We start from the raw sequence: 57671 nt of genomic DNA, 5'->3' as shown, positions 1-57671 counted from the left end.
AAATGGCTTTTTCCCGACCAAATATTTCGATATAGACTTACGCTATTTAATTAAGTATAATCAATACGAAGGTTTGCGAAATGGGTTTGGCGGTGTAACAAATGATGGCCTTTCAGAAAAATTTCGCATTAATAGTTATGTTGCTTATGGCTTCCGAGACAACCGTTTTAAGTATGGTGTTGGTGGCAGTCTTCGGTTAGAAAATACTGGAAGAACATGGTTAAATGTATCTTATATTGATGACTTACAAGAAACTGGAAGCTCCAAATTCTTGACTGACAAACGCTTTTTTAGCTTTTTTGAACCTCGATTATTAAACATTGATTTGTTTTATAAATTTATAAAACAATCCGTTTCTATTGAACATGCATTAACGCCTAATATTTTATCAGAATTCCAATTAGCCGTTAGTAATGTAAATCCAACTTACAATTATTTGTATCTTAATGATGGTAGAGCTTATAGTGAGTTTAATTTAAGCACGGCTATTGTATCTTTTCAATACAATCCATTTAGCAAATACACATTAATTAAAAACCGTCTTAAAGAAACAACGGTTGGTTTTCCAAAATTTTCGTTCCAATTAACCCAAGCTGTTAGTGGTATTTTTAAAAGTGAATTTAATTTTTCCAAAATTGACTTCCGTACCTTGTATGAAATACGCTACCAACCAGAATCCTTTACGCGTTTTGTATTAACAGCTGGTTATGCTCATGGCGATGCACCATTATCTCATTTGTATCATGCTTATCCTAACAATATTAATAAAGAAACTATTTTACAGCGTTTTTCAGTAGCAGGAATAGACAGTTTTGAAACCATGTATTTTAACGAATTCTTTTCTGACAGATTTACCACACTACAGTTTCGGCATTATTTTAAACCGTTTCATATTGCCAGTCGCTTTAAACCGCAATTGGTTTTAATTTCCAGATTTGCTATAGGCAACATGAATAACATTAACAAACACCAAGGAATTACTTTCGGTACGCTTGATAAAGGTTATACAGAATCTGGTTTCGAAATTAATAAACTTCTTTTTGGTTTTGGATTAAGTGGCACATATCGATATGGTGGTTATCATTTGCCAGAGTTTGGAGACAATATTGCAGTAAAGTTTACATTTAACGTCACATTATAAAGCAATATCATTTGTAATACATCGCTTTTCCTTAACTTTGCGCCTGTTTTAAATAGTCTATGCTAAAATTATTTACAAAAGGGTTTTGGGATGTTGTTGCGCGACTTATTTTGCGTAATAAAATTGGCATTCTTATTAGTATCATTGCAGTTACTATTTTCTTTAGTCTACAATGGAAAAACATGCGATTTACCTATACTGAAGCCAACCTCCTTCCCGATGACCATGAGGTTAATTTGGTGTATCAAAATTTCTTGGATATTTTTGGTGAAGAAGGCAATCTAATTGTTTTAGGTATTAAAGATTCTACCCTATTTACAGTAGAAAACATAAACGCCTGGAATACCCTTTCCGATAGTTTCAAAGCTTATGATGCTGTTGATGCCGTCGTGGCACTAAAAGATTTACAGAAATTAGTTAAAGACGATGTTAATGAGCGGTTTGTATTAGAACCTTTTATAAAAGACTCTATTACTTCTGACGCCCAACTTGAAACGCTAACAGACGATTTATTCAATAAGTATCCCTTTTACGATAATTTTCTATTTAATAAAGACACGAGAACAATCCGTACGGCCATTTACATGAATAAAGCCATTGTAAATACATCAGCTAGAAAGGATTTTGTTTTCGATGATTTAATGCCAAAAATTGCTGCTTTTGAAAAAGCAACCAATATGGATGTTCGTGTTTCTGGTATGCCATATGTTCGAACACTTAATGCCCAGAACATTGTAGACGAAATAGGTACGTTTATTGCTGGTGCGCTTTTAGTTACGTCTCTTATATTTTTCCTGTTTTTTAGGTCTTTCAGAGCCACCTTAATTTCCATGATTGTTGTCTGTCTGGGCGTTATGTGGACATTTGGCATTATTGGTCTGTTAAATTATGAGATTACCGTTTTAACAGCCTTAATTCCTCCTTTAATTATAGTGATTGGTATTCCTAATTGCATCTTTTTAATTAATAAATATCAGCACGAAGTCAAGTTACATGGTAATAAAGTAAAATCATTACAACGAGTTATTACTAAAGTAGGAAACGCAACCTTGATGACCAATGTTACAACGGCCTCAGGTTTTGCAACATTCATATTAACAGAAAGCACCCTTTTAAAAGAATTTGGTATTGTAGCCTCCTTGAGTATTATAGCTATTTTTATCTTATGCATTTTAATTATTCCCATTATTTACACCTTCTTACCGTATCCAAAAGATCGCCATTTAGAACATCTAAACAAACGATGGATTGGTGGTTTTGTGAATTGGATGGAACGAATGGTAAAAGAAAGACGCATTACCATTTATATTACGGCACTTATTCTACTTATAGCAAGTATGATTGGTATTTACCAAATAAAAATTTCAGGAAGCCTCATTGAAGATATGTCTAAAGAAGCTGAATTTTTTGGTGACATTCGCTTTTTTGAAGAAGAGTTTAATGGCATCATGCCGCTAGAGATATTGGTAGATACCAAACGTAAAAAAGGAGTTACCAAGTTAGCAACCTTAAAACGCATGGATAAGTTAGAAGAACTCATTATTGAAACTCCTGAATTATCCAAGCCTATCTCGGTAGTTAGTTTAGTGAAATATGCTAAACAAGCCTACACCAATGGCAACCCGAAGTATTATCAATTACCAACAAGTCAGGAAAATTTATTCATTTCATCCTATATTAAAAACTCATCTTCCAACGTCGACTTGTTAAAGAGTTTTGTTGATAGCACAGGACAATATGCACGAATTACCACTTTTATGAAAGATGTGGGTACCGATAAAATGGAACGAATTGAGGAAAACATCCAAGCTGAAATAGATAAAACTTTCCCTAAAGAAAAGTATCATGTTACCATTACTGGTAAGGCATTAGTTTTTCAAAAAGGCACCAAATATTTAGTCAAAAATTTAGCCATTTCACTCTCATTGGCCATTTTCCTTATATCCATTTTTATGGCATATATGTTTCGTTCGTTTAAAATGATTGTGGTTTCATTAATCCCTAACCTGCTACCATTAGTAATAACAGCAGGCTTAATGGGTTATTTAGGTGTACCCATAAAACCATCAACCATTTTAGTGTTTAGTATTGCCTTTGGTATTTCTGTGGACGATACCATTCACTTTTTAGCCAAATACCGACAAGAATTACAGGCTAACCATTGGAAAATTAGAAAATCCGTTTATGGTGCCTTACGCGAAACAGGTGTGAGTATGTTTTATACATCCATTGTATTGTTTTTTGGGTTTTCGGTATTTACCATTTCTAGCTTTGGTGGAACGGTCGCGCTCGGTGCCTTAGTTTCTGCAACACTATTATTTGCCATGCTATCAAACCTGCTATTATTGCCGTCCCTATTGTTATCATTAGAACGCAATATTGCCAATAAAGAAGTTTTTAAAGAACCAAGTATTAATATTATACCAGACGAAGATGATGATGATGCAGATGAAAATAATGCTGCTAACTCAAATTAGTTAAGGACTCATGTTTTTAAAAATTGTATTTGATTTTTGACTCGTGAAACTACTATCTTTGTAAACTCTAATTTTTATAACAAATGAAAATGCATACGGTTGCTGAATTATTAAAAAAAGGAAACACCCTTCAAGAAGTTACTATTAAAGGTTGGGTGCGAAGTTTTCGCTCCAGACGATTTATAGCCTTAAATGATGGCTCCACCTTAAATAACATACAATGCGTAGTTAATTTTGAAGAAACTGACGAAGCAATATTAAAGCGGATTACAACAGGTGCTGCTGTATCCATTACAGGTGAATTAACGGAAAGTCAAGGACAAGGGCAAAGTTTAGAAATTCAGGTTAAAAAAATTGAGATTTTAGGCGATTCAGATCCAGAAACCTATCCAATTCAACCAAAAAAACATTCTTTCGAATTTTTAAGAGAAAACGCACATTTACGCACCAGAACGAATACGTTTAGTGCCGTTATGCGTTTACGCTCTTCATTATCATTTGCCATTCATAAATATTTTAATGACAATGGTTTCTATTATATGCACACACCCATAATTACAGGTAGTGATGCCGAAGGTGCTGGTGAAATGTTTCGTGTAACAAATTTAGATGCAAAAAATCCTCCTTTAACAGAAGATGGCAAAGTAGATTATACTGAAGATTTCTTCGGAAAAGAAACCAACCTAACGGTTTCTGGGCAGTTGGAAGCTGAAACGTATGCCATGTCTTTAGGCAAAGTGTACACCTTTGGACCAACGTTTAGAGCAGAAAACTCCAATACATCTCGCCATTTAGCAGAATTCTGGATGATAGAACCAGAAGTTGCTTTCATGGATTTAGCTGGGAATATGGATTTGGCTGAAGATTTTATGAAATCCGTTTTAGGTTATGTTTTGGAGCACAACAGAGAAGATTTAGAGTTTTTAAACCAACGTCTTTTAGATGAAGAAAAAACAAAACCGCAAGCCGAGCGTTCGGAAATGTCCCTAATTGAGAAAATAAAGTTTGTGGTAGATAATAACTTCAAACGTGTAAGTTACACAGAAGCAATTGATATTTTAAGAAACAGTAAACCTAATAAGAAAAAGAAGTTTAACTATATTATTGAAGAATGGGGAGCTGACTTACAAAGTGAACACGAACGTTTTCTTGTAGAAAAGCACTTCAAATGTCCCGTTATATTATTTGATTATCCAGCAAATATTAAAGCCTTCTATATGCGCTTAAATGAAGACGGAAAAACCGTTCGTGCTATGGATATCCTATTTCCAGGTATTGGTGAAATGGTTGGTGGTTCGCAACGTGAAGAACGTTTGGATGTATTGAAAGAAAAAATGAAAGCTCTAGATATTGACGAAGAAGAATTATGGTGGTATTTAGATTTACGTAAATATGGCACTGCAGTACATTCAGGTTTTGGTCTAGGTTTTGAGCGTTTGGTCATGTTTACAACGGGTATGAGTAACATTCGTGACGTGATTCCATTTCCAAGAACACCGCAAAATGCGGAGTTTTAAATTCAGGATATGTCATTCAGAGTAAAGCGAATAATTTTATTATTGCACACTTTGCTTATAATTAAAACAAAATAATTTCATAAAACAATCTACGTTCAAGTATAATGTAGATTGTTTTTTTTATTTTTATACAAACCCAAAACACACGCATGCTCAAGCAATTTTTACAATTTAAATTATCACAAAAGCTATCGCCTCAACAAATTCAATTAATGAAATTGATTCAGTTGCCTACGCAAGCCTTTGAGCAACGCTTAAAACAAGAGTTAGAAGAAAACCCAGCGCTTGAAAGCGGTAAGGAATCTTTGGAAGATACCTTTGATGATGACTTTGATAATAGTAAAGATGAATTCGACGACAATGAAACCATCAATACAGAAGATATTAATGTCGATGAATACTTAAGTGATGATGAAATCCCTGATTATCGGACGCAAGCTAATAATTATAGCGCAGATGACGAAGATAAAACCATGCCATATGCAGCAGGAACTTCCTTTACACAGCATTTAAAAAATCAATTAAATACCTTTCGTTTAAATGATGAGGAACGTGAAATAGCTGAATTCCTTGTAGGAAGTGTTGATGAAAGTGGTTACATCCGAAGAGAACTGGTTGATATCATGGACGATTTGGCCTTTACACAGAATGTATATACCACTGAAGATACAATAAAAAGTGTTTTAAAAATAGTTCATCAATTAGATCCTGCTGGTGTAGGTGCTCGCAATTTGCAAGAGTGTTTAAGCATACAATTACACCGAAAACAAAAGAATCCTGATGTAGACCTAGCCATTGATATTATAGACAATGCCTTTGAACAATTTACCAAAAAGCATTATAAAAAGCTGATTCAAAAGTTCGATATTACAGAAATGCAACTCAAGGATGCCATTCATGTTATTGAACATTTAAATCCAAAACCTGGCGGCTCTTATTCAGGAAATAACCGTATTGTGGAGCATGTGGTTCCTGATTTTGCTATACGCATTGTAGACGGCGAATTGGAGCTTACATTAAATGGTAGAAACGCACCAGAATTACACGTATCTAGAGAATACAGTAACATGATGCAAGGTTATAAGGAAAGTAAAGAGAAATCGAAATCTCAAAAAGATGCCGTTCAGTTTATCAAACAAAAACTGGATGCAGCTAAATGGTTTATAGAAGCTATTAGACAGCGTCAGCAAACGTTATTTATTACCATGAGTTCTATTATGCATTACCAAAAAGAATACTTTTTAACAGGTGATGAGCGTAAACTTCGCCCGATGATTTTGAAAGATATTGCTGATGAAATTGATATGGATGTTTCAACGGTTTCACGAGTAGCCAATAGTAAATATGTAGACACTCCCTATGGTACAAAATTAATCAAGGAATTCTTTTCAGAGTCCATGACCAATGATCAAGGTGAAGAAGTATCTACCCGAGAAATTAAAAAAATATTAGAAACGGTTATCGAAGAAGAAAACAAGCGAAAACCGATGACAGATGATGCGTTAGCCAAAATTCTCAAAGAAAAAGGTTATCCAATTGCTAGACGAACCGTTGCCAAATACCGTGAACAGTTAGACATTCCTGTAGCTAGATTACGAAAGAAAATCTGATGAATTTTATATTAAGAAGTATTTCGTTTATTTTCCATCCGGTTGTGATGCCCTTACTTGGTGTCATTTTCTATTTTTCAAAATCACCAAGATATTTACCTTTAGAATTGATGCAGGCCAAAGTGGTTTCGTTATTTATATTAACCATTCTCCTTCCTATTTTACTTTATTATTTGTTAAAGTCATTAGGTAAAACGAGCTCCATTTATTTACAATCTACTCAAGAGCGTATTTTTCCACTAATTTTAAACGCAATAATTACAGTTTTAATCCTCATTCGTGTGTTGCCTAGTAATGAGATTATTGAGTTATACTACTTTTTTGTTGGTATTTTAATTTCTACTTTAAGTTGCCTTATACTTGCTATACTGAAGTTTAAAGCAAGTATTCATATGATGGCAGTATCGGGTGTTTTTATGTTTTACTTAGCCTTAAGTATTCATTTTAGCATCAACATAAATGGTACATTAGCACTTATGGCTATCCTTATTGGCGCAATTGCTACCTCTAGATTGCATGTCAAGGCGCATACCTATCCAGAATTAATTACAGGCTTATTTATTGGTTTAGTACCGCAATTAATTTTAGTTAATTATTGGTTGTAAATAAAATTGAAGAAGTAAGAATTACAAAATATAGAAAATCAACCCGACCTTTAAAGCATTCATATCTACAGGTTGGTTGTTAACAGTTGCGTTGTTAAAAATGGAATTCAATCCATAATAAAAATAAATATTCCACGTATTGTAACCAGCACTCATAGTTAGTCCGTATTGAAAATCATTAAACGAGTCAATCTTACTGTTTTTAATGGTCCCCAAATCGCCTCGGAATTTAGAAGAATTATAAAGGAGATACCCAATATTGACGCCTGTATAAATACGCCAAAATTTATACGATTCAGCAGTAGATGTTCGCCAACGTAATTGTAATGGTACTTCCACCATATAAGTTGTAAACTTATTTTTGCTGTAATTAATATCACTTTTATCTAAAACTAGATACTCTAAATTACCCGTTTCATCTTTAGTAATTAGAAAGTTTTGATTAAACGAATTAGAAGACAGACCCAAACCAACACCAAAAGCTATATTCCGACGTTTATTAACTGGAAAATCACGTATAAACCCCAAATGAAAACCACTTGAAAAACCACTTTGCGAAACTTGGTCTGGTTTATTCCCTAATAAATTGTAGGTAACAGCTAAATAAAATTGATCCTCCCGATATTTCGTATCGACTTCTTGAACTAAAGAGTCTTGTACAATTTCTCCTTCTTGAGCAAAACACAGAGGCCAAGTTGCAAAAACCAATAAATAAAAGAGGTTATTCTTCATGTAATCGTTAAAATAATGGGTGTTAAACTACAAAAAAAGGCGTTTAGATTTCTCAAAACGCCTTTTTATATAAAATTAAGAATACTTTATTGATTAAGACTTTGCAAGGCATCACCTTTTCTAGTCTTGTAATTTATTTTAAGTGCGTTAACTTCGCGTAATTTTTGCTTAACATCAGATATAATACCCATGTTAGTTTCCTTATCGACACTTAAAACAGTTGTTAAAAAAGGAACTTCCTCTTCACGTTTGTCTGCACGTTCGGCTGCTATAAAAGCTGGAATTTCTGAAACGTCAGCAAACTTATCATTTAACTGAATACGAGCTTCAGATCCAAACTGCTTATATGCGCTACTTGGTTTCCCTGCATAGATATACATTAATAGGTTACGTTTTGCTAATTTTTCAACCTGATCAGCAGCTGGTAAACTATTTTGTATTTTTAATGTGCTCTGACGCATAACCGTAGCAACCATAAAGAAGAATAACAGCATAAATACAATATCAGGTAATGATGCTGTAGAAATTGCTGGAAGACCTCCATCTTTTTTCTTTTTAAATTTAGACATAAATGTTACGGTTTATCTAATTAGACTTTTTTGGTTCTGCTTCTGAAAACTTCTGCGGAATTAAAAGTTTAATATCTTCAATTTTATCTTTTAATTGCGCTTTTCTAGAAGCCGATGTTCTAGCATCGTTATATTCGTTATCTGCTTCTACAAAGTTAATACCTAAATTTGGGTACTTTAACTCAAACTCACGATTACGCAGCACATTATACGCTGCAATAATCTCGTTTTGAACCGCTATATAGGTTTCATAACTTGTTCCTCTATCATTTTGTAAAGAAATAATGGCTTTCTGAAAGTTATCAGAAGATTCTGGATTACGCTTACCTTTACAGGCCTTACAAGCGTCTTCTCCTTTCCCACCACCATTATCCAAAAAGGCAACAGCGGCTTTACGTAAATCTTTTAACTTAATTAAGTCTCCTTCACTTCCCGCAGCTTTTAAAAATAACTCGTTATTAGGATTTACGGTAAGTTGAAAAATATTTCTTTCTTTAATAATAGGTGGCTCTGTTTCTTCAATAGGGGGCAACTTTCGGTTAAGACCAGAGTCTATTTCGATGGTAGTTGTTACCAAGAAGAAAATTAATAGTAAGAAAGCAATGTCGGCCATGGAGCCTGCATTAACTTCTGGTGCTGCTCTTTTTGCCATAATTATTTATTCGTTAGTTTTTTAACGCCTGATAATAACATAATTATCGCAGCTGAAGCTATTAGGATATAAAACGCTATTAATCCAGCGCCAACCATTTGCGATTCACCGGATGTTGCTTCCACACCATTATAAAAATAAGATGTTGTATCACCACCTGAAACCACATAAGCCACAATTAAAACGGCTGCAAAAATACCCACACTAATTAGGGTATTTTTAAGCGTAGCAGTATTTGTAAAAAGGTTCTTTAAAACAAAGATTACTACAAATAGAATCGTAATAGCCATAATAGCGTAAGCTACATATGCTAAAGGATCTACAATGGCTGTATCACCATTTAATGCTGCAGCTTTTATTGCTTCATCACCTTCAGATATTATTCTTACCAGAAACACGATACCTAAAAGACCCAGTAGTCCTGCTAAGATTTTTAAAATTTTGTGTAAATTCATAATTTAAAAAATTATTGCTGTTAATTATTACTTCTTGTGTCTGATCAATAAATCCATTAAAGTAATGGATGCATCCTCCATATCATTAACAATACTGTCAATTTTAGCGATGATGTAATTGTAAAAGATTTGAAGAATAATTGCAACAATTAAACCAAATACGGTTGTTAAAAGTGCTACTTTAATACCACCCGCAACTAAAGACGGTTGCATATCACCAGCAGCTTGAATTTTATCGAATGCTTGAATCATACCAATTACCGTACCCATGAACCCTAACATTGGAGCCAAAGCGATAAATAACGAAATCCAAGATACATTTTTTTCTAATTGTCCCATTTGAACACCACCGTAAGCAATAACCGCTTTTTCAGCAGCTTCAATACCCTCATCTGTTCTATCTAATCCTTGATAGAATATAGAGGCAACGGGGCCTTTTGTATTTCTACAAACTTCTTTTGCAGCTTCAACACCACCAGATTGTAATGCATCTTCTACGTCTTGTGTTAATTTTTTAGTGTTTGTTGAAGAAAGGTTTAAAAAGATAATTCTCTCGATAGCAATTGCTAAACCTAGAATTAAACATAATAATACAATTCCCATAAAACCTGGACCACCTTCTATGAAACGTTTTTTTAATTCCTGGTGAAATCCTAATGACTCTTCTGCTGCTGCATCATCAGCGGCATCGTCTTGAATTGAAGTAACAACTGTGTTTGCACTTGAAATTGCACTTGTAGTTGCGTTAGCTGTTCCGAATGCCACAAAACACATGATGGCTAGGATAGAAAATAATCTTTTCATTTGTTCTTGTTCTTAATTTTATTAGTTAAAGTGTTAAAGATATAAAAAAATTGTAATTAAAAAATTAAAATTACCGCAGAGTTCTGTTAGTTGCTTTATAATTAACCAACAAAAACACCACTGTAACAAAAGGATTTTAAGATTTTTACCTGACAATTCATGGTATGAATGCTATTAAATTATCAATAAATAAATGGCTATCAAACCATTATCCAAAATACTTTTGCAGAGAGGAAGGGATTCGAACCCTCGATACCCTTTTGAGGTATACACGCTTTCCAGGCGTGCGCCTTCGACCGCTCGGCCACCTCTCTGTATTAAGTTTTCTTTTACAGGCAGCCAAATAACGAAAAATCTTTAAAAGGCGAAAATTTTGAAAGTTAATTTTATGCCATTTCTCCTCTTAAAGCCGTTTCGAAAACTGTTTTGAAGGTTTTATTGGAAATTTTCTCACCCAAAAGATACATTAGCTTGGTAATTGCCGCTTCAGTTGTAATATCTTTTCCTGAAATAACACCTATTGTTTTCAACTGCGAACTTGTTTCGTATTGTCCCATATTAACACTACCTCCAGAACACTGAGTAACATTAATAACTTGTATGCCTTTTTTAATGGTGTCCTTAATTAATTGTACAAACCAATCTTCAGTAGATGCGTTTCCGGCTCCATAGGTTTCTAAAACAACCCCTTTTAAATGTGGGTTATGTAAAATTCCTTCTAAAATTGTTTTTGAAATACCTGGAAACAATTTAATGAGTGCAATATTGGTATCAAAATTTTTATGGACAACTAGTTTTTTTCGAGCATTGGGTACAAAAAGCGCATCGTGATTAATAGTAATATGTACGCCAGATTCTGCTAAATGTGGATAGTTTAAACTTTCAAAAGCTTCAAAATGTTCCGCATTAATTTTCGTTGTCCTATTACCTCTATACAGTTTGTATTCAAAATACAAACCAACCTCTCTTATTACTGGCCGCTTTCGCACTTGTAATGACGCCATTTGGATGGATGTAATTAAATTTTCTTTAGCATCTGTTCGTAAATCACCTATAGGCAATTGTGATCCAGTTAAAATAACGGGTTTTGCTAAATTTTCTAACATAAAACTTAATGCCGATGCTGTATAACTCATTGTATCACTACCATGAAGCAAAACAAATCCATCAAAAGCTTCATAATTGGTTTCAATAATTTCTGCCATTTGCACCCAATATTCTGGACTCATATTTGATGAATCTATGGGTTCGTCAAAAGATGTGGTTTCAATTTCACAGGTTAGCAACTTTAACTCGGGAATTCGTTTAAGCAGGTTATTAAAATCAAAGGTTTTTAATGCGCCTGTGTTTGGGTTTTTTATCATCCCAATAGTACCACCTGTATATATTAAAAGAATTTTTGGGTTGGTATTTTCCATACTTATATCTTAAAAATGGCTTTAGAGTTTTCTGTGGTTATTTCAGCAATATCCTCTTGTGGCATATTATACAGTTCCGAAAGCTTATCTAACACTTTTATTATGTATGCACTTTCATTCCGTTTGCCGCGGAACGGTTTTGGAGCAAGATAAGGTGAATCGGTTTCCAAAACAATGTGTTTTAAAGGGATTTGATTTAGAAACTGATCTATTTTTCCATTTTTGAACGTTACTACTCCTCCTATCCCCAATTTCATGTTGTAAGAAATGGCTTGTTTGGCTTGCTCTAGCGTTCCTGTGAAACAATGAAAAATACCAAATAAATCATCCGATTTTTCGGTTTCAAGTACTTTAAAAATTTCATCAAACGCATCGCGACAATGAATAACAATTGGTAACTGATATTTTTTAGCTAATTGAATTTGATGTTTGAAAGCTTTTATCTGAATATCTAATGTAGATGTATCCCAATATAAATCAATGCCAATTTCACCAATAGCAAAAAAAGAACGTTTAGACAATAGATCTTCAACATGCGCTAATTCATCTAGATAGTCTTCTTTAACAGACGTTGGGTGCAGACCTGTCATTAAGTAAACGCAATCTGGAAAATCCATTTCCAACTGCAACATAGATTTTGTGTAAGACGAATCTATTGCTGGAATAAAAAAACGTGAAACACCTAAATCTATAGCACGTTGTATCATTTGGCTCCTATCGTCATCAAAGGCTTCACTATATAAATGGGTATGTGTATCGGTAACTATCATGTTGCAAAAGTAAAAAAGTAACCACCAATGTGCTTACTTTCTAGTTTATAATTTTACTTTGAATTGAAAGCCTTATAAAAATAGCTCGTATACAGGGAAACAACTCTTAATTATTGTACTTTTGATATTGATAAAAAGACCAGAAAATGAGTGAAGAACCCAACAAGAGTCTCAAAGATTTTTTATTAGAAAAAGGCTATACGAAAATCAAATTAAAATTAACAAAAACTAATCATTTTGAAATAAAGTCATCTATTAACGGTGTTAAAGGACTTTTTATTTTGGATACTGGAGCCTCAAGTTCTTGTGTAGGTTTTGAAGCCATTGAAACCTTTAAGCTGAAAGTAAAGGATTCTGAAATAAAAGCAGCAGGAGCTGGTGCAAGTGATATGATCACACAAATATCTAAAAAAAATCAAATAAAAATAGGTAAATGGAAACAAGACAAGGTTCCTTTAATTTTATTTAACCTAACACATGTAAATACGGCATTAATTAACCACAATGCCAAACCTGTTGATGGTATTATTGGAGCGGATGTTTTAAGAAAAGGAAAAGGGGTTATTGATTATGAGAAGAAATATTTGTATTTAAAATTGTAAGATAAAACTTCACTATATCTAAATTACGTATCTTTATACTCAAGTTTTACTAACTAACCAAATCATGCAATCTTCAATAATTATAGCGGATGATCATCCACTCATGTTACGTGGGCTCCATGACTTTTTAAAGTCTAAAGGCTACAACATTTTAGGTAGTGGTAAAGATGGCAAGGAGGCCTATAATTTAATTATTAAACACAAGCCAGACATTGCTATTCTAGATATAAGAATGCCATATTTAACAGGGCTAGAGGTAGCTGAAGAATGTTTAAAAAATGGTATAAAAACTAAAATTATTCTAATAACGTTTGATAAGGGTGAGGAATTATATGACAAAGCTCAAGAGCTAAAAATTTTTGGTTATATTTTAAAAGAGTTTGCTATTGAAGAAATTGAACTATGTATTGAAAACGTCACGAATAATAAACCGTACTTTAGTGAGGAAATAGCGCAATATCTTAATGCCAATTTAAATGTACAAAAACCACAAGCTTTAAACGAGTTAACAAAAGCTGAAATTAAAGTTTTAGCTTTAATTGCCCAAAATAAAACAGCTAACGAAATTGGCAATGCATTATCTGTATCTGGAAGAACAATTGAGAAGCACAAGAGTAATATTATTAAAAAATTGAATTTAGAATCTAAACATAACAGTCTGTCTTTATTTGCGAAAGAGAATGAACAGTTTTTAGAGTAGTTAAAAAATACGTAGAACTACGTATTTCACAATATTTTAGTTTGCTGTATATTTACATTGCTATTAATCGGATACCTTGTTTATTACAGGTTGAAACTAAAAAGGCCTTTAAAGTTTTACTTTTAAGGTCTTTTTTTTTGGCTTTTACTTTAACAGGCAAAAAATACGTAGAACTACGTATTTTTTTAATGGTTTATCTAACATATCTTTACAGTGCTATTAGTTAGTTATTTGAGGGAATTTATTAGAGGGCTTTTAATCTGAAGATTAGAAGCCCTTTTCTTATGGCTATTTTTTTGAAACCTAAAATTACGTAGTTCTACGTATTTCATATTTAAACCATTACCCATACCTTTACTTTGCTATTAATTACAGATATGGATTGCCATTTTATTATGAGACATTCCACGCTTAAACCAATTAAAATGGAACAATCCAATCTACCAAACAACTTTGAAGTTATGCAGAATTCAAATACTAATAAATTTTTCGTTTTTGGAATCGTTGTATTAGTCGTGATCGTTATTTCATTAAATATTCTTGTCTGCTTTTTTTAATTATGTTAGTTATTATGTATGCAAGAAAAAAGCGCTACTTCCAAAAGAAGTAGCGCTTTCATATTATAAAAACCCTATTAATTATAGCTCTAAAGCCTTTTTAATATTGTTATCCATTAATAATTCTGTCGGATTTTCCAATGCCTCTTTAACAGCTACCAAGAAACCTACAGACTCTTTACCGTCTATAATTCTATGGTCATAGGATAAAGCCACGTACATAATTGGACGGATTTCAACTTTACCATCAATGGCAACTGGTCTTTCCACAATGTTGTGCATTCCTAAAATACCACTTTGTGGCGGATTGATAATTGGTGTAGATAACATACTTCCAAACACACCTCCATTAGATATTGTAAAAGTTCCTCCTGTCATCTCATCTACAGTAATCTTTCCATCACGTGCGCGAATTGCCAAGCGTTTTACTTCGTTTTCAACTCCTCTAAATGATAAGTTTTCAGCATTTCTAATAACAGGTACCATTAAACCTTTTGGTCCTGAAACAGCAATAGATACATCTACAAAGTCATAGGAAATCATTTCTTTTCCATCAATCATAGAGTTTACAGCTGGATACATTTTTAAGGCTCTAACAACAGCTAAAGTAAAGAAAGACATAAAACCTAAACCAACACCATGCTTATTTTTAAAGGTTTCTTTATACTCATTTCGTAGTGCAAAAATTGGCGACATATCTACTTCGTTAAAAGTAGTAAGCATAGCCGTAGTATTTTTGGCCTCAACTAAACGTTCAGCAACTTTACGTCTTAACATAGACATTTTGCTGTTCGTACTAGAACGGTTACCTCCTGTTGGTGTTCCCATAGAAGGCACGGCATTTACAGCATCATCTTTAGTAATACGACCATCCTTACCGGTTCCAGGAATTTGCGAGGCATCCATGTTTTTTTCAGCTAAAATCTTTTTAGCAGCAGGACTAGCAACACCAGATGCGTATGATTCATTAGCAGGATTTGATGCTTTATCATGATTAGAGTTCTTCTTATTTGAATCCAAATCGTTAACTAATTCTTCGGTTTCTTTTTTTGTAGCGCCACCTTCATCGCCACCACCTTTATAGGTTTCTGGCGCATCCTTTTCTGACCCTCCTCCTGGCTTTTCAGCTGAAGTATCAATTAAACACACAACCGCTCCAACTTCTACAGCGTCACCTTCTTCTGCTTTAAGTGTTATGGTTCCACTAGCTTCGGCAGGCAACTCTAAAGTTGCTTTGTCACTATCTACTTCTGCAATAGCTTGGTCTTTTTCTACGTAATCACCATCTGCAACTAACCATGTTGCAATTTCTACTTCTGTAATAGATTCTCCTGGCGAAGGAACTTTCATTTCTAAAATCATCGTGATACTGTTTTAGTTTTTAATATTTTAATGTTGGTTGTTTTTCGTTTTGTCAAATACGAAGTCTATAACTTCTTTATGGCGTTTTTTAGAACGTACAGAACTACCAGCTGCTGGTGCTCCATAAGGTCTACGCGATACCGCTCTAAATGTTTTGGCTTCGTCTAAATGCATGAGCATGTGGCTATATGCACCCATATTTCTTGGCTCTTCTTGAGCCCAAACAATTTCTTCGGCATTTTTATATTTCTTCATTATCGCTCTAATAGCTTCTGTTGGCAATGGGAATAATTGTTCTATTCTTACCAAAGCTACATCTTTACGATTTAAGTTTTCGCGCTCTTCCTCTAAATCATAATAAAATTTACCCGTAACAAACACAAGTGTTTTGATATCTGTTGCTTTAATTCCTGTATCGTCTATAACCTCTTGAAAACTTCCATTTGCAAATTCATCAACGGTTGAAACAACTTTAGGATTACGCAATAAACTTTTAGGTGTAAATATAATCAATGGTTTACGGTAGTTGGCCTTTACTTGTCTGCGTAATATATGAAACATATTAGCTGGCGTTGTACAATCGGCTACAAACATATTATCTTTTGCACATAATTGTAAATATCGCTCCATGCGTGCAGAAGAATGTTCTGCTCCTTGACCTTCATAACCATGCGGTAAAAGCATGACTAATCCGTTTTGTAATTTCCATTTATCTTCTGCTGCAGATATATATTGATCTAGCATGATTTGAGCACCATTACTAAAATCACCAAATTGAGCTTCCCAAATGGTTAAGGTTTTAGGGCTTGCCATGGCATAACCATAGTCAAAACCTACGACACCATATTCTGATAACAGCGAATTATATATAAAAAATTTACCCTGATTATCACTCAACTGGTTATGAAGAATAATTTCTTCTTCACTATCCTCAACTTTTACAACTGCATGTCTGTGAGAAAACGTACCGCGTTCTACATCTTGACCAGAAATTCTAACATCATTACCATCCAGTAAAAGCGTTCCGTAAGCAAGATGCTCACCCATAGCCCAATCCAATTTGTTTTCGTTAAACATGGTTTGCCTAGACTCTATTAAACGCTCAATTTTACGAATGAATTTCTTGTCTTCTGGTAATGTTGAAATAACTTTGGTTACTTTTTCTAAATCGGCTTTGCTACAAGTAGTATCAACCGGTTTCATCATTTTGTCTTCATCAACCGAAATGTAATTTTCCCATTCATTTTGCATAAACGGTGTAATTTCGGTTTTATCCTCTTTTCTAGAATCTTCTAAATTTTCTTCTAGTTTATTCTTATAATCTTCTTCTAATTTCTGAACATAAGACTCATCAATTATCCCTTCAGAAATCAACTTGGCAGCATAAATATCTCTTGGGTTTTGATGTTTTGAAATAGCTTTGTATAGTTTTGGTTGCGTAAAACGCGGTTCATCACCTTCATTATGGCCATATTTTCTGTAGCCTAATAAGTCTATAAAGACATCGCGTTTAAACTTCATTCTAAAGTGCAGGGCGAATAACATGGCATGAACAACCGCCTCGGCATCATCTGCGTTAACATGTAGAACTGGTGACAATGTAACCTTGGCTATATCTGTACAGTAAGTACTAGAACGTGCATCTAAATAGTTGGTAGTAAAACCTATTTGGTTATTAACAACTATATGTATGGTGCCGTTGGTTTTATAACCATCTAATTGTGCCATTTGGATGATTTCATAAACTAAACCTTGACCTGCTATAGCAGCATCACCATGTACCACTATCGGTAGGACTTGCGATGGGTTATCTGGATATTTATCATCTTGTTTTGCTCTAGCTATACCCTCTACCACAGCTCCAACTGTTTCTAAATGCGATGGGTTAGGTGCTATATTTAAGTTTATTTTTTTTCCATTTTCAGTTACACGATCACTGGTCCAACCTAAATGGTATTTCACATCACCATCAAAAACTTCTTGCTCATAATCCTTCCCATCAAATTCACTAAAGATATCCTTTGCTGATTTTCCAAAAATATTTGTTAAAGTACTTAAACGACCACGATGTGCCATACCCATAACAAACTCCTTGACATCGTATTCTGATGCTTTTTCAATTAAAGCATCTAATGCAGGGATTAGGGATTCGCCACCTTCTAAAGAAAAGCGCTTCTGACCAACATACTTGGTATGCAAAAAGGTTTCAAAAGAAACAGCTTCATTCAACTTTTTAAGAATGTGTTTCTTCTCATCGGTTGAAAAATTTGGCTGGTTATCGTTAATGTTTAACTTTTCCTGAATCCATTTAATTTCTTCAGGTTTTCTTATATACATATATTCAACACCTATGGAGTGGCAATATATTTTTTCTAAATGCGTGATGATATTTCGTAACGACTGTGTACCAAGACCTAGCACATTTCCAGCACTAAACGTGGTATCCATATCCGATTGCGATAAACCAAAATTCTCAACAGCCAGCGTTGGCTCGTAAGTTCTTCTAGCACGAACTGGATTCGTTTTGGTAAATAAATGACCTCTGGTGCGGTAACCTTCAATTAGTTGTAATACTTGAAATTCTTTAGTAACATTCTCGGAAACATGTTCGCAAGAATCACCCACTGCTACCGAGTCTGTTAATCCATAACTTTCACTACCAAAGTCGTAACCTTGAAAAAAGGCTCTCCAACTTGGCTCAACAGAATCTGGGTTTTGTAAATATTGATCGTATAAATCAGCAAAGTATGCTGTATGTGCGGCGTTTAAAAAAGAATATTTATCCATAAATGAATTAAAACTGAATCGTTCAGACTAAATTTATACAAAAGTACAACTTTTAGTAAAATTAGATATGGTTTTCTTACTTTTATAACATGTAATTAACTAAAATTTTAAAAATGAAACAGGATTTATTATTCCATAAAAAAATTAGTATCTTATTTGGCTTTTTTTGTCTGTTTACAGCAAATGTTTCTGCCCAAAATAACACCAATGATTTTTGGAGTCATGTGCGTTTTGGTGGTGGTATAGGTTTAGGATTTTCAGGTGATTACTTTAGTGGAACATTAGCGCCTAGTGCTATTTACCAATTCAATTCGCAGTTTGCAATGGGTGTTTCCTTAAATGGAACGTATTCAAGCCGAAAGGATTATTATAAATCTACTATTTTAGGCGGAAGTATTCTTGGTTTATATAACCCAATACCACAATTACAATTATCAGCTGAATTTGAAGAATTAAATGTAAATAGAAAATGGGAAAATAGATTACGTATTCCTGATGAGACCTATTGGTATCCTGCCTTATTTTTAGGTGCTGGTTACACCATAAATAGTGGACGAGTGTCAACCGCTATTGGAATTCGATATGATGTATTGTACGATAGAGACAAGAGCATTTACGGAAGCTCTTGGATGCCATTTTTTAGGTTTTATTTTTAAGAATACATACTCTTAAACCACACCTTTTGCCATTCCCGCTGTAACACTAAAAAAGCAACGTGTTCTGCCATTGTAACGGTATCTGAACCGTCTAACTCGCGAACTTTAGCTTCAGACACATCAATTATGTATAGTAGATTTAGATAGTCCATAAATTTTTCTTGAATTAATTTATAAACCATTTCATGTAACATAAACTTTAAACTGGATGGCAATACTTCCAGATCAAACTCCAAATCTATATTTGCCAAAGCTAAATCTTTATTTAGTTGACTTATTAATTTTTGATATAAATTTAATTGATTGGCTTCCGCAATTAAGTGAGAAAAAGTTGTTGGTAACTGCATTAGTTGTTTCTATTCATTAATTGCTGACCAAAGGCTTTCAACAAGGACTTTTTCTCATCAGATATTTCTAATTTCTCTAATATTTGAAATGCCTTATTGGTGTATTCTTCAATTATTTGTTTGGTTGCTAAACTAGCTCCCGAAGTATCAAAAATTTCTTTTATAGTTTCTATTTTATTGGTCTGATCGGCTGGCTGTAAACTATATAAATGTAACAATTGTTGTTTATCATCATCATTAGAAAACTCCAAAGCCTTTAAATAAAGATAGGTTTTTTTATTTTCAATAATATCACCACCAACCTGTTTCCCAAAGGTTTCCGGATTACCAAATGCATCTAAATAATCATCTTGTAATTGAAAAGCAATTCCTAAATTTTTACCAAATTGGTACATGTTGTGTTTATCAGCTTCCGAAGCTTGAGCAACAATAGCGCCCATTTCCATAGCGGCTCCAACTAAAACAGCTGTTTTATATTCAATCATTTTTAAATACTCCGGAACAGAAACATCATCACGTGTTTCAAAATCCACATCATATTGCTGACCCTCGCAAACCTGTAAAGCCGTTTTGCTAAATAATTTTGCAAGTGCTTGAAATGTATCAGAATCATAATTTTCAAACAATTGATAGGCCATTATTAGCATGGCATCACCCGATAAAATTCCTGTATTTACGTCCCATTTTTCATGAACAGTTTCTTGCCCTCTTCGCAAAGGCGCATCATCCATAATATCGTCATGTACTAATGAAAAGTTATGAAAAACCTCAACACTTAAAGCTGCATTTAATGCATTTTCATAAGGACAATTAAAAATCTCTGCAGTCATTAAAGTCAAAACCGGACGCAAACGTTTTCCACCTAATTGCAAGATGTAATTTATAGGGCTGTACAATGATTTTGGCTCTTTAACTTGAACAAATTTATTCAGGTAATCTACAAAGGCTTGCTGATAATAAGGTGTGTTTTGCATGAAGCAAAAATAAGGCAATTCATTTAATAATTACAACAACATTTTAGCAATATTAAGAAAAGGTTAATACTTTGGAAACTTTTTAGGTTTTTAAAGTTTCCTTTACTACATTTGCAGCTTATTATGAAAGAAAAAATTTTAAAAAACGCAGCAAACATGTTCATAAATTACGGCTTTAAAAGCGTAACTATGGATGATATTGCTAATAAAATAGGAGCTTCTAAAAAAACTATTTACCAGCATTATGCTACCAAAACAAAATTGGTTCAAGCTGCCACGTTGTACATGTTCGATTTTATATCTGAAGGCATAGACTGTATTTGTGCACTTAATCAAAATCCGATAGATGAGATTTATGAAATTAAGAAATTCACCATGTCGCATTTAAAAGATGAAAAATCATCTCCTCAATACCAACTTAAAAAGTATTATCCGAAAATTTTTGAATCTTTAAAAAATAAACAATTCCATATCATGCAAGATTGTGTAAAAGACAATCTTAAAAGAGGTGTTTCCGATGGTTTATATCGCGAGTCAATTGATATTGAATTTATTTCACGACTCTATTTTAACACCATGATGAGTTTAAAAGATCCAGAAATATTTTCAACCGATGATTTTCCAATGAAAGCCCTAATGGACAACTATTTAGAATATCATATTCGTGGAATTAGTACCGAAAAAGGGATTGCCAAATTGGATGAAATATTACGGATTACAAAAAACAAAACAGATTTATAACAACAATGAAAAAAACATCACTACTCATATTTAGCCTATTGTTTTCCGCTTGGTTATTTTCCCAAGAAACAACAAAAACTTTTACGCTTCAGGAAGCTATAGATTATGCGTTAATAAACAACCGTTCTGCCAAAAATGCCGCAAGAGATATTGAAGCTGCTGAAAAACAAAAATGGGAAACTACCGCTACTGGTTTGCCACAAATTGATGGCGCTGTAGATTATACCAATTGGATAAAACAGCAAGTATCATTACTACCAGCTGAAATTGCTGGAGGCACACCTGGTACTTTTGTTCCCGTAACTTTTAGTCCGAAACAAAATCTAAATGCAACAGCCACTTTAAGTCAGCTATTATTTGATGGCTCTTATTTAGTTGGCCTCCAGTCAGCAAAAGTTTATTTAGAAATTTCCGAAAATGCTAAAATTAAAACCGATTTAGAAGTTAGAAACGCAGTAATCAACGCCTATGGAAATGTGCTTTTAGCAGAAGAAAATTTAAATATTGTCACGAAAAATATTGATGTGCTTCAAAAAAACCTTGATGAAACAACCAAAATTTACGAAAATGGTTTAACCGAAGAAGAAAGTGTTGAGCAATTACAAATAACTTTAACAGGTTTAGAAAACTATTTAAACAATGTGGAGCGCTCTAAAAACATAGCATATCAAATGTTTAATATAACGTTGGGAATTGACTTAAATGAACCAATTTCATTAACCGATAATTTAGAGGTTTTAACGCTTCAAAACATTTCTTTAGAGTTATTAGAAACGGACGAAAATATTGAAAACAGTATTGACTATCAAATTGCAAAAAACCAAGAGGTTTCCAAAGAATTACTTTTAAAATTAGAAAAAAGCACCTTTCTGCCAAGATTAAGTGCTTTTATAAATGGTGGTTACAGTGGTTTTGGTGAAACTTTTGCTTTTGCCAGTAACAATCAAGAATGGTATGGATCTTCCTTATTTGGAGTGAACATGACCATACCAATATTTAGTTCTGGAATGCGAAGTGCAGCTACCCAACGCGCACAAATAGATTTAGAAATAGCTAAAGAAGAATTAACAGAAACAGAACAACAGTTAAAGTTTCAAATATCGGCTGCAAAAAGCGATTATCAGTTTGCTATAGAGGAATACCAAAACAAACGCCAAAATTTAAATTTAGCCGAACGCATTGAGCAAAAAAACCAAACCAAATTTTTTGAAGGTATCGCGTCTAGTTTCGATTTAAGACAAGCACAAACACAGCTCTATACAGCACAACAAGAATATTTGCAATCCATGTTTAATGTTATTACAAAAAAATCTGAACTAGAAACCATTCTTAACACCGTAAATTATTAAGCCAATCAATCAAAATACACTCATGAAAAATATAAATTTACTTATCATTATTGCGCTAATCATATCATCTTGTGGTAATAAAAAAGAAAAATCGCTTGATGAAGTCTTAGAGTCCAACAATTTAACTGAATTAAAAGAAAGACGTAATCAGATTGATAGTAAGCAACAGGAACTTAATGACCAAATGACGTTGCTAAATGAAAAAATAGCAGAATTAGATACCATAAAAAAAGTACCCCTAATTACAACTTTTAAGGCCAAGCAAGAAGTTTTTAATCACCAATTAGAAATTCAGGGTAATGTTACCACTAAAAATTTACTGGTTGTAACACCAGAATTTAATGGTATTTTAACCAATGTGTTTGTTAAAGAAGGCCAACAAGTCAGTAAAGGCCAACTATTAGCAAAAATTGACGATGGTGGTTTAAGCCAACAACTTGCCCAATTAGAAATTCAAGCTAATTTGGCTAAAACAACTTTCGAACGTCAAAAACGTTTATGGGATCAAAACATTGGTAGTGAAATCCAATATTTACAAGCAAAATCTTCTTACGAATCTCAAGCAGAAGCGGTTAATCAGCTTAAACAACAAATTTCTAAAACCAATGTTACAGCTCCATTTACTGGCACAATAGACGATGTTATAACAGAACAAGGAAGTGTTGTTATGGCTGGACAAAGCCAACTTATGCGTATTGTAAATTTGGATAACATGTATATTGAAACCGATGTTCCCGAAAGCTATATTGGTAGCATTACTAAAGGAAAAGATGTCACTGTAGATTTTCCTATACTTGGAAAAACAATTGAAACTAAAGTGCGTCAGGCTGGCGATTATATCAATCCTGCCAACCGTACTTTTAAAGTAGAAGTTAGTGTTCCTAATACCGAAAAAAATATCAAACCTAACCTTACAGCTCGCCTTAAAATTAATGATTACACCAACAAGGAAGCCTTATTAATTCCACAAAGTATTATTTCAGAAAATGCTGACGGTGAACAATATATTTATGTTATTTCTAACAAAAACAATCATGGAGAAGGCGAAGTAAAACGTGTTATTATAAAAACTGGAAAAACACAAGGCGATGTTATTGAAGTTTTGGAAGGCATAGAAGATGGCGCAGAGATTGTTAAAGAAGGTGCCAGAAGTGTAAAGGATGGCCAAACCGTTAAGGTTGTAGAGATGCAAACCGAAAGCACTAACAACTAAAAAGAATCTGATGACTAAAAAGAAAAAACAAGTCGATAAAGAATTTGGATTATCATCGTGGGCCATTAATAATAAAACCACCATGTATGTGCTTATTCTGGTAATATTCTATTTGGGTGTTGCCGCATTTTTTGATATGCCTCGCGAAAATTTCCCTGAAGTAAATGAGACAAAAATTTACGTTAGCTCTATTTATCCTGGAAATACAGCAGAAGATATAGAAAAACTTATTACAGACCCACTTGAGGACGAACTAAAAACAGTTAGTAATGTCGTAGAAATAACCTCAACATCACAAGAGGATTTCTCTATGATTATAGTTGAATTTGATGAACACCTTACCGTTGAACAAGCCAAACAAAAAGTAAAAGATGAAATAGACACCAAAACTGCTGGTGAAGACTGGCCAATGTCCAATGGTGCTAAAGTAAAGCCAGATGTTTTTGAATTAAGCCTTTCTGAAGAAATGCCCATTTTAAACATTAATATCTCTGGTGATTATCCGGTTGAAAAACTTAAAGAATACGGTGAAGAACTTCAAGATGAAATTGAAGATTTATTAGAAATTAAAAAAGTTGATATTCGTGGCGCTCAAGATAAAGAAGTTGAAGTAGCCGTTGATATTTATAAAATGATGGCTGCCGATGTGACTTTTAACGATATAATAGGCGCTATTAATAACGGAAATATGACCATGTCTGCCGGAAATTTAAAAACGAGTGGCCAGCGTAGAACTATTCGGATTTTGGGCGAAATTGAATCGCCTGAACAACTAGAAAATTTTGTTGTTAAAGCAGAAAAAGGTCATGCCATATATTTAAAAGACGTAGCCACTGTTACTTTTCACGAAGAAGACAAAACAACTTTCGCAAGAGAATTTGGGGAACCTGTAGTAATGTTAGATGTTAAAAAACGTGCAGGTAAAAACATGGTAGATGCAGCAGAACAAATTAAAGTTATTGTTCAAAATGCCATAGAGAATAAGTTCCCACAGGACTTAAAAGTCACCATTGCTAACGATCAGTCGCCAGTTACTATCGGACAAGTAGATGATTTGGTAAACAACATTATTTTTGGTGTTATTCTAGTGGTTATGGTTTTGATGTTCTTTTTAGGATTCAAAAACGCCATTTTTGTTGGATTTGCCATTCCAATGTCCATGTTTATGTCGCTTATGATATTAAATCTATTAGGACAAAGTTTAAATACCATGGTGCTTTTCGGCCTAATTATGGGTTTAGGTATGCTAGTTGATAATGGAATTGTGGTTGTAGAAAACGTATATCGTTTAATGGACGAAGAAGGCATGAGCCGTATTGAAGCAGCTAAAAAAGGAATTGGAGAAATTGCATTTCCAATTATTATATCAACGGCCACGACGGTTGCTGCGTTTATTCCATTGGGTTTATGGCCAGGAATAATGGGACAATTTATGATGATTTTACCAATAACGCTATCTGTTGTTCTAGGATCCTCATTATTCGTTGCTATTTTCTTTAACTCGGTTTTAGTATCGCAGTTTATGAGCACGGAGGACAAAGATATGCCGCTTAAAAAAATTATTCGTAACACAGCCATTATAGCAAGTATCGGTATTCTTATAGTTATCTTTGGTGGTGAATATCGAGGTCTGGGAACCCTTATGGTTTTAACGGCCATTATGCAATGGGTTTACCGATTATTTCTACGTAAATGGGCTAATAATTTCCAAACAAAAACACTCGTAAAATTAGAGCGCTGGTACGAAAATCAACTTCGTTGGGCATTATCAGGCTGGAAGCCTTATATAATTTCTGCAGCTACAGTAATACTATTATTTGTTTCTATTGGCGCTTTTGTAGCTTCGTTAGCAACTCAACGTACAAAAGTTGAATTTTTCCCAGACAATAAACCCAACCAGATTATTGTATACATAGAGTATCCTCAAGGAACTGCTATTGAAAAAACGAATGCCATAACTAAAGAAATTGAAAAACGCGTATATAATGTTGTTAATGACGAACAATATCGTGATGGCGACTATAATTATATGGTAGAAAGTGCTGTTTCGCAAGTTGGTGAGGGTGCTGGAAATCCACAAACGGATAGTGGTTCATCAGCCGAAATGCCACACAAAGCAAAAATTACGGCATCCATGCGTGAATACAAATACCGTCGTGGTGAAGACAGTGAGTTGCTGCGTCAGAAAGTACAAGAAGCGCTTGTAGGTATTTATCCAGGTGTACTTATTTCGGTTGAAAAAGATGCCAATGGACCTCCTGCTGGACCGCCAATTAACATTGAAATTGAAGGCGATGATTATGATGAATTAATCAATACTGCTGAAAACATGCGTGAATTTATCAATACTAAAAACATTCAAGGTATTGACGAATTAAAAATAGATGTTAACAAAGATAAGCCATCCATGCGTGTTATTATTGACAGAGAAAAAGCAGGAGAATTGGGTATTAGTGCTGCTCAAGTAGGTCAGCAATTACGTAATTCCATTTTCGGATCTAAAGCAGGTATTTACAAAGAAGATGGTGACGATTTTGATATCTACGTGCGTTTTAATGAGGATAACCGTTACAATACAAGCGCTTTATTTAATCAGAATATTACCTTTAGGGATAACACGGGACAGCTTAAAAGCATTCCGGTATCTGCTGTAACCAAGCATGAAAACAACTCCAGTTTTAGTGCAATTAAACATAAAGACACCAAGCGTGTCGTTACAGTTTATTCAGCACTTTCTCCAGGTTATACAGATGCAGGTGCTATTGTAGCGCAAATTCAAAATGAAATGAAAACCTATAAAAATCTTCCTAAAGATATTCATATTGACTATACAGGACAGATTGAAGAGCAAAATAAACAAATGGCCTTTTTAATGGGTGCCTTTTTTACTGGTTTAGGCTTAATTTTCTTCATATTAATATTTCAATTTAACTCTATTTCCAAACCAACTATTATCATGCTAGCCATATTTTTAAGCCTTATAGGTGTATTTGGTGGTATTGTAATTACTGGAAGTGCATTTGTTATAATGATGACCATGGTTGGTATAATTTCATTGGCTGGAATTGTAGTAAACAACGGAGTGGTTTTACTCGATTATGCCCAATTATTAATTGATAGAAAAAAGCACGAATTAGATTTAGACAATTCTGAATACCTTACTAAAGATGCCTTATTTGAAAGCATCGTAAAAGCTGGTAAAGCACGTTTACGTCCTGTACTACTAACAGCTATAACTACTATTCTAGGTTTAGTACCGTTAGCCATTGGATTAAACATTAACTTTTTTACTTTGTTTAGTGAATTAGATGCTAATATTTACATGGGTGGAGACAACGTAGTATTTTGGGGTCCTCTAGCGTGGACTGTAATTTATGGTTTGTTAATAGCTACCTTTTTAACGCTTATAGTGGTTCCTGTTTTATTCTTTTTATCCATGCAATTAAAAATGTGGTTTCGAAAGAAAACAACAGCTACTGAAGATATTTAAAGCCAATTCTTATACCCTCAAATAAAAGATTGGCTAATAGCGGGAAGCCTCAACAAATGTTGAGGCTTTTTTATTTGATAATCGGTTAACTTGCTTAAATTTGCATCCGCATATACCTGTTAGGTATAAAAAACAACAAATTATGTACAGAAGTCATTCCTGTGGTGAATTACGAGCATCACATATTAATACTGAAGTAACCCTTTCAGGTTGGGTTCAAAAATCACGTGATAAAGGATTTATTGTTTGGGTAGATTTACGCGATCGTTACGGCATTACGCAACTCGTTTTTGATGAAGAGCGCACACCTAAAGCCATGATGGACAAGGCACAGAAATTAGGTCGTGAATTTGTTATTCAAGTAACAGGAACGGTTATTGAGCGCGCTTCTAAAAACGAAAATATTCCGACAGGTGATATTGAGATATTAGTATCTAAAATGACAATCTTGAATGAATCACTTTTACCACCTTTTACCATTGAAGATAAAACAGATGGTGGCGAAGATATCCGAATGAAATATCGCTATTTAGATATCCGTCGTAATCCTGTAAAAAACAGCTTAATTTTTCGCCATAAGGTAACTCAAGAAGTAAGAAACTACTTATCAAAAGAAGGTTTTATTGAAGTAGAAACACCTTACTTAATTAAATCAACTCCCGAAGGTGCTCGCGATTTTGTGGTGCCTTCCAGAATGAATGAAGGGCAATTTTATGCCTTACCGCAAAGTCCACAAACCTTTAAGCAATTATTAATGGTTGGTGGCATGGATAAATACTTTCAGATTGTAAAATGCTTCCGTGATGAAGACTTACGGGCTGATAGACAACCCGAATTCACACAAATTGACTGCGAAATGGCTTTCGTAGAACAAGAAGATATTTTAAACGTTTTTGAAGGATTAACCAGACACCTTTTAAAAGAAGTGAATGGTGTAGATGTTGAAAAATTTCCAAGAATGTTATACGATGACGCCATGCGGCTTTACGGTAATGACAAACCAGATATTCGCTTCGGAATGGAATTTGGCGAGTTAAACGAGGTTAGTCAACATAAAGACTTTGGCGTTTTTAATGATGCCGAATTGGTAGTTGGTATTGCAGTTCCTGGTGGAAATAGTTATACCAGAAAAGACATTGATAAACTAATTGACTGGGTAAAACGCCCGCAAATTGGCGCTTTAGGAATGGTGTATTGCCGTTGTAATGATGATGGCTCTTTTAAATCTTCTGTAGATAAATTTTTCTCGCAAGAGGATTTGGCTAAATGGGCAGCTAAAACCGGAGCCAAAGCTGGCGACTTAATTTGTGTACTTTCTGGACCAACCAATAAAGTCCGTGCACAATTAAGCGCTCTACGTATGGAATTAGCAGAACGTTTAGATTTGCGTAAACCAAACGAATTTGCACCACTTTGGGTTATGGATTTTCCACTTTTAGAATGGGATGAAGAAACGGAACGCTATCATGCCATGCACCATCCGTTTACATCACCAAAACCTGGACAGTTAGAATTATTAGAAACCAATCCTGGCGATGTAAAAGCCAATGCTTATGATTTGGTATTAAACGGAAACGAAATTGGAGGTGGCTCAATTCGTATTCACGATAAAAAAATCCAAGCCTTGATGTTTGATTATTTAGGCTTTACACAAGAAGAAGCCAAGGCTCAATTCGGCTTTTTAATGGATGCTTTTCAATATGGTGCACCACCGCATGGCGGTTTAGCCTTTGGATTAGATAGATTGGTTGCCATTTTAGGCGGTCAAGAAACCATAAGAGATTTCATTGCGTTCCCAAAAAATAATTCAGGTCGTGATGTAATGATAGATGCACCTGCTCCACTTGATAATAAACAATTAGAAGAATTAAGTTTAAAACTGAACTTAAAATCATAATTATTTAAAATTTGTCCCGATGAGCTATCGGGACAAATTTTTTAGTAGTTTTAACTAATGAAATGGAAACGTATTTTTAAAATTTTACTATATGTTATTTTAGGAATAACCGTTATCCTATTTGCATTATATGGCTACACGTATTATATGTTTTACTATAAGTTTGCGCCAAATGAAACATACACGCATTCGGTTGAATATATAAATCCTGAAACAGCTTTGTTAAGCGAAGGCTTTGACGTTTGTAATGAAAATTATATTCTTCAATATTATAACCCAGAACGTGCTACCTATAGTAAAGGTAAAAATGGATTACGGCAGTTTATTCTTTCAAATTATAAAAATAAAGGGTATTCAGATTCGGGTTATTTAAACATCCGTTTTATTATTAATTGTAAAGGTGAAGCTGGACGTTATGTTATTCATGAAAATGATTTAGACTTACAGCCTAAAACCTTTAATACCGATTTAGTAAACCAATTATTCCAACTCACAACAGAGCTTAAAACATGGAATCCAAATTATGTACACGATGCGTATAGAGATTCTTACATGTATTTATCTTATAGAATAGAAAATGGCGAGATTACTGAAATTATCCCTTAACCTTTGTCTGATTTTTTGCCTATTTTCATGTAAGACTAAACGTGAAAAAGCTGAAGAATCTTACAATTTTGGTGTTACCAATTTCGGACAAGGTTCCGCAGGTAGCATGAATGGTATTGCACGTGCTATTGAAATAGACTCAACATACGAACAAGCCGTATATGAGCTTTCTGTGGCCTACCTTAAACGTGGCTTACCTCATAAATGGAAAGAGCAATATGATAAAGCAGTTCCACTGGATTCGGTAACACGTATCCCTTGGCGTGGTTATTTATATTTATGGTTTTATAGAGATTATAAAAAAGCTATTGCCGATTTTGATGCCTCTGACAGCCTAACACCAAACTTTGTAGATCAGCCACAAGGACATAGCGTTGATTACTGGCGCGGAATTGCCTATTTAGGCTTAAAGGATTATGATAATTCCATACTATATTTTGATAAATACATCAATCAAGAAATAGTAGAATCAGGTGAGGACTGGGTTGAACTTACTGCTTTTTTATATCGAGGCATTGCATATTATGAATCTGGAGATTATGAAAAAGCACGCTATAACTTTAACAAACGTTTGGAACATGGTAGAAATTTAAGTGCTGATGCTAAATATTATCTGGCTTTAATTGCACAAAAAGAGAGCAACATACAGTTAGCCGAAGAATTAATTAACGCTGCCATTTATGAATTTAAACAAGGTTATTTTAACAACCGACCTTATGTAGAAACCTTACGGCAAATTTATTTAGAAGATTTGTTACTTTTAAAAGTTGAATTAACACTTTAATGAATTTAAAATCTACTTTAAAACATGTAATGATTTGGAGGTATAAAAATATCTCTCAAAAAAACTTTGTTTTAATTTTAAGTATATTTGTAGGCTTATCAACTGGTTTAGCTGCATTAACACTTAAAAACATAACGTATTCTATTCAACTATTTTTAAAAAAGGGGATTGTTTTTTCTGAAAATCAACTTTATTTTATTCTACCCTTTATAGGTTTACTTTTTGTTTATTTATTAAGAAAATATGTGTTTAAGAAAGAGATGTCGCCGTCTGTTCCTCCATTTATAAAACGAGCAGTACCCTCATTACTATACTCCCTATTAAGGCAAAAAGGACTCCTATCCTATAAACTAATTTATCATCCTATAATCATGGCGCCATTAACAGTAGGTTTTGGTGGTTCTGTTGGTTTATTAGGTCCTGCAATTACATCTGGTTCTGCTATTAGTTCTAATTTAAGTAAACTGATGCATATTGATAAAAAAACACGAACATTACTCATTGCCTGTGCTACGGCTGGCGCTGTGGCATCCATGTTTAAATCACCAATTGCCGCTATTGTTTTTGCTGTTGAAGTTTTTAGTTTAGATTTGACTTTTGCTTCTCTATTGCCATTGTTAATTGCGTCTATTTCCTCTGTCTTAACATCATACTTTTTTTTAGGTGATGAAGTCCTTTTCAACTTTGTAGTTACCGATAAGTTCACGATTAGAGATACAACATTTTATATCATTTTAGGTTTAGGCACTGCTATTGGCTCTATTTACTTTACCAAAATCTACTTTGCTGTTTATACTTTTTTTGATCGCTTTAAAAGCAAATTCACTAAACTAATTGTAGGTGGGTTTGCCATAGGTGTCATGCTTTATTTTATACCGCCACTTTATGGAGAGGGCTTGAGTTTTACCAGAGATTTATATGATGGTAATTACCTCCATGCATTAGGTTCTACTTTCTTTGATAAATATTTAGACAATATTTGGGTTGTAATTGTACTCTTAATTGGTTTTACAGTTTTTAAAGCTATTGCTATGACAACCACATTTGCTGCAGGTGGTGTGGGTGGTGTAATTGTACCAACCATGGTCATGGGCAGTGCACTAGGTAATGTCGTGGCCAAAATAATAAACAATATTGGTTTAGGGCATCAGGTTTCCGAATCAAACTTTACTTTGGTAGGTATGGCAGGCTTGATTGCAGGAGTTATTCATGCGCCCTTAACTGCTATCTTTTTGATAGCAGAAATTACAGGTGGCTACGTGCTGTTTCTTCCACTAATGATTACCGTAGCCATATCGTACATGATTACTAAAAATTATATGGAACACACTATTTACACAAAAGAATTAGCAGAAAGAGGCGATTTATTAACTCATGATAAGGATCAAAATGTTTTAACATCTATGGATATTAATAGCGTAATTGAACAAAATTTTATTGCGCTTCGTCCAGATATGTCACTCGGTGAAATGCTTCATGAAGGTGTTTCCAAATCGAATAGAAATTTATTTCCAGTTATTAATGAAAATAATAATCTCGTAGGCATTATTTTGTTAGATGATATTAGAAACATTATGTTTGACCAATCCTTATATAGCACGACATCTGTTGAAACTTTCATGCATTTACCACCTGGTTATATTGATTTCAAAAATGATACTATGCGAACAGTTATGCAAAAATTTCAAGATACTAATGCCTGGAATCTACCCGTTATAAAGGACGGAAAATATCATGGTTTTGTTTCAAAATCAAAATTATTAACGGCCTACAGGAGAAAGCTTATAAATATTACACATTAAACATGAAGTATATCATTTTATTATTTTTTATAATAGCTATAACAGCCATCATTTGTGGCTTAACCTTAAATTTAGATTATGCTCCAAAATTAGTAGGCGGAGGAATTGTAGGGTTATTTTTTATAGTATTTCCACTTTTTTCATGGTACCGTTGGAAAGATAAAAATGTTAAGGACTATCTACTTACTAAAGAAAATTTAGACAAAATGAGAGACAGTCAAAAGGACAAAGGAGTTTAATTTAAATTTCTTTTTTCTATAAAAAACCGTTTTAATAGAAGCGCTGCTTCCTCTCCTAAAACACCACCTTTTATAATTGTTTTTGGGTGTAATTTGGTTTTTAAATTAATACAACCGCGTTCTTCATCATGAGCTCCATATACAATTTTACTTATTTGACTCCAATATAAGGCACCACCACACATTTGGCAAGGTTCTAACGTAACATATAAGGTACAATTATGCAAGTATTTACCACCTAAAAAATTAGCAGCAGCTGTTATGGCTTGCATTTCTGCATGAGCCGTTACATCATTGAGCATTTCTGTAAGGTTATGACCACGTGCAATAATTTTATTATCAATTACAATAACAGCACCAACGGGAATCTCGCCTTTATCAAAAGCTATTTCGGCTTCTAATAAGGCTTTTTTCATAAAATAGGCATCATCAAAACATATTTCCATTTTACAAAAATAAAAAAGGCAACTAAATTACTAGTTGCCTTTTTAAAATATCGTTCAAAGATTATTAGTTTTTAATAATCTTGTGATTAGCATCAATATTCAAACCTTTCATATTTAAAATATAAATACCCGATTGTAGTGTATTCATATTTATTTCAACAGTTCCAAATAAATCTACTTGCTTGTTATAAACTTGTCTGCCGTTCATATCCGTTATCGTCATAGTTACTTGGCCAAAACTCTTATTCGTTTTAATAAACAAATTATTATTCGTTGGGTTTGGATACACTCTGTAATCGCTTTGTCTAAATTCATCTACACTTAAGCTAGTACAGTTTTGTAACGAAGGATCTGTTTCTAGAGGCATCGTAAAATCTTCAACCTGATCAGTTCTACTAAATTTACTACCACCAGATGCGTTTATACCTAAACCTCTATTGGCAAATACTTCCCAAATCATACACTGATCTTCACCTCCTGTAGTGGCCATATCTGCAGCTAAAAGTGCATCACGCGCTTCTATAAAATCTGGACCACAAGGTTGTAACTTAAGGCCATCTAAAACTAATTGCATGACTTTGTTGTTTCCTCCTGTGCCGTTGTATATGTCAGCATCAAAACCGTATTTAGCAACATAAGCCTCTGTTAAATCATAAAGCATTGTTGCCCAAATAAATCCAATTCCGTGTGGCTGAGATACTTGAGCTGCGTTATTTGTATCAGCATATGTAAATCCATTTACAGAAAAGTCAGTAGCATATTTTGCATTTCGAATACCAATTCCATTCACACCTTGACCAGACGCATACGTTACCATACCACGTCCTGCCGCATAATCTTCTGTATCTTGTAAAGTAATCATTAAAGCAAACCAGTCAGACCAGCCTTCGCCCATTTGCGTTTGGTTGGTTAAACAACCAGCTTGAGATGGACCTCCAGTTAAACGGTTTGAAATTCCATGCCCATATTCATGTGCGACAATCATATTATCTAAACTACCATCCAACATAAACGGGCTAGGACCTTGCAATGTAACATTTACTGTTTCATTTTGCATGGCAGCAATTAATAACTCACCATCGGCAAAATTCATAAATACAGATGGGATATTTAATGGTGGATTTGTTTCTCCTGCCATATTTACATATGGTACATATGCTGGGTCATTAGTAGGGTTATTATGATTAACGACAATGACAGCAACTGCCCCTGCATTTTGTGCATTTTGGATTTTATCTACAAATGGACATGTACCTCTTCTAATTACAGCAATTTTACCCGCTACACTAGCAATTGCGCTACAGCCTTCAGATGGGTTTGCCGAATTATCATTTACTAATTGTAAATCTGCTGTTACAGGAGTGGTTCCAATTCCAGGTAAATTATTAGGTGCTGTTGTTGCTGGGTTAACGGCTGCGTATGTTCCTAATGCTGAACTATTATTAACAGTTACTAAATCTTGAACACCTGCAGGTGCTGACCATAAAAACATGCGCATAGTTGGGTTTGAACCATCAGGAGGCGTCCCAAAAAAAGCATTGTTTATAGAACCTCCTATACCATTACCATCTTGACCATCTGCTCGAACATAATCATTTCCTACACCACCATTACCATAATTATTTGCTTGAAAATTTCCACTTACCTCATCAAAACCATATTGATACCAAATGTCATGCATGACATTATTCACATAAAACAAGTTTGTAATTGAAGCATCCTGATATAATTCAGGTTGTTGATTTAAGTTTAAAGGAAAATCAAAGTTTAAAGAAGTAGATCCATTTGGTGAATAACCAAATCCATCATTTCCATTTCTATCTTCCATAGCCCATACGTTATTACCACGCGTATTTGTAAATTCTGCGCCAGTAACGCCATTGGTATCATGCCACCCAAAAGGTGAAGCATTTAAATCAGCAGGTTCAGATAAAAGGGTTCTACTACCATGGTTAGGACTTTCAACCGGTAGTGCAAACACATTATACTGCGATCCATCAGCTAAATAAGATGCGTCCTTAAATAATTGAAAATCAGATGATTTTTGATTAGATGCATTTACTAAATGATTATGGTTTTCATGTTGATTATCTCCAAAGTTACATGCTAAAATCCAATCGTTTTGGTTTAAAATTTCGCCTGAAATCGCATCAACGCGAACACTATACCAATTAGCACCATCTAACGTGTGTATGCTTAAGTCCCATGAAAGAATTAAATTACCAGTTTCATTTTGAAAGTAAACTAATCTGACTGGAATATTCGTTTGTGAAATATTTCCGTTAGAAAAAACATAATTATTATTATTAACATTTTTTACTAAATCCAGATTCTGAACACTTCCTAAATTCAATGAAGTTGCAGCGTTTTGAATAGCTTGTTCAGCTGTTAGTTGAGGAGAAACTGTGTTGACCTTATCATTAATATTACCAATAAAATTATTGGCATAGTAAAAAACAACATTCCCCTTAATAGCTACACTAGAAACGGCATTTAAAATCGCTACTCCCTGATATCTTTGATTAACATATACATGGGTTATTTTAGTGTTTTTAGAAAGATACTCATTCTCAACAGAAAGATCTGAAATATCACTAACCGTTAAACCAAATTTATCTTTGTTCTGATTGAGGTAATTTTGAATGACAGATGCATAATTAGAATCCATCAACTTACTTTGTGAATAGACTACATTGGCAAAAACCAATACAGCTAGAAAAAGTAATTTTTTTGCGTAATTATTTTTCATTTTTAATAATTAAAAATTAGAGGTTTGAATTTAATTCCTCAAATATAAGCAAGTTAGAATCACTATTTAGAATAATTATTCAATTTAAACAGAAATATTTAAAATATAAAGGCTATTTTAATAGCTTTACCACATATTCCACCTAAATGAATTTAAGTATTCTCAACACGATAAATAACCCTTCTGATTTAAGGGCACTAAATCAAAAACATCTGCCTGATTTAGCAAAAGAATTACGCCAGTTTATAATTGATATTGTAGCAACAAAAGAAGGCCATTTAGGTGCCAGCTTAGGTGTTGTAGAATTAACAATTGCTTTACACTACGTATTTAATACTCCAGATGACTTATTAATTTGGGATGTTGGACATCAAGCTTATGTTCATAAAATTTTAACGGATAGAAAGAGTTATTTTCAAACCAATAGGCAATTACATGGAATTAGCGGGTTTCCAAAACGCTCTGAAAGTAAATATGATACGTTTGGTACTGGACACTCCTCTACTTCTATTTCGGCAGCTTTAGGCATGGCTATTGCATCTCAAATAAATGGTGATTTTAAAAAGCATCATGTTGCTGTAATTGGTGATGCTTCTATAGCCAGTGGAATGGCTTTTGAAGGCTTAAACCACGCAGGTGTTACAAACACAAATTTACTAGTCATACTAAATGATAATGCCATAGGTATAGACCCAAGTGTTGGTGCCTTAAAACAATATTTAACCAACGTAAAAACAGGCATCCAAAAACAAGATAATATTTTTGAAGCCTTAAATTTCAATTATTCAGGGCCTATTGATGGACATGATGTCTTTAAAATAATTTCAGAATTAGAGCGGTTAAAAACAATTGAAGGCCCAAAATTCCTTCATATAATAACCACCAAAGGCAAAGGCTTAAAACAAGCTGAAGAAAACCAAGTTGTATATCATGCACCTGGGAAGTTTGACGCTATAACTGGTGATATTCCTGCAAAACCGAGCACTTTACAAGCTCCAAAATATCAAGATGTTTTTGGGTTAACATTGGTTGAATTAGCTGATAAAAACGAAAAAATTATAGGCATTACACCTGCTATGCCAACAGGAAGTTCTTTAAAATTCATGATGGATACCTATCCTAATCGTGCGTTTGATGTTGGTATTGCTGAACAACATGCGGTAACACTTGCTGCTGGTATGGCAACACAAGGCATGATTCCGTTTTGTAATATTTACTCAACATTTTTACAACGGGCTTATGACCAAATAATACACGATGTGGCTTTGCAGAATTTACCCGTTATTTTCTGTTTAGATCGTGCTGGATTGGTTGGCGAAGATGGCGCCACACATCATGGTGTTTTTGATTTAGCCTATTTACGCTGCATTCCAAATTTAATTATTGCTGCTCCAAGAAATGAAATTACCTTAAGAAATTTACTTTATACAGCGCAGCTAGGAAAACTTTCAAACCCTTTGGCCATTAGATATCCCAGAGGCCGAGGAACTGAATTAAACTGGAAAGTTCCATTTAAAGAGGTAGAAATTGGTAAAGGTGAACAGTTAAAACAAGGAGAAAGTATTGCAATTTTAAGTCTTGGCCATGTAGCTAAAAATGTAGCCCACGCTATTGATGATTTAACAGTTTCACATTACAGTATGGGATTTGTAAAGCCACTTGACACAAACCTACTTCACAACATTTTTGAAAAGTATGAAAACATTATTACTATAGAAAATGGAACTATTATCGGTGGGTTTGGCAGTGCCATTGCTGAATTCAAATCAGAGTTTGGATACAAAAACACACTAAACACTTTAGGTGTTCCTGATACGTTTATAGAGCACGGAACAGTTGATGAACTTGAGGATATAGTTGGTATTAGCGCTAAAAAAATTAAAGCATTCGTGTTAAAAATAATGAATTTGTAAATTCTTTAATCTTCTGCATAAAATTGTGTCGAATCAATATTATCATCGCTTGTATTGGTTAGTTCACTTATAGCTAACAAACTAGCAAAAGCCACAAAAAATATGACTATTGCACCTAGAATATTTTTCTTCATTTTTTTAAGTTCAGTTATTTGAGAATAACTAAAAGTAAACAACTTATCGATAATGAGCAAATATTTTCGATAAATCGTTTATTTTGAAAGTATTATCTTACTAAAAGGCCATGCCTTTAATTTTCTTATAAATCAATATCGCACGGCTATCCGATAAAGATGCCACATAATTACAAACATTTAACAACCGTTTATAAATTAAATCTTCGTGAAGATTAACATGTCCTGATAGGGTATTTAATATAAGGGTGTCATAATTAGAAGTGCTACCATTGTAGGCATTGTTGACAGCCGATATATAGGTTTCTAACAAAGTATTGATGACACGGTAACCCATAATTTCTTTTTCCACAACCTCTTTAGATTGATAAACATTTTTAACACTAATACTAATAATGTCTTTAATCTGCGCGTCGTACTTACTTTTATCTAATAATGCCATATTAAATTTATCGTTTAAAATAGCCTCTTCATTTTCAATAAAAACAGAAACAGCTTCGTTAATTAGCGTATTTATTGCTAATGCTCTTAAATAACTTATACGATCCTGTGTGGTTGATAATTGATGATATTTATCTGTTTGGATTCGGTCTCGTACCAGATTAATTAAATACTCCAACGCAAATTCTTCTTGTATAAGACCTAAATTAATGCCGTCTTCAAAATCAATGATGGTATAACAAATATCATCAGCTGCTTCCACTAAAAACGTTAATGGATGCCTAGAATAACTAATATGAGCATCCATTCCTCTAGAAATTAAACCTAGCTCACTTGCTACATCTTCAAAAGCGGTTTTATCGGCTTGGAAAAAACCATATTTTTTATCTGCTATGTGAGTTGTTGGTTTTTTAGGTAAAGACTCTTTAGGGTATTTAATGAAGGCTCCTAGTGTTGAGTAACTAAGACGCAAACCACCTTGACGTCCAACGCGGCTTTCGGTTAAAATTTTAAAGCCGTTAGCATTCCCTTCAAAATCGCATAAATCTTGATACTCTTTTTCAGTTAATTCCGGTTGAAATGTTTTGCCTACACCTGTTTTAAAAAATTCACCAATTGCTTTCTCTCCGGAATGACCAAAAGGCGGATTTCCAATATCATGAGCCAAAGCGGCAGCGGCTACAATAGCACCAAAATCGTTTGGTTGATAGCCATGAATGTTTTGTAAATGCGGATACTTTTCAATTAACTGTTTACCTGCTAATCGTCCGAGCGTCCTACCCACAACACTTACCTCCAAACTATGTGTTAAACGTGTGTGTACAAAATCTGTTTGCGACAAGGGAATAACCTGCGTTTTATCTTGTAAACTCCTAAATTCAGATGAAAAAATGATACGATCATAATCCACCTCAAAACCTAAACGCGTTTCATCTTGCTCCTTTCGTAAACGTTTATTGGTATCACCATAACGCTTTAATGATAATAATTGTTCCCAGTTCATTGTACTATTTTATTGAGTTGCAAGATACTATTTTTTCAATGTTAAGAAACCGTTTCTAAATCAGATTATAAAAGAATATCTCATAACCTTTAGGTAATGGTTTTATGATATAGGTTTAATACCTACTTAACCTAGAGATTACACTTCAGTCGTTTCTTTGCCGCAAGAAAATTTGTAAAAATACACATGAAATATTTACTTCTTAACCTGTTTTTATTTGTTACCATACTAACGTATTCACAGAATACGGGTTCATTAGCAGGAAAAATCACTGACCAAGAATACAACAATGAGCCACTTCCCTTTGCTAATGTACTAATAAAAGGAACTGCAAAAGGGACAACTACCGATATGGACGGCTTGTATCTTATTGACAATTTAGAAGCTGGAACTTATACCATTGTATTTAGTTTTGTAGGCTACGAAACGCAAGAAATAGAAGCAAAAATAATTGCAGGAAAGGTTACCGAAATAAATTTACCTATGGCTGCTAGTGCAGCATCATTAGATGAAGTCGTGATTACGACAACTACTAAACGCGAAAGTGAAGTAGCTTTATTATTAGAGCAGAAAAAAGCTGTAGAAATTAAACAAAGCATTGGTGCTGAAGAATTATCGCGTAAAGGTGTTAGTAATGCAGCAGGAGCTGTTGCAAAAATTTCGGGTGTTTCAAAACAAGAGGGTTCTAGCAACGTATATGTTCGTGGATTAGGCGATCGCTACTTGAATACCACCATGAATGGTTTATCACTTCCATCTAGCAATGTTAATAAAAAGAATATTGATTTGGATTTATTTTCTTCAGATATCATTGAAAACGTATCTATTAGCAAGGCGTATGCTGCTGGTTTTTATGGCGATTTTTCGGCAGGAAATGTTAATATCAACTCTAAAGATTACAATGGTAATGGCTTTTTAAATGTTTTTGTAGGCAGCGGTTTTAATACCAATGCCATAAATAAAGATTTTGTAAGAAGCGAAGGCACTGGCTATTTTGGTTACTATGGTCGTTATGACCACAATCCGTTTGCTGTTGTGCTATCTCATGGCATAGATCCGGTTTCTGCAGGAACACCTATTAATGTGAGTTATGGTGCTTCCACAGGAAAGTCCTTTAATTTTAAAAACGGATCGCGCTTAAGCATTTTTGTAACAGGTTCTTTTGAAAACGGTTTTGAATACCGCCAAGGGACAACTAGAGATTATACACTAGTTGAAAAGAAAGCGTTTGAGGATAGTGCTGAAGAATATGAGTATGGTACGACTACTACAGCCATGGCTAACATAAATTACAAAATAGATAATGCCAACACTATTAAATATAATTCTGTTTTTATCAATAACTCTTCAGATGTTGTAGGTTATTTTGGTACCAATGGCAACGGAAAAAACCGTGATGCCATTCAAAATACAGATGAAGGTTTTTACCAAATGAATGTACAGTTTGACCAAACTAAAATGTTTGTTAATCAACTATTAGGAAATCATAAATCCGGAAAAATTGAGGTAGACTGGGGCTTTGGCTATAATTACGTAAACGCAGATCAGCCAGACCGTAAACGCATTAGTTTAGAAAACTACCATTTGGCTTTTGATAATGATGCTAGCACAAATCCTATATTTTATAGTAATGTAGATTATGACAATCAACGTTATTTCCAAAGTATTACTGACGATGAGTATAATGGATTTTTAAATTTCGCTTATGAAATTTCTGAAAACGCCAAATTAAATATTGGGTATAATGGTAAGAGTAAAACCCGTAATTTCAACAATATCCGTTATGGATATGATATAATTCAAGGAAATTATCCTGTTACAGATGTTAATAATTTCAACAGCATCTTCTCTTTAGATAACCTTCAAATTAACGAAAACACTGGAGGACTTTATGAAATAAAAGTAATCAAACCTATTCCTGGTTATACCAACACAAATAGACCTGGCCTTCCTGAAAACACCTACCAAGGCCAAATTGACATATATGCAGGTTATGTCAATGCTGAAATTAAGGCTGGCAACAAGTGGTTATTTGTACCAGGTGTTCGTTTAGAATCAGTTGAGCAAAACATTGCCTTTGATGTCATTAATTTAGGATTACAAGGAACAGACAATATTACGAGTAAAAACAACTTATTCTTGCCAAGTTTAAACATTAAATACAGTCTGAATGAAGATCAAAACTTAAGGCTATCTGCTAGTCAAACAGCTTCATTACCAGAATTCAAAGAAGTGGCTCCATTTGTTTACGAAGATATTTCAGTTCGCGTTGGTGGTAATCCAGATTTATTAGAAAAAGGCTATTCTAAAATATTTAATTTCGATTTAAAATATGAATGGTTTTTTAGTAAAAGTGAAATTTTATCACTTGGTGCCTTCACAAAAATCATTAAAGACCCTATTAATTTAGTCGTTGGCGCTGATGCAACAGGAACACAACGTTATTTTAGAACTGGTGATAAAGCTAATGTTTACGGCATTGAACTGGAAGTTAGAAAAAATTTAATAACTAACTCAAATGATGAAACCGATTTATCTATTGGTTTAAATGCTACATATATGTATACCACACAAGACTTATATGAAACTATTGATGGTAATTTTTATGATGTTAGTTTTAATAAAACTAAAGATAACCTTCAAGGTGCTTCGCCTTTTCTTTTCAACGCAGATATTAGTTATTCCCCAACATTTAAAAATTATAAACCTGTTGCCAATTTAGTATTCTCATATTTCTCTGACAGAATTGACGCATTAGGTTCTGGACAATTAGGTAACGTTATTGAAAAAGGCGTTCCAACACTAGACTTTATTTGGAAAAACACCATAAGCAATGCTTTTGAAGTTAACTTAAGTGTCATGAATTTATTAAATCCAACCGTAAAATATATAAGAGAAACCACTTTAGGTGATGTTGTTGTGAATTCAGCAAACGGTAAAGGGGTATCCGATTACAAACGCGGTATGGATTTAGGTTTACAACTTAAATATTCTTTTTAATAATCACTTTAACAATAGAAAATTAATTAAACAAAAAAACAATGAAAAATAATTTAATTTTAGGATTAGCAATCGTATCCATGCTTTTCTCGTGCTCATCAGATGATACTGCAGATATTATTATTAATGACAATAGTAGTGTTGTAAACAACAATGGTGGTGGTAACACAGACGATTCTTGCATAGCTATTCCAGCTGCTGAATACACGTCTGATTTAGAATTAGAGGCTAATAGATGTTACATCATTAATGGTCCTGTTATTATGGCTTCAGGAACAAATTTAATTATTAATGAAGGTGTAACCATTTATGCTGAAGCTACAGGAGCTGATGTTTATATAGCCATATCGCAAGGAGCAAAAATTGTAGCAACAGGTACAGCTTCAAATCCAATTGTAATGACTTCAAATGCACCTGCACCAGCAGCAGGAGATTGGGGTGGAATAATTATATTAGGGAAAGCACCAATTAACTCTGTTTCAGGCACTGGTACATCAACATCTGAAATTGCAAGCTTGCCTTACGGTGGCAATTTAACCGATGACTCTTCTGGTACTATTCGCTATGTTCGTGTTGAGTATTCAGGGGGTGCTGCTGATGGTCAATCTGAAAATAACGGCTTTTCATTTTACGGTGTAGGAAATGAAACAGTTGTAGAGTACATTCAAGCTTTTGAGGGCAAAGATGATGGCATTGAGTTTTTTGGAGGAACTGTAAATGTCAGTTATGTTTCTGTTATTAATGCACAAGATGATTCCATAGATTGGACAGAAGGCTACACTGGTACAATTACAAATGCTTATGTTCAACATGGTGTTGACCATGACAAAGGCATTGAAGCCGATGGTTACAACACAGACTTTAGTAATGAAGGTGGCTATTTTTCAAAACCAACTGTTACAAACCTAACCATAATTGGGTTGGGAACTGCAACAGATCCTGATAGTGAAGCCATTCGTTTAAGAGCTGGAACTCAAGGTATTTTTAACAATGTTCTTATTCAAGGATATGGCGAAGGTTTTGATTTAGATGGTGATTTAGGTGACAACCCTACAGGAAATGGCGTTTTAAGTGACGATCTACAGGTTACAAACGTTACGTTTACTGATGTAACTTTATCCGTTAAAAACGATACTGAAGTTATGTTTACAGAAGCTGACTTTTTAACTGGTGTTGGAAACGGAACTGGAACAGATTATGCAACTTGGGGTGCATCTTGGACTGTTGAATAATAGGAAATAAAAAATTGTTAAAAAAAAAGCCTCGTAAAAACGAGGCTTTTTTTTATCACATCACTGCTTAATCGCGTTGAACAATGTTGGATTTACTCCACTCACTAACACTTGCAATGGCGTTATTATTATAATCTACTTCTTTTAACGTTTTACTAGACCAGTAAAACCATTTGCCGACTTTCTTCCCATTATCATAATTCGCAGAAACAATTTTTTCACCTGCTGTATTAAAACTCAACCATGTTCCTTGTAGCTTTCCATCTAGAGTATAGGAGCCCGTTTGGCTTACCTCTCCATTGTCATGATAGTAGGTTACATCAATAACATTTGTGTCATTGTTAAGTTTTAAATCTCTCTCTTGTTGTGCAAAAGAGACCACAGTAATTAAAAAGGTGAAAATAAATACTAGGTTCTTCATAATTATGGGTTTTTTTGAATTATTAATGTATAAATATAATCATTAATTAACTATAATTCAACATTCACATAACATTAATTTAACATTAAATATTTAACTATCTGTTTTTTAGATACTTATATTTATACAATTTCAAGTAAAGAAGGTTAATAATTACTTAACACAGCGCTTACATTGGATTTATAAGTGATTGGGATATTTACAACGTCTTAAGACAAACAAGTAATATTTCATATAATCTACTAGTTTTTGTCGACTATATTATCATGAATTCTTGGGGCTGCCTTTGGCCAAGGCAGCTTTTTTGTTTACAAACTTTAAAGGTTTATTTCATTTTAACAAACAAATTAACGAACTTTAAAAAGAAATGATACCTTTAAAAAATAACCTTAAGGTAACATTACAATTCTAAACACTACGGATATTTGCAAACTATTTTAAAGCAAAATAATGGATAATATATACTTATTAATGATTGTTGCCTTGGCCGTTTTAGCAATAGCTGATTTGGTTGTTGGTGTTAGTAATGATGCTGTTAACTTCTTGAATTCAGCTATCGGTTCAAAAGCTATTTCATTTAAAACAATCATGATTGTTGCTAGTGTTGGTGTTGCTGTTGGAGCTGTATTTTCAAGTGGCATGATGGAAGTCGCCCGAAAAGGTATTTTCAATCCGCATGAATTTATGTTTAGTGAAATCATGATTATTTTCATGGCTGTCATGATTACAGACATCTTACTATTAGACTTTTTTAATTCTGTTGGAATGCCAACATCTACAACGGTTTCCATAGTATTTGAGTTATTGGGTGCTTCTGTAGCGATTTCTTTAATTAAAATTGGTCATGATGGTGGTAGTTTTAGTGATCTTATAAATTATATTAACACCTCAAAAGCCGCCGAAATTATTTTTGGAATTCTCCTCTCGGTCGTCGTTGCTTTTTCCGTAGGTGCATTTGTTCAATGGGTTTCTAGACTATTGCTTTCCAATAATTTTGAGAAAAAAGCAAGTTGGGTAGGTGCCTTATTTGGTGGTATTGCACTAACATCTCTTACCTATTTTATTTTTATTAAAGGTTTAAAAGGAATGGCATTTGGTGATTCAGCACTAACTATATTAAACGGAAATAGCATTAATGATTTACTTGCTGATCAAGTAGGACTTGTTGTATTAATAAGTCTGATTTTTTGGACCTTACTTTCCCTACTTTTAATGACCGTATTTAAAGTAAATATCTACAAGCTTATAATATTAGTAGGAACATTTGCTTTAGCATTGGCTTTTGCTGGAAACGATTTAGTAAACTTTATTGGTGTACCAATTGCAGGCTGGTTATCTTATTCTACTTGGGTAGATTCTGGTGTTTCTGCAGATGTATTCAGTATGGGGTTTTTAGCAGATAAAGTAGCCACACCAACCTATTTATTAGTAGGAGCTGGTTTAATTATGGTTGCAACTCTTTGGTTTTCAAGTAAAGCTAAAGCTGTTGTTAAAACATCATTAGATTTATCGAGCCAAAGCGAAACCAAGGAACGTTTTCAGCCTAATTTTTTATCACGTGGTTTTGTACGTGTTGCTGTATTGGCATCACAAATGTCATCTTATATTTTACCGGAATCTTGGCAAGCAAAAATTGATAAGCAATTTGAAACACCAGTTTTAAAACTAAAAAAAGATAAAACCTACGAACTTCCAGCATTCGATTTGGTACGTGCAGCTGTAAACCTAATGGTTGCTGCCGTATTAATTTCCATTGCTACCTCTATGAAATTACCACTTTCTACAACCTATGTTACTTTTATGGTTGCTATGGGTACTTCATTAGCAGATCGTGCATGGGGAGCAGAAAGTGCTGTATATCGCGTAGCTGGTGTTTTAAACGTAATTGGAGGATGGTTTTTTACGGCCTTCATAGCTTTTATTGCAGCGGCAATTATAGCATACTTATTAAATTGGAATGTTTCTATTATGGTTCCTGTTTTATTGTTGTTAGCAACTATTTTATTAGTGAGAAATTATATTTCGCACAACAAAAAATCGAAAGAACTAAAAGCCGAAGACAGTTTAACACGTGCTGAAAGCAGCTCTATTCAAGGTGTTATTCATGAAAGCACAAATAATATTGCTAACGTTATTAAACGTGGAAACCGAATTTACACCAATGCCATTAATGGATTAGCAAAACAAGATTTATCCTTACTAAAGAAGAATAAAAAACAGGTTGTGAAATTATCTGACGAAATTGATGAATTACGAGACAATATTTTTTACTTCATTAAAAATTTAGACGAATCCAGTGTTGCAGCTAGTAACTTCTACATTAATGTTTTAGGATATTTACAAGATATTACACAATCTTTAGAATACATATCTAAAATAAGCCATAAGCACGTTAACAACAACCACAAGAAATTGAAATTCAGTCAAATTAAAGAACTGAAAGAAGTTGACGACCGTTTTGAACGTTTATTTCAAAACATTAAAGCCGCTTTTGATACCCGTTCTTTTGAAGAAATAGGTGTTATTTTAGGTAGAAAGAAAGAGATTATGGATATGGTAACCCATAAAATCCAGAAACAAGTGGAACGTACTAGAACGGAAGAATCTAGTCCGAAAAACACGACGTTGTATTTCAGTGTTTTATTAGAAACGAAGGATTTATTGAATGCTACAATGAATCTGTTAGAAGAATACCATAATGCACATGATAGTTCAGTGGAACCTGCTAAAGTTACAGAAGCTGAAGATTAATATATAGTTACATTCTGTATATCAAAAAGCATCTCGATTGAGATGCTTTTTTGGTTTGTATTTGTAACAATTTCTTTTGGTTTATAACTAAACTACTTGTTTTTAATAACCGGTTTATTTTTTGTTTCTTAAATCAAAGTTCGGACTGTACAATTCGTAATCAAAGCTTAAGTGTTCTTGTAAAAAGGCAACGATACGTTCCGCATTTTGGAATTTTTTTACGCCAATTAATTCAGTTTTTTCAGTATGCGATTTATCCAACAGGTAAACAAAAAATTTATAAAAACTATCAACTCCTTGAGGAGATGCTAATCCAACTGTAGGCATGCCATTAGCTCTTTTTAATTTTAAGATTGAAACTATGTGCTTATTTTTTAAATCAATATTCTGTTTATAAATCAAGAGACCCAAAACAAAATATGCTCTATAAAGACTATTATCACGAACTAATAACCCTAGTCTTGACATAACCAAGGAAACCATTCCGATTATAAAAATTGTTAAAAGCAAAAAAAGTAAGGAATCATTAAAATCTGTAAGTAGAGAGTTTTTGATTAGAAAGAATATAGAAAAACCTATTCCTAAAATTATGGACACATGTATTTTCTGGATAAGATTTAAATTATACTCCGTAATGATTCTTTTATCCATTTTTTAAAATAGTGTATAACTAAAATACAGTCTAAAAATCATATTAACAAAATAGGTTTCAACCAAGTATAATGGTTGAAACCTATTTACATTCACAAGTTTATTTTAGTTTAAGACCCACACATCAAACAATCATCACCTTCTGCTTCTTTTGCTTGGGCAATAAGGGCTTTCATTTCTTCTGCAGTCATAGGTTCTACTTCTTCTGCAGATTGTTTTTGAGCAAATTTAGCGGCTGTTTTTGCGGCTTGCTGCTTTTGCTGTTCTACCATGCTCCCATTGTCAATCACCTCTACAATTTCAGCCACAGGCTCTTCTTTTTTCTTGGTATCTAATGTAAACTTAATAGCATCTACAGCACTCTTCGTTCTTAAATAGTACATACCTGTTTTTAAGCCGCTTTTCCAAGCGTAGAAATGCATGGATGTTAACTTCGCCATGGTTGCACCTTCCATAAACAAGTTTAAAGATTGCGATTGGTCTATAAAGTAACCTCTATGACGCGACATATCTATAATGTCTTTCATGCTTAATTCCCAAACCGTTTTATAAAGCTCCTTAATATCCTGCGGTATACCTTCAATTCCTTGAACGGAACCATTAGCTCTCATAATATCCTGTTTTAGGCTTTCGTTCCAGAGGCCTAGTTCTACTAAATCCTCCAATAAATGTTTGTTAACAACAATAAATTCTCCCGATAACACACGACGTGTATAAATATTGGACGTATAAGGCTCGAAACATTCATTATTGCCCAAAATCTGTGAAGTACTTGCTGTTGGCATTGGCGCAACTAATAACGAGTTTCTAACACCATGTTTCTTTACCTCTTTACGCAGTTTTTCCCAGTCCCAACGACCACTTAATTCGTTGTCTTTTATACCCCAAAGGTTGTGCTGGAATTCACCTTGACTCATTGGCGAACCTTCATACGTTTGGTATGGACCATCAGCCATAGCTTCCTCCATACTTGCCGTAACAGCTGCAAAATAAAGTGTTTCAAAAATTTCTTGATTTAACTTTTTAGCCTCATCACTGGTAAAAGGCATGCGTAATTTTATAAATGTGTCTGCTAAACCTTGAACACCTAAACCAACTGGTCTATGACGGAAATTAGAATTCTCGGCTTCTTTTACAGGATAGTAGTTCCTATCAATTACACGATTTAAATTTTTAGTAACGCGCTTGGTAATTTTAAATAGTTCTTTATGATCAAACTCGCCGTTTTTAATAAACATTGGCAAGGCAATAGACGCTAAATTACAAACGGCTACCTCATCTGGCGAGGTATACTCCATAATTTCCGTGCATAAATTAGAAGAACGTATGGTTCCCAAATTTTTCTGATTGGACTTGCGGTTAGCGGCATCTTTATACAACATGTAAGGTGTGCCTGTTTCAATTTGCGATTCTAATATTTTTTCCCAAAGTTCACGAGCTTTAATTGTTTTTCTACCTTTACCTTCAGCTTCATATTTTAGGTATAAGGCTTCAAATTCATCACTATGAACCTCATCCATTCCAGGACATTCGTTTGGACACATTAAGGTCCATTTGCCATCTTCTTGAACGCGTTTCATAAATAAGTCAGAAATCCACATAGCATAAAATAAGTCGCGTGCACGCATTTCTTCTTTTCCGTGGTTTTTCTTCAAATCCAAAAAGTCGAAAATATCAGCATGCCAGGTTTCCAGATACATAGCAAAACTGCCTTTACGCTTTCCGCCTCCTTGATCTACATAACGCGCTGTATCATTAAAAACTTTTAACATAGGAACAATACCGTTGGATGTTCCGTTAGTTCCTGAGATATAACTTCCTGTTGCACGAATGTTGTGAATAGCTAAACCAATACCTCCAGCTGATTGTGATATTTTGGCGGTTTGTTTCAATGTGTCATAAATACCATCTATACTATCGTCTTTCATGGTTAATAAAAAACAAGAAGACATTTGTGGTTTTGGTGTCCCTGAATTAAATAGTGTTGGTGTGGCGTGTGTAAAATATTTTTTAGACATCAGCTCATAGGTTTCCAAGGCTGCATCCAAATCGTTTAAATGAATTCCGATAGATACACGCATTAACATATGCTGTGGTCTTTCAGCTATTTTACCATTTAGCTTTAATAAGTATGAACGTTCAAGAGTTTTAAATCCAAAATAATCATATCCAAAATCACGATTATAAATAATTGTTGAATCTAATTTATCTTTATTTTCCATGATTACTTGATACACTTCATCAGATAATAAAGGCGCACCTTTTCCAGTTCTTGGATTCACGTAGGTATACAAATCGTGCATCACATCACTGAATGTTTTCTTGGTGTTTTTGTGTAAATTGGACACGGAAATACGTGCCGCTAAACGCGCATAATCAGGATGTGCTGTTGTCATGGTTGCAGCAATCTCAGCTGCTAAATTATCTAGTTCACTGGTGGTTACACCATCATAAAGACCTTCAATAACACGCATGGCAACTTTTAAAGGATCAACAAGCTCGTTTAAACCATAACACAGCTTTCTAACTCTAGCCGTAATTTTATCGAACATCATGAGTTCTTTTCTGCCATCTCTTTTTAATACATACATAATTTACACGTTTTTTGGTTTTCCCTGTTACACCTACAGGAAAATGGATTAATTAGCTAAAAGGATTGTTCTAATTTCAGAGAAACTAAAACTTTGAATTTATATAAAAGTATAACAAGAAAACTGGTAGATGAAGACCTACTTGATTTTTATTGCTATTAACTATTATCTAGGGTTTTTTATTTAAAAATCAGCATCAAAACTGAACTTGTCTTTTTCTTCTTCTTTGTTAAGAACACCTGCTTTTTGATATTCAGACACACGCTTTTCAAAGAAATTCGTTTTCCCTTGTAATGATATCATGTCCATAAAATCAAAAGGGTTGGCTGTGTTGTATTCTTTCTCGCAACCCAGTTCACTTAATAGTCTATCGGTTACAAACTCTAAATATTGAGACATGAGTTTGGCGTTCATACCAATTAAACTAGCAGGCAATGATTCAGTGATAAATTCACGTTCAATGTCAAGCGCATCAATTAAAATCTCACGAATACGTGCTTTAGGCACTTTATTAATTAAATGCTTGTTGTGTAAGTGCACAGCAAAATCACAATGAACACCTTCATCACGAGAAATGAGCTCGTTTGAAAATGTTAAACCAGGCATCAAACCACGTTTTTTAAGCCAAAAAATAGAACAAAACGCTCCTGAAAAAAATATACCTTCTACAGCAGCAAAAGCAATTAATCGTTCACCAAAACTAGGAGACTCAATCCATTTTAAAGCCCAATCTGCTTTTTTCTTAATAGCAGGAAAATTATCTAAAGCATTAAAAAGTTGATCTTTTTCTACTTCATCTTTAACATAAGTATCTATTAACAACGAATAGGTTTCGCTGTGAATGTTTTCCATCATAATTTGGAAACCATAAAAGAACTTGGCTTCACTATACTGCACTTCGTTAATAAAGTTTTCAGCCAAGTTTTCGTTTACAATACCATCACTAGCAGCAAAAAATGCTAAAATATGTTTTATAAAATAACGCTCATCATCATTTAATTTACTCTTCCAGTCTGTTAAATCTTGGTGTAAATCAATTTCTTCAGCTGTCCAAAAGCTCGCCTCTGATTTTTTATACCACTCCCAAATATCGTTATGTTGAATAGGAAAAATAACAAAGCGATCTTTATTTTCTTGTAGAATAGGTTCTGTTTGTTGAGACATTAGTAGCGTTTTTTAAGGTGTATATTTTTGAATTGTAATGAGACAAACAAATATTGAAAATTGTATCTGTAATTGAAAGGTATTTTTATAAACATTGTCAACAAGTTTTTAACAAACCAGTATTCATGCAGTCCTACAGGATGTTTTAGCAAATAAGTTATAAGCAACTTGCAATCAAGTGATTAACACAAAAAAACGATTTAAAATTACTGTAAGAAATAACCTATTAAAAATACGCTAACAACAGCAGGCTCCTAGGCACTACAATCCTAAATTACTTTGTAATTAAACACAAAAAAAGAGCGGAAAATTCCGCTCTTTTATTTCTAATTAACTAATGAGAATAAAATCAAAAAGCCAGAAAAAATCTAGCTTTTTGTTGATTAATAGCACATACCCTTTAATAAATGCTTAATCGTATAATAATTTAATAGCAATGCTAATATCTCATTTTTCTTACTACAATAGACCTCCTTTTGTATAGTTGGTAATAAATTATGTGTATTTGGCATAAATCAAGTTTTTCAAAATACACTTTTCTTTATGAACATGGCAATGCTGTTAAATCAAACATCATTTATGTATTATTAAAGTTCTTAATAACAATATATTATTATATTTGAAACTATGATACGAGCCGTAATTGTAGACGATGAGCAAAAAGCTATTGAGAGTTTGTCATGGGAATTGACAAACTTTAGCGATGAAGTAGAAATAATAGCGACTTTTAACAAACCCGAAGAAGCTATTAGCTATCTAAACACGCACAAACCTGATTGTGTTTTTTTAGATATTAATATGCCTACCATGGACGGATTTCAGTTTTTAGACAAACTACCAGAAACCGATTTTGCAGTAGTCATCACGACAGCTTACAATGAATATGCATTAAAAGCTTTAAAACATGAAGCAATAGATTACCTTTTAAAACCAATTGATTCTGATGATTTAAAAGAAACGCTAAATAGAATAAAAAAACATAACACGTCCGCATTTCCAGTTGCTAAAATTGAAGAGATTTTAATTAATTTCAATAAAAATTTTAATCAAAAGAAAATCACGTTAAATACTGATGGTAAATTAATATTTTTAGAAACGGATAATATTATTTATATCGAGTCTGATGGCAACTACAGCACCTTTGTCATGGCTGATAATCAAAAGATTTTAGTAACCAAAAAACTAAAAGAAGTGAATGCACTTTTGCCAGAAAATTATTTTTTCAGAATTCATAATTCATACATTATAAATTTAAATAAAATTAAAGAATTCATAAAAAATGATGGCTATGTTATTATGCAAACCAATGAAAAAATTCCAGTAGCCAGACAACGAAAATCTGATTTTCTAGATAAAGTTTAAGCATGTATGAAAACCAAAAATAGGCTTTATAGGCTATCCTTTTTAATAGCGCTTTGTTTTCTTACCACTTATAGTGGTTTAGCGCAAGAATTAGATTTAAAATCTTTTTACAAAAAGGTAGATAGCATTTTAATTGAGAGACCAAATAAACCTGCTATTTTGGATTCTGTTTTTTACAAGGTGAAATCAGACACCATTAAACTTTCATATTTAGTACACAAAAGCCACCAAGAAGACTATTTGGAAGGCGAATGGTTTGCTTTGAATTCACTTGGAAATTGTTTTAGGAACATTTCAGATTACGACCAATCCATCGATTTATACTCCAAAGCCCTTTCTACAGCTAAACAAAGTAAGAACCTTGAAATGGAAGTTATTAGTCTAAACATGCTTGGCGTTGTTTATAGACGAATGGATGCTATTCGTTCCGCTCTTGACTACCATAAGCAAGCTTTAGATTTAGCTGAAAATGCCCGAAATAAAACCCTAGGATTAAAACGGAGTATTGCTGTTTCGCAAAACAGTATGGGAAATATTTATTTAGCCTTAAAGCAATATGATTTGGCGCTTATTCAGTTCTACAAATCATTAGCTATAGAGGAAGAACTAGACAACAAGCTCGGTTTAGCCATTAACAATCACAACATAGGTTATGCGAAAGAAAAAACGGGTTTGTATAAAGAAGCATTGGAATACTACAACAAATCTTTGGAGTATAATTACCAAATTGAATCTGAAATAGGGATTGTTATCTGTTTTAATAGCATTGGAAAAGTTTACATCTATCAAAATAAATTTAAAGAAGCAAACACCATAATAAAGGATGCCTTACAACGCGCCATTGCAGAAAACGATCAGTTTTATATTGCCATTTCTTATGTAAATTACGGATTATCTGAATTAAAGCTTAACAATTTGGATGCTGCCAAAACAAATTTGACTCATGGGTTAGAAATAGCAAAACAATTTAACTTAAAGTCTTCAGAAATTGAAGCTTATAAATATTTATCAGAAATATACGAGATAACAGGACAATATAATGAGGCTTTAGACACCTTCCGAAAACATGTTACATTAGATGAAAGTTTGACCAACGAACGCAACATTCAATATGTAAACGATTTAATTATTAAATATGAAACGGAGAAAAAAAATAATCAGATTAAGGAATTAGCAAGCGAAAATGAAATAGTAAAACTCCGGCTGGAAAAAAATAAACGAACCCTATTATTAAGTTTGCTTGGCGCTAGTTTGGTATTCATAACCCTATACGTGCTTTACAGACAACGCCAACTTAAAAATGAGAAAAAGATACTGACTTTAGAACAGGACATGTTGCGAAATCAAATGAATCCGCATTTTATTTTCAACTCTTTAAACTCCATTAAACTCTATATTATTAATAATGAAAAGGAAAATGCAGTTTATTATCTTAATAAGTTTTCAAAATTAATTAGAAAGATCCTCATTGCTTCAACCGAAAAAGACATATCACTAGAAGATGAAATTGAAAACATGTCACTTTACATGAATATTGAAAATATTAGATTTTCCAATGAAATTGATTACCAAGAAAACATTGATAAAAATTTAAATACATCTTCCATAAAAGTTCCGTCACTTATTTTGCAACCCTTTTTAGAAAATGCCATCTGGCATGGCTTATCAGCTAAAACACAAAATAAAAAAATTGAGTTAGTTGCTAAAAAAACCCAAGATGGCCATGTAGAAATTACTATAACAGATAATGGCATTGGACGCTTGGCTTCTGAAAAAATTAGAAATGAAAAGAAAATAAAACGACAATCCGTAGGCTTAAATATTACTAAAGCACGCCTTGAAAACTTCTCTAAAGATTTTAAAGAAGATTATCATATTGAAATAATTGATTTATATGACGACCAAAATATTGCAATGGGAACACAAGTAGTATTAAGCATTCCAATTAAATAATTATCAAGAATGTTTTTCGGCTACTTTTTCTAGTTCCTTGTACCAGTCTTCACCAAATTTCCTAATCAGTCCCTGCTTAACAAACTTGTAAATTGGCACTTGAAGTTCCTTTCCAAGGGTACATGCATCATCACAAATGTACCATTTATTATAATTTACAGCAGAAAACTCACTGTAATCCTTAACACGTACTGGATATAAATGGCATGAAACTGGCTTCTTCCAATCTATTTCGCCTTGGTTATAAGCTTCTTCTATACCACATAAAGCCGTTCCTTTCTTATCAAAAGTTACATATGCACAATCCGCTCCATTAATTAGTGGTGTTTCCAATTCACCATCTTCTGTAGTGATAAAAGTACCTTGTGCCTCAATGGCGTCAATACCAACTTGACGTAAAAAAGGTTTTACTTTTGGGTAAATATCTTGTAAAATTTGGGTTTCAGCCTCTTCAAGTGGTGCACCTGCATCACCATCTATACAGCAAGCACCTTTGCATGCTGATAGATTACAGACAAAATCCTTTTGAATAATATCTTCTGAAACTATCGTTTTTCCTAATTGAAACATGCTGCAAAAATAGAGAAACTTTCGGTTAGTTTAATGATGTAATTTTAGTAATAATGCGCTAATTTTGCAAAAAGGAGTCATTTAATCATCATTTTGGATTATTTCTTTTGAATAATCCTTTTCAAAAGAATACTATCTAAAAATAAAAACTTTTTTATTATGAAAATACTCATTCTCATCCTATCCCTTGTAGCCCTTATTTTAATAGGATTTAATGTAACAAAAATTAATTTTAGCACGCCTTTTGAAGGCGAAAGTATGGTTGCCATGATTACCATTTTTGCATCGCTTTGCGCTGTTATATTGTTGCAAATTTTAAATGTTTCCAAAAAAATTGAACAGAAATCTAAAAACAACCACTAATGTTTGATGCATTAATCATTGGTGGTGGCGCTTCTGGAATGTCCTGCGCTTTAGTACTAGGCTCGGCAAAAAAACAAGCCTTTGCAGCCAATAAGCGCATAGGCATTATTCTACATCAAAAAACATCTCATTTACAAAATGCTTTGTTTAATAATGTATTAGGATTAAAACCTGGAACTACTGGTGCTGATATTCTCCTTTCAGGAAAAGAACAGTTAACTTTTTTATATCCACATGTAAATTGTATTGAACACGAAAAAGTCCAAACTATAAGTAAAACAACGGATGGTTTTTCCGTAACAACCAACAAATCAACTTACCATTCTAAAATTGTGGTTGTAGCTGTTGGATACACTAATTTGCTAACTATTTCTGGTTTGGAATCGTATGTTGAGCCACATCCACGAGCCAAGATAGAAAAAGAACGAATATGGCTGAAAAACGACAATCATTTATTAGAAAACGGACTTTATGTAGCAGGAACACTTGCTGGTTGGCGCAGTCAATTTGCTATTGCATCGGGTAGTGGTGCCCAAGTAGCAACGGATATTTTAACGCTTTGGAATCATGGGGAGCATGTTAAAATTCATGATAAGGTTTGAGTTCAAAATGAGTTATTATGTTATTGTGTTAAATAACTTAACCACTCACAATCAACACTAGAAACTTTGAAATTTAAATGAAGAACCAAAAACGCTTATAACCCAGCATCCAATTTTAAAACCTCCTCAATAACAATATCGCTTTTATTGAGCACCTCCTCAAAGGCACCTTTACTATAAAGTTGAGATGCCAAGGTAGCTTTAATGTATTGCTTTACTTCATCGTTATAGGCTACAAAGGTTATATTGGCGTTGGTTTTTGCATTTAGATAATCCTGAAAGGCCAGGACAAAATCGTCTGTTACTTCAAAGTTATTTATAAAGTCCTTACGAGAAAAATCATCATAAGCATGTCTGTTTTTCTCTAATTCTTCAAATACGAAATTACTAACAAAACCACGACGTTGCAAAAACGTTAAAGTTTCGTTTTGCATACTTAAATCTAAAGGCACAAAAACATCTGGAATAATTCCACCTCCTCCATAGACCACTTTACCTTTTGGAGTGGTAAATTTTAAAGAGTCTGCCACTTCAATTTTTTCGGGATCTAAAAATTCGCCACTGCTCAAACGCTCAAAATAATCATCATAATAATCTTTATTTCCGTTTTCATAAGAGCGTTGTATGGAACGTCCTGTTGGCGTATAATACCTTGAAACAGTTAAACGTACAGCACTACCATCACCTAAATTCATTTCGCGTTGAACCAAACCTTTTCCATAGGAGCGTCTTCCAACTATAATACCTCTATCGTTATCTTGAAGTGCTCCTGCTACAATTTCGCTTGCTGATGCGGAATTTTCATCAATCAACACATAAACCTTGCTAGTTTCAAAATCACCTTTACTAGTAGCATAACTTTTTTGAATATTACCACGCTTATTTTTAGTGAATAGAATTAATTTTTCATCTTCCAAAAATTCATCCACAATTTTTTCTGCAATCGTTAAAAAGCCACCTGGATTACCGCGTAAATCTAGCACCAAATCCTCCACTCCAGATTTTTTCAAATTACGAAGCTCTTCTTTAAATTCTTTATAGGTAGACTCTGCAAACCTATTAATTTTAATATAGCCTAATGTTTCGGTTAGCATATAAGCTGCATCCACACTACGAATAGGGATATGATCGCGTTTTACTGAAAACGTAAGGAGTTTGGGTTCGCCTTTACGGTAAACTTCTAATTTCACCTTGGTATCAATAGGTCCTTTTAACTTCTTTATGATATCCGAATTACTTAAATCTTTCCCAAAAATAGAATCGCCATCAGCGGTTATAATCCTATCACCTCCTTGAATTCCTACCTTATCACTTGGACTCCCTTCTATGGTTCGGATTACGGTTATGGTATCATTATAGGTATAAAAACTAATTCCGATGCCTACAAAATCGCCTTTCATGTTTTCAGTAACCCGTTGCATATCTGCCTTTGGTATGTAAACAGAATGAGGGTCTAAATTTTCTAATAT

Annotated in this window: 45 protein-coding genes and 1 tRNA gene (2 of these 46 running past the window's edge); 25 read left to right on the top strand and 21 right to left on the bottom strand. The window is 33.6% G+C overall.

What is annotated here, in order from left to right; genetic code table 11:
* The 5 genes from BM239_RS04955 to BM239_RS04935 all read left to right on the top strand — a co-directional run.
* Positions 1-1141, top strand: the 3' portion of a protein-coding gene (locus tag BM239_RS04955; RefSeq protein ID WP_092206511.1) for a hypothetical protein. Its footprint begins 137 nt before the window's first position; the window shows 1141 of its 1278 coding nt (coding positions 138-1278); its start codon lies beyond the left edge, outside the window; its stop codon occupies positions 1139-1141.
* Between the two features lie 59 nt (positions 1142-1200).
* The gene (locus tag BM239_RS04950; RefSeq protein WP_092206510.1) at positions 1201-3618 is read left to right on the top strand and encodes an efflux RND transporter permease subunit; all 2418 of its coding nucleotides are present in this window, start codon (positions 1201-1203) and stop codon (positions 3616-3618) included.
* 83 nt (positions 3619-3701) lie between these two features.
* Complete coding sequence (gene asnS / locus BM239_RS04945) at positions 3702-5135, top strand: asparagine--tRNA ligase (RefSeq protein ID WP_092206509.1); 1434 nt, start codon at positions 3702-3704, stop codon at positions 5133-5135.
* A 149-nt stretch (positions 5136-5284) separates the two neighbouring features.
* The gene (gene rpoN / locus BM239_RS04940; RefSeq protein ID WP_092206508.1) at positions 5285-6745 is read left to right on the top strand and encodes an RNA polymerase factor sigma-54; all 1461 of its coding nucleotides are present in this window, start codon (positions 5285-5287) and stop codon (positions 6743-6745) included.
* On the top strand, positions 6745-7350 hold the full coding sequence (locus BM239_RS04935) for a hypothetical protein (protein WP_092206507.1): 606 nt from the start codon (positions 6745-6747) through the stop codon (positions 7348-7350). Before rpoN ends, BM239_RS04935 begins: the two co-directional genes overlap by 1 nt.
* A gap of 21 nt (positions 7351-7371) precedes the next feature.
* On the opposite strand, the gene BM239_RS04930 is transcribed toward BM239_RS04935, so the two are convergent.
* From BM239_RS04930 to BM239_RS04895, 8 genes are all read right to left on the bottom strand, one after another.
* Positions 7372-8082 carry a porin family protein gene (locus BM239_RS04930; protein WP_092206506.1) on the bottom strand — a complete coding sequence of 237 codons (711 nt, stop codon included), beginning with the start codon at positions 8080-8082 and terminating at the stop codon, positions 7372-7374.
* An 86-nt stretch (positions 8083-8168) separates the two neighbouring features.
* The gene (locus BM239_RS04925; RefSeq protein WP_092206505.1) at positions 8169-8651 is read right to left on the bottom strand and encodes an ExbD/TolR family protein; all 483 of its coding nucleotides are present in this window, start codon (positions 8649-8651) and stop codon (positions 8169-8171) included.
* Positions 8652-8667: 16 nt separating this feature from the next.
* Positions 8668-9303 carry an ExbD/TolR family protein gene (locus BM239_RS04920; RefSeq protein ID WP_092206504.1) on the bottom strand — a complete coding sequence of 212 codons (636 nt, stop codon included), beginning with the start codon at positions 9301-9303 and terminating at the stop codon, positions 8668-8670.
* A gap of 2 nt (positions 9304-9305) precedes the next feature.
* Positions 9306-9758 carry a hypothetical protein gene (locus BM239_RS04915; protein WP_092206503.1) on the bottom strand — a complete coding sequence of 151 codons (453 nt, stop codon included), beginning with the start codon at positions 9756-9758 and terminating at the stop codon, positions 9306-9308.
* A 27-nt stretch (positions 9759-9785) separates the two neighbouring features.
* Positions 9786-10562, bottom strand: a complete 777-nt coding sequence (locus BM239_RS04910; protein ID WP_092206502.1) for a MotA/TolQ/ExbB proton channel family protein — start codon at positions 10560-10562, stop codon at positions 9786-9788.
* A 226-nt stretch (positions 10563-10788) separates the two neighbouring features.
* Positions 10789-10876 (bottom strand) — tRNA-Ser (locus BM239_RS04905).
* Positions 10877-10948: 72 nt separating this feature from the next.
* On the bottom strand, positions 10949-11980 hold the full coding sequence (locus tag BM239_RS04900; protein WP_092206501.1) for an asparaginase: 1032 nt from the start codon (positions 11978-11980) through the stop codon (positions 10949-10951).
* 2 nt (positions 11981-11982) lie between these two features.
* On the bottom strand, positions 11983-12750 hold the full coding sequence (locus BM239_RS04895) for a TatD family hydrolase (RefSeq protein ID WP_092206500.1): 768 nt from the start codon (positions 12748-12750) through the stop codon (positions 11983-11985).
* A 146-nt stretch (positions 12751-12896) separates the two neighbouring features.
* Here BM239_RS04895 and BM239_RS04890 point away from each other — a divergent pair, with 146 nt between their 5' ends.
* Positions 12897-13352, top strand: coding sequence for a retropepsin-like aspartic protease (locus BM239_RS04890; RefSeq protein WP_092206499.1), 456 nt, complete (start codon positions 12897-12899; stop codon positions 13350-13352).
* Positions 13353-13416: 64 nt separating this feature from the next.
* Positions 13417-14052, top strand: a complete 636-nt coding sequence (locus BM239_RS04885; protein ID WP_092206498.1) for a response regulator transcription factor — start codon at positions 13417-13419, stop codon at positions 14050-14052.
* Between the two features lie 638 nt (positions 14053-14690).
* Here the strand turns inward: BM239_RS04885 and odhB are convergent.
* On the bottom strand, positions 14691-15971 hold the full coding sequence (odhB, locus tag BM239_RS04880) for a 2-oxoglutarate dehydrogenase complex dihydrolipoyllysine-residue succinyltransferase (RefSeq protein WP_092206497.1): 1281 nt from the start codon (positions 15969-15971) through the stop codon (positions 14691-14693).
* 27 nt (positions 15972-15998) lie between these two features.
* Positions 15999-18758: a 2-oxoglutarate dehydrogenase E1 component gene (locus tag BM239_RS04875; RefSeq protein ID WP_092206496.1), complete on the bottom strand. Its 2760-nt coding sequence runs from the start codon at positions 18756-18758 to the stop codon at positions 15999-16001.
* A gap of 113 nt (positions 18759-18871) precedes the next feature.
* Here BM239_RS04875 and BM239_RS04870 point away from each other — a divergent pair, with 113 nt between their 5' ends.
* Positions 18872-19414, top strand: coding sequence for an alpha-ketoglutarate decarboxylase (locus tag BM239_RS04870; RefSeq protein WP_092206495.1), 543 nt, complete (start codon positions 18872-18874; stop codon positions 19412-19414).
* On the opposite strand, the gene BM239_RS04865 is transcribed toward BM239_RS04870, so the two are convergent.
* Together BM239_RS04865 and BM239_RS04860 are read right to left on the bottom strand one after the other, a co-directional pair.
* The gene (locus BM239_RS04865; RefSeq protein ID WP_092206494.1) at positions 19411-19761 is read right to left on the bottom strand and encodes a hypothetical protein; all 351 of its coding nucleotides are present in this window, start codon (positions 19759-19761) and stop codon (positions 19411-19413) included. The genes BM239_RS04870 and BM239_RS04865 overlap by 4 nt on opposite strands.
* Positions 19761-20735 (bottom strand): polyprenyl synthetase family protein, encoded by a 975-nt coding sequence (locus tag BM239_RS04860; protein WP_092206493.1) that lies wholly within the window; start codon positions 20733-20735, stop codon positions 19761-19763. Before BM239_RS04860 ends, BM239_RS04865 begins: the two co-directional genes overlap by 1 nt.
* Before the next feature lie 123 nt (positions 20736-20858).
* On the opposite strand from BM239_RS04860, the gene BM239_RS04855 reads away from it, so the two are divergent.
* From BM239_RS04855 to BM239_RS04815, 9 genes are all read left to right on the top strand, one after another.
* The gene (locus BM239_RS04855; protein WP_092206492.1) at positions 20859-21476 is read left to right on the top strand and encodes a TetR/AcrR family transcriptional regulator; all 618 of its coding nucleotides are present in this window, start codon (positions 20859-20861) and stop codon (positions 21474-21476) included.
* Between the two features lie 5 nt (positions 21477-21481).
* Positions 21482-22825, top strand: coding sequence for a TolC family protein (locus BM239_RS04850; protein WP_092206491.1), 1344 nt, complete (start codon positions 21482-21484; stop codon positions 22823-22825).
* A 22-nt stretch (positions 22826-22847) separates the two neighbouring features.
* Positions 22848-24038: an efflux RND transporter periplasmic adaptor subunit gene (locus tag BM239_RS04845; protein ID WP_092206490.1), complete on the top strand. Its 1191-nt coding sequence runs from the start codon at positions 22848-22850 to the stop codon at positions 24036-24038.
* A gap of 10 nt (positions 24039-24048) precedes the next feature.
* Positions 24049-27528, top strand: a complete 3480-nt coding sequence (locus BM239_RS04840; protein ID WP_092206489.1) for an efflux RND transporter permease subunit — start codon at positions 24049-24051, stop codon at positions 27526-27528.
* A gap of 142 nt (positions 27529-27670) precedes the next feature.
* A complete protein-coding gene (gene aspS / locus BM239_RS04835) occupies positions 27671-29425 on the top strand; it encodes an aspartate--tRNA ligase (protein ID WP_092206786.1) in 1755 nt (584 codons plus the stop codon).
* Positions 29426-29482: 57 nt separating this feature from the next.
* On the top strand, positions 29483-30031 hold the full coding sequence (locus BM239_RS04830) for a hypothetical protein (RefSeq protein ID WP_092206488.1): 549 nt from the start codon (positions 29483-29485) through the stop codon (positions 30029-30031).
* Positions 30003-30815 (top strand): tetratricopeptide repeat protein, encoded by an 813-nt coding sequence (locus BM239_RS04825; protein ID WP_092206487.1) that lies wholly within the window; start codon positions 30003-30005, stop codon positions 30813-30815. The genes BM239_RS04830 and BM239_RS04825 overlap by 29 nt, the downstream gene beginning before the upstream one ends.
* On the top strand, positions 30815-32617 hold the full coding sequence (locus tag BM239_RS04820; RefSeq protein ID WP_092206486.1) for a chloride channel protein: 1803 nt from the start codon (positions 30815-30817) through the stop codon (positions 32615-32617). The genes BM239_RS04825 and BM239_RS04820 overlap by 1 nt, the downstream gene beginning before the upstream one ends.
* 2 nt (positions 32618-32619) lie before the next feature.
* Positions 32620-32856 (top strand): hypothetical protein, encoded by a 237-nt coding sequence (locus tag BM239_RS04815; RefSeq protein WP_092206485.1) that lies wholly within the window; start codon positions 32620-32622, stop codon positions 32854-32856.
* Here the strand turns inward: BM239_RS04815 and BM239_RS04810 are convergent.
* Both BM239_RS04810 and BM239_RS04805 read right to left on the bottom strand, forming a co-directional pair.
* Complete coding sequence (locus tag BM239_RS04810; protein ID WP_092206484.1) at positions 32853-33302, bottom strand: nucleoside deaminase; 450 nt, start codon at positions 33300-33302, stop codon at positions 32853-32855. The genes BM239_RS04815 and BM239_RS04810 overlap by 4 nt on opposite strands.
* 64 nt (positions 33303-33366) lie before the next feature.
* On the bottom strand, positions 33367-36051 hold the full coding sequence (locus tag BM239_RS04805) for a T9SS-dependent M36 family metallopeptidase (RefSeq protein ID WP_092206483.1): 2685 nt from the start codon (positions 36049-36051) through the stop codon (positions 33367-33369).
* Between the two features lie 146 nt (positions 36052-36197).
* Here BM239_RS04805 and BM239_RS04800 point away from each other — a divergent pair, with 146 nt between their 5' ends.
* Complete coding sequence (locus BM239_RS04800; protein WP_092206482.1) at positions 36198-37964, top strand: 1-deoxy-D-xylulose-5-phosphate synthase; 1767 nt, start codon at positions 36198-36200, stop codon at positions 37962-37964.
* A gap of 234 nt (positions 37965-38198) precedes the next feature.
* Here the strand turns inward: BM239_RS04800 and BM239_RS04795 are convergent, their stop codons facing one another.
* Positions 38199-39542, bottom strand: coding sequence for a deoxyguanosinetriphosphate triphosphohydrolase (locus BM239_RS04795; protein WP_092206481.1), 1344 nt, complete (start codon positions 39540-39542; stop codon positions 38199-38201).
* A 186-nt stretch (positions 39543-39728) separates the two neighbouring features.
* Here BM239_RS04795 and BM239_RS04790 point away from each other — a divergent pair, with 186 nt between their 5' ends.
* A complete protein-coding gene (locus tag BM239_RS04790; protein WP_092206480.1) occupies positions 39729-42542 on the top strand; it encodes a TonB-dependent receptor in 2814 nt (937 codons plus the stop codon).
* Positions 42543-42583: 41 nt separating this feature from the next.
* The gene (locus BM239_RS04785; RefSeq protein WP_092206479.1) at positions 42584-43774 is read left to right on the top strand and encodes a multidrug transporter; all 1191 of its coding nucleotides are present in this window, start codon (positions 42584-42586) and stop codon (positions 43772-43774) included.
* 67 nt (positions 43775-43841) lie between these two features.
* On the opposite strand, the gene BM239_RS04780 is transcribed toward BM239_RS04785, so the two are convergent.
* Positions 43842-44195 (bottom strand): toxin-antitoxin system YwqK family antitoxin, encoded by a 354-nt coding sequence (locus BM239_RS04780; protein WP_092206478.1) that lies wholly within the window; start codon positions 44193-44195, stop codon positions 43842-43844.
* Positions 44196-44645: 450 nt separating this feature from the next.
* Here BM239_RS04780 and BM239_RS04775 point away from each other — a divergent pair, with 450 nt between their 5' ends.
* The gene (locus BM239_RS04775; RefSeq protein WP_092206477.1) at positions 44646-46946 is read left to right on the top strand and encodes an inorganic phosphate transporter; all 2301 of its coding nucleotides are present in this window, start codon (positions 44646-44648) and stop codon (positions 46944-46946) included.
* 114 nt (positions 46947-47060) lie between these two features.
* On the opposite strand, the gene BM239_RS04770 is transcribed toward BM239_RS04775, so the two are convergent.
* From BM239_RS04770 to BM239_RS04760, 3 genes are all read right to left on the bottom strand, one after another.
* Entirely contained in the window at positions 47061-47597 is a 537-nt protein-coding gene (locus BM239_RS04770; RefSeq protein WP_092206476.1) for a hypothetical protein, read from the bottom strand.
* Positions 47598-47707: 110 nt separating this feature from the next.
* Positions 47708-50188, bottom strand: a complete 2481-nt coding sequence (locus BM239_RS04765) for a ribonucleoside-diphosphate reductase subunit alpha (protein ID WP_092206475.1) — start codon at positions 50186-50188, stop codon at positions 47708-47710.
* A 183-nt stretch (positions 50189-50371) separates the two neighbouring features.
* Positions 50372-51352 carry a ribonucleotide-diphosphate reductase subunit beta gene (locus BM239_RS04760; protein WP_092206474.1) on the bottom strand — a complete coding sequence of 327 codons (981 nt, stop codon included), beginning with the start codon at positions 51350-51352 and terminating at the stop codon, positions 50372-50374.
* 627 nt (positions 51353-51979) lie between these two features.
* Between BM239_RS04760 and BM239_RS04755 the strand changes: the two genes are divergently transcribed.
* Positions 51980-52714 carry a LytR/AlgR family response regulator transcription factor gene (locus tag BM239_RS04755; protein ID WP_092206473.1) on the top strand — a complete coding sequence of 245 codons (735 nt, stop codon included), beginning with the start codon at positions 51980-51982 and terminating at the stop codon, positions 52712-52714.
* Between the two features lie 6 nt (positions 52715-52720).
* Positions 52721-54667, top strand: coding sequence for a tetratricopeptide repeat-containing sensor histidine kinase (locus tag BM239_RS04750; protein WP_092206472.1), 1947 nt, complete (start codon positions 52721-52723; stop codon positions 54665-54667).
* A 3-nt stretch (positions 54668-54670) separates the two neighbouring features.
* Here the strand turns inward: BM239_RS04750 and BM239_RS04745 are convergent, their stop codons facing one another.
* Complete coding sequence (locus BM239_RS04745; RefSeq protein WP_092206471.1) at positions 54671-55237, bottom strand: DUF3109 family protein; 567 nt, start codon at positions 55235-55237, stop codon at positions 54671-54673.
* 159 nt (positions 55238-55396) lie between these two features.
* Here BM239_RS04745 and BM239_RS04740 point away from each other — a divergent pair, with 159 nt between their 5' ends.
* On the top strand, positions 55397-55600 hold the full coding sequence (locus tag BM239_RS04740; RefSeq protein ID WP_092206470.1) for a hypothetical protein: 204 nt from the start codon (positions 55397-55399) through the stop codon (positions 55598-55600).
* Positions 55600-56202 (top strand): NAD(P)-binding domain-containing protein, encoded by a 603-nt coding sequence (locus BM239_RS04735; protein ID WP_092206469.1) that lies wholly within the window; start codon positions 55600-55602, stop codon positions 56200-56202. Before BM239_RS04740 ends, BM239_RS04735 begins: the two co-directional genes overlap by 1 nt.
* A gap of 95 nt (positions 56203-56297) precedes the next feature.
* On the opposite strand, the gene BM239_RS04730 is transcribed toward BM239_RS04735, so the two are convergent.
* Positions 56298-57671: the 3' portion of a S41 family peptidase gene (locus BM239_RS04730; RefSeq protein ID WP_092206468.1), read on the bottom strand. The gene runs 216 nt beyond the window's last position; only the last 1374 of its 1590 coding nucleotides appear in the window; the start codon falls outside the window, past its right edge; the stop codon is at positions 56298-56300.

It is taken from the genome of Algorimicrobium echini, from assembly GCF_900115185.1.
Taxonomy (GTDB): Bacteria; Bacteroidota; Bacteroidia; order Flavobacteriales; family Flavobacteriaceae; genus Algorimicrobium; species Algorimicrobium echini.
This window is presented reverse-complemented; position numbering and strand designations above follow the sequence as displayed.

Coding starts and splice junctions, on each gene's coding strand:
- BM239_RS04775 (WP_092206477.1), top strand. CDS start 44,646: ATGGATAATATATACTTATTAATGATTGTTGCCTTGGCCGTTTTAGCA.
- BM239_RS04795 (WP_092206481.1), bottom strand. CDS start 39,542: ATGAACTGGGAACAATTATTATCATTAAAGCGTTATGGTGATACCAAT.
- aspS (WP_092206786.1), top strand. CDS start 27,671: ATGTACAGAAGTCATTCCTGTGGTGAATTACGAGCATCACATATTAAT.
- BM239_RS04860 (WP_092206493.1), bottom strand. CDS start 20,735: ATGCAAAACACACCTTATTATCAGCAAGCCTTTGTAGATTACCTGAAT.
- BM239_RS04740 (WP_092206470.1), top strand. CDS start 55,397: ATGAAAATACTCATTCTCATCCTATCCCTTGTAGCCCTTATTTTAATA.
- BM239_RS04895 (WP_092206500.1), bottom strand. CDS start 12,750: ATGATAGTTACCGATACACATACCCATTTATATAGTGAAGCCTTTGAT.
- BM239_RS04845 (WP_092206490.1), top strand. CDS start 22,848: ATGAAAAATATAAATTTACTTATCATTATTGCGCTAATCATATCATCT.
- BM239_RS04890 (WP_092206499.1), top strand. CDS start 12,897: ATGAGTGAAGAACCCAACAAGAGTCTCAAAGATTTTTTATTAGAAAAA.
- BM239_RS04935 (WP_092206507.1), top strand. CDS start 6,745: ATGAATTTTATATTAAGAAGTATTTCGTTTATTTTCCATCCGGTTGTG.
- BM239_RS04930 (WP_092206506.1), bottom strand. CDS start 8,082: ATGAAGAATAACCTCTTTTATTTATTGGTTTTTGCAACTTGGCCTCTG.
- BM239_RS04765 (WP_092206475.1), bottom strand. CDS start 50,188: ATGTATGTATTAAAAAGAGATGGCAGAAAAGAACTCATGATGTTCGAT.
- odhB (WP_092206497.1), bottom strand. CDS start 15,971: ATGATTTTAGAAATGAAAGTTCCTTCGCCAGGAGAATCTATTACAGAA.
- BM239_RS04840 (WP_092206489.1), top strand. CDS start 24,049: ATGACTAAAAAGAAAAAACAAGTCGATAAAGAATTTGGATTATCATCG.
- BM239_RS04800 (WP_092206482.1), top strand. CDS start 36,198: ATGAATTTAAGTATTCTCAACACGATAAATAACCCTTCTGATTTAAGG.
- BM239_RS04910 (WP_092206502.1), bottom strand. CDS start 10,562: ATGAAAAGATTATTTTCTATCCTAGCCATCATGTGTTTTGTGGCATTC.
- BM239_RS04920 (WP_092206504.1), bottom strand. CDS start 9,303: ATGGCAAAAAGAGCAGCACCAGAAGTTAATGCAGGCTCCATGGCCGAC.
- BM239_RS04755 (WP_092206473.1), top strand. CDS start 51,980: ATGATACGAGCCGTAATTGTAGACGATGAGCAAAAAGCTATTGAGAGT.
- BM239_RS04820 (WP_092206486.1), top strand. CDS start 30,815: ATGAATTTAAAATCTACTTTAAAACATGTAATGATTTGGAGGTATAAA.
- BM239_RS04850 (WP_092206491.1), top strand. CDS start 21,482: ATGAAAAAAACATCACTACTCATATTTAGCCTATTGTTTTCCGCTTGG.
- BM239_RS04745 (WP_092206471.1), bottom strand. CDS start 55,237: ATGTTTCAATTAGGAAAAACGATAGTTTCAGAAGATATTATTCAAAAG.
- BM239_RS04790 (WP_092206480.1), top strand. CDS start 39,729: ATGAAATATTTACTTCTTAACCTGTTTTTATTTGTTACCATACTAACG.
- BM239_RS04950 (WP_092206510.1), top strand. CDS start 1,201: ATGCTAAAATTATTTACAAAAGGGTTTTGGGATGTTGTTGCGCGACTT.
- BM239_RS04780 (WP_092206478.1), bottom strand. CDS start 44,195: ATGAAGAACCTAGTATTTATTTTCACCTTTTTAATTACTGTGGTCTCT.
- asnS (WP_092206509.1), top strand. CDS start 3,702: ATGAAAATGCATACGGTTGCTGAATTATTAAAAAAAGGAAACACCCTT.
- BM239_RS04760 (WP_092206474.1), bottom strand. CDS start 51,352: ATGTCTCAACAAACAGAACCTATTCTACAAGAAAATAAAGATCGCTTT.
- BM239_RS04735 (WP_092206469.1), top strand. CDS start 55,600: ATGTTTGATGCATTAATCATTGGTGGTGGCGCTTCTGGAATGTCCTGC.
- BM239_RS04810 (WP_092206484.1), bottom strand. CDS start 33,302: ATGGAAATATGTTTTGATGATGCCTATTTTATGAAAAAAGCCTTATTA.
- BM239_RS04815 (WP_092206485.1), top strand. CDS start 32,620: ATGAAGTATATCATTTTATTATTTTTTATAATAGCTATAACAGCCATC.
- BM239_RS04830 (WP_092206488.1), top strand. CDS start 29,483: ATGAAATGGAAACGTATTTTTAAAATTTTACTATATGTTATTTTAGGA.
- BM239_RS04915 (WP_092206503.1), bottom strand. CDS start 9,758: ATGAATTTACACAAAATTTTAAAAATCTTAGCAGGACTACTGGGTCTT.
- BM239_RS04925 (WP_092206505.1), bottom strand. CDS start 8,651: ATGTCTAAATTTAAAAAGAAAAAAGATGGAGGTCTTCCAGCAATTTCT.
- BM239_RS04805 (WP_092206483.1), bottom strand. CDS start 36,051: ATGAAAAATAATTACGCAAAAAAATTACTTTTTCTAGCTGTATTGGTT.
- BM239_RS04865 (WP_092206494.1), bottom strand. CDS start 19,761: ATGCAGTTACCAACAACTTTTTCTCACTTAATTGCGGAAGCCAATCAA.
- BM239_RS04870 (WP_092206495.1), top strand. CDS start 18,872: ATGAAACAGGATTTATTATTCCATAAAAAAATTAGTATCTTATTTGGC.
- rpoN (WP_092206508.1), top strand. CDS start 5,285: ATGCTCAAGCAATTTTTACAATTTAAATTATCACAAAAGCTATCGCCT.
- BM239_RS04900 (WP_092206501.1), bottom strand. CDS start 11,980: ATGGAAAATACCAACCCAAAAATTCTTTTAATATATACAGGTGGTACT.
- BM239_RS04885 (WP_092206498.1), top strand. CDS start 13,417: ATGCAATCTTCAATAATTATAGCGGATGATCATCCACTCATGTTACGT.
- BM239_RS04825 (WP_092206487.1), top strand. CDS start 30,003: ATGGCGAGATTACTGAAATTATCCCTTAACCTTTGTCTGATTTTTTGC.
- BM239_RS04875 (WP_092206496.1), bottom strand. CDS start 18,758: ATGGATAAATATTCTTTTTTAAACGCCGCACATACAGCATACTTTGCT.
- BM239_RS04770 (WP_092206476.1), bottom strand. CDS start 47,597: ATGGATAAAAGAATCATTACGGAGTATAATTTAAATCTTATCCAGAAA.
- BM239_RS04785 (WP_092206479.1), top strand. CDS start 42,584: ATGAAAAATAATTTAATTTTAGGATTAGCAATCGTATCCATGCTTTTC.
- BM239_RS04750 (WP_092206472.1), top strand. CDS start 52,721: ATGAAAACCAAAAATAGGCTTTATAGGCTATCCTTTTTAATAGCGCTT.
- BM239_RS04855 (WP_092206492.1), top strand. CDS start 20,859: ATGAAAGAAAAAATTTTAAAAAACGCAGCAAACATGTTCATAAATTAC.